This is a genomic window from Methanobrevibacter sp. (assembly GCF_050872065.1).
GTDB lineage: Archaea > Methanobacteriota > Methanobacteria > Methanobacteriales > Methanobacteriaceae > Methanocatella.
In genome coordinates, this window is the sequence record NZ_JBNMGD010000004.1 from 1 (window position 1) to 49,583 (window position 49,583).

The following is a 49,583-nucleotide window of genomic DNA, read 5'->3' on the forward strand; positions in this document are numbered from 1 at the left end:
AATATATATAACTATCAAAAATTAGTATAATTATTAAAATATTATTTAATCTCTTGGCATCGCTATAATTTCATGAATTTTTAAATCAAATAAATCTTTTGAATTAACTGGAGTTAAAATAACCGCACTGTCAACACCATGAGCTCTACCACCAATAGCAATTACTTCTTCCCCAACTGGTACTAAACCTGCATCTGCAGCCATAATAGATATCTCAGCTCCAACTTTAATGCCATGCGAAAACATTCTAAAAGTATTTGCAATAATATCTAATGAAGAATAACCTCCAAATTTATTGGTAACCCCTCTTGCCGCACCACTAAATGCATGACTTCCAAAATATGTTTTAATTCCAACTTTTTCAAGTTTTTCAACCATATCTTTAGAAATATCTGACTCATTAGAACCACTAAATCCCACATGATGAGTTACATTAATAATTTCAACATCATCACCAACTACCTCATACAATTTTAATGCAGATTCACCAGTAGCAGAAGCAATTAGGATTGTTTTAATATCCATTATATCTAATTTATCTTTAACAGCCATTATTAATTCATCAGTGTAATCATTGCCTTCTTTATCAAAATATGTAATAAATTTTCTTGCCATAACAACACCCTTTACTAATAGATAATTATAAAATATCTTATATTAATTATATTATTATATCAATTAATAATAATAAAGATTTTTATGACAGATAACAATGATGAATTAAAAGACATAAAACACGTTACTAATGGAAATTACATTGTGATTCCTATTGAAACAGATTATATTAAACCAAATGATAATTTGGATGTTATTATTGAACCTGCTAAAAAATTAATGAAAGATAATGATTATTTAGTGATAGCTGAAACACCTATCTCAGTATCACAGGGAAGATTGGTTGATGAATCCAAATATTCTCCATCATTAACCGCTAAATTTTTAACAACAGTTTGGAGCAAATATTTATGGGGATATATTTTGGGACCGGCTTTGGGAATTAAAAAAAGAACCATTAAAAATCTAAGAAAATTACCTAAAGAAACATATGCTCATAAAGAAGTAATTTTACAATTGTATGGTCTAAAACATGCATTAAAACCTGCTTCAGAGGCAGGTGTCGATTTAAGTAATGCTCCTGGGACTTATGTTTCCCTACTTCCAGATAATCCTGGAAATGTTGCAAAAGAATTAAAAAAGAAAATCGGAAAGGAAGTTTGTGTAATGATTATCGATACTGATGCAACATATATGAAAAACGGAAAATATTTTACTGGACTTCCAATTGCGATTGAAGGAATCAATGCAGACAATGGATTTTTCGGATATGTTAAAGGACAGCTATCCAAAAACATGGGTTCTACCCCATTAGGCTGCAGCGAAAAAATAGATGTTGAAACTGCATTGAAGATAGCTAATATTGCAGAAGATTATCAGAAATCACTTTCCACAGAAATGAAAACCATACATAGTGTTAAAGATGTTCTTGGTAGTGAATTTGATGAAGTAACCATTGAAGACCTTGATTCAATCACACATACCCCTGCAGTAATAATTAGACGAATACAACCATTCACCACAAAATAAAATTTGCTAAAATTTAAAATTTTTAGGTTAAAAAATACTTTAAAGAAACTTTTATATTTAATTAATAAACATAAATAAAAATGCTTATATTATAAGTTATAAGTGAATTTAATAAGATGATTCTCATGAATGTAGATAGTTTTGGAAAATATAGAAATTTCTTATTGCCATTAATGGATTCTTTATCCGTTGTTTTAGGATATTATTTAATATCTGTTCTAATCACCGACTCTTTTTTAATGGATCCGATAAGCATAATAGCTAAAAAAGAAATTTTAATTAGTATAATACTCGGAATAATTGTTTTACAAATAATTTTCAGATTAACAAAAAGATATTCAAACATTATTCGTTACGAAAATAACCAAGACTATATCATGTACATTCTTCTTTCAATAATATCCTTGCTTGTCATTTCTTTGATTGAGGATATAATTGGTATGAAAAATCCTTCAATAAAATTCAATTTATCTGCAGGTATTTTCATTGGTATAATAACTGTTGTTTATCGTTTAATAATAAGATATTCCTTATTATCAGACATTACAAATAAAGGAATTAACTACACTTCCGAAAATCAGGAAAAATTATTGATTATAGGTGGAGGATATTCTGCAAATAATATCATTAAAACATTGCAAACTACATTAAAAGGAAAGTATGATATTGTTGGAATTATTGATGATAATAAAAAACGTAGAGGTTATTCTGTTGCTGGTGTGAAAATTATTGGAAATAGGAATGATATTCAAAAAATATGCGAAAACGAAGAAATTGATACAATATTTTTCACAATTGTAAATATCGATAATGAAAATAAAAAAGAAATTTTAGAGATTTGTAATAAAACAACTGCTAATGTAAAAGCATTACCTGACTTAAGAGAAGCAATATCCTCTGAAAATTTATACCACAGTCTAAGAGATGTTCAAATTGAAGATTTACTTGGAAGAGAACCTGTAGAACTTGATAATAATAATATTAAAAGCTTAATTAATGATAAAGTTGTTTTAGTAACTGGTGGAGGAGGATCTATCGGTGAAGAACTTTGTAGACAAATAATGCTCCATAATCCAAAGAAATTATTAATGTTAGACATATATGAAAATAGCTTATACAACATTGAGCTAGAACTTAAGGCCAATTATCCAAATGACGAGATTATAGCAATTATAGCTAACATTAGAGATGAAGAAAGAATATTTGAAATATTTGAAGAATATTCACCAGAAATTGTTTTCCATGCAGCAGCACATAAACATGTTCCTCTAATGGAAAATAACCCCACTGAAGCAATTAAAAATAATGTATTTGGAACTTATAATCTAGTTAACGCATGTGACAAATACAACACAAAACGTTTTATTTTAATTTCAACTGATAAAGCAGTCAATCCAACAAACATAATGGGAGCTACTAAAAGATTATGCGAAATGCTTATCCAGGCAAAAGATAAAGAAAGCAAAACTGAATTTGTAGCTGTTCGTTTTGGAAATGTTTTAGGAAGTAATGGATCAGTGGTCCCCTTATTCAAAAAACAAATTGAATCCGGTGGGCCTGTAACAGTAACACATAAAGATATTACAAGATTCTTTATGACAATACCTGAAGCAGTAGCATTAGTATTACAATCAATTACCTATGCAAAAGGTGGAGAAATATTTGTACTGAATATGGGAGAACCAGTTAAAATTTATGATTTAGCTAAAAGTTTAATCGAATTATCAGGATTAACTCTTGGAAAAGATATTGACATAACATTTACAGGTTTAAGACCTGGAGAAAAATTATATGAAGAAATTCTAATGAACGAGGAAAATCTTGAAGAAACCGGACATGAAAAGATATTCATTACAGAACCAATGGATTACACAATGAACGATGTTGAAGAAAAATTAGATGCATTCAGGGAAATTATAAATAACGAAATTACAGATAAACAAATTATTAAAGAAACTATGAAAAAATGTGTCCCTACTTACAAGGAACCTAAAGAAGTTAACGGAGAATAAAACATGAATATTCCATTTTCACCACCTGACATAAGCGAAAAAGAAATTGAAGAAGTTGTAGCAGCATTAAAATCCGGATGGATTACAACAGGACCTAAAACAAAAGAATTTGAGAAAAGAATCAGTGCATACTGTGGAAATGATAAAACTGTTTGTTTAAGTTCAGCAACTACTGCTTTAGAAATGACTTTAAGGTTATTAGGTATTGGTGAAGGTGATGAGGTAATTGTACCTGCATACACTTATACTGCAACTTGTAGTGTAATTTGTCATGTAGGAGCAACACCCATAATAATTGATAGTCAAGAAGATAAGGAAGAAATGGATTACTCAAAAGTAAGCGATGCAATCACTGAAAAAACAAAAGTTATTATGCCTGTTGATATTGCAGGAATATTATGCGATTACGATAAAATATATGAAATAATCGAAAACAAAAAAGAATTATTTACTGCTAATAATGAATTACAAGAAGCTTATGGTAGAATCATTGTGTTAGCAGACTGTGCCCATGGTTTTGGAGCTATTCAAAATAATAAAACTGCTGGAAACCTTGCTGATTTTACTTGTTTTTCATTCCATGCTGTTAAAAATTTAACAACCGCAGAAGGTGGAGCAGTAACTTGGAAAAAACACGATGGAATAGATTGTGAAAAAATATACAAACAATTACAAATCTTTTCACTTCATGGCCAAACTAAAGATGCACTGGAAAAAACTAAAAAAGGATCTTGGGAATATGATATTCTTATTCCTGCATACAAATGCAATATGACTGATATTCAGGCAGGAATTGGACTTGGACAACTTGAAAGATATGACTCCATGCTTAAAAGAAGGCATGAAATTATTAAAAAATATGATGAAGGATTTAAAGATAGTAAAATTATATGTCCCAAACATTTCTCTGAAAATTCAACATCATCTGGCCATTTATACTTAACCAGAATTGAAGGTATTACTTTAGAACAAAGAAATGAAATTATAATTAAAATGGAAGAAAGAGGAATAAGTACAAATGTACATTATAAACCGCTCCCAATGCTTACTGCATATAAAAATTTAGGATTTAATATCAAAGATTATCCTAATTCATACAATTTATTTAAAAATGAAATAAGCCTACCAATCTATTCAACTTTAAGTGATGAAGAAGTTGAGTATATTATTGAAAATTTTTTAGATATATTAAAAAACTATTAATTTTAAATATAAAATAGTTATATTTTTATAATAAAAAAAATATAACTAAACATTACTTTTAATGGAGTTATCTTTTTTATTTTTATTTATTTAGAAGTTCCAAAACACTGAAAAAAATAGGATAATTAATATTAGGGGAAATTAAATGATAGATGATATATTAGTGAAGAAATTATTATCACAGATTGTTGAAAAGGACCATGAAAAAAATCTTAAAAAAAATTTCAGAGAAAGATATCCTGATGAATCAACCCCTGAGGGAATTAATAATCTTATAAGAGCACTAGAACTTCCACCAGAAGATATACAATATATCTCTAATGATATCAATGAAACTGTTGATAAAACAATCATTCCAATTATTAAATCATTAACTGAAGGTATTGAAACAGATGAGGAAATAGCTGAAAAGACAGGTATTAAACTAAATATCGTTAGAAAAATGTTATACAAACTTTATGATTTAAGAATTGCTAATTATAAAAGAAGTAAAGATCCAGAAACTCAATGGTTTACTTATTCTTGGAAATTTGAAGAAAATGAACTAATCAGTAGAATTAAAAAAGATAGTGAAACTGAGTTAAATGAACTTAATGAAGCATTAAATAATGAAGAACAAAACATGTTTTTTGTATGTCCATACGGCCATGTTAGATTTGATTTTGATACAGCAGCAGATCCTTATTACGAATTTTTATGTCCAGCATGCAATGAAGAATTAGAATATCAAGATAACACTGAAATTATTGAAAACCTTAAAAAAGACATTGCAATAGTTGAAGGCAATTACAATTCATTTCTTGAAAAAATTAAAAATTCATAGATAACAATGGAAATTGAATTACTAAAAAAAGAAAATACTCCTGAAAATGTTATAAACCATTGCAAGGCAGTTTATAAAAAAGCTATGAAAATAGCAGCTAATTTTGATAATGTAGATACCAGATTAATTAAAAAAGGTGCTCTTTTACATGATATTGGAAGATCAAAGACACACGGCATCACTCATGCTATTGAAGGAGTTAAGATAGCAAAAGAATATGGTTATTCCAATGATGTTTTAAACATTATTGAAAGACATATCGGTGCAGGGATAACAAAAGAAGAAGCTATAAAATTAGGACTTCCTGAAAAAGATTACCTACCTCAAACACTTGAAGAAAAAATTGTTGCCCATGCAGATAACTTGATAAGTGGTAGTAAGGAAGTAGATATTGATTTTGTTATAAAAAAATGGAAAAAACAAATACCTGATAGTAATGATAATATTAAAAGACTAATTGAATTAGACAATGAATTAATAAAAGCTTTTGAGGAATAATATGAAAGTAATATGTTCAAGTGAAGAGTCTCTCTACCGCCCAGAATCAGTTAGATGGAGACAAAGAATGGAAATGATGGAACCTCTTGGAGACACTGTTGTTTTATTGCCCTGTAGTATGAAAAAACCATATTCCAATTCCAAATCACACCAAAAATTTAGAAAACTTACACGTTCATACCAGGAACTTATCGTGACTTCCCCATTTGGAATTTGCCCAAGGGAACTCGAAAACACCTTTCCCATTCAATCTTATGATGTAAGTACAACTGGTTCATGGTCACAAGATGAAATTAACGAAACAGGAAAGTTAATTGCTAAATATTGTGAAGGAAAAAATATCGTTGCAAACCTTGCTGGAGGATATTTAGAATCTTGCGAAGCACATGTTGATGATTTCGTAAATGTTTGTAAAGATGGAAGACCAACTTCCCCAGATTCACTTTATAATCTAAGAATGGAACTTAAAAATCATCAAAAGATAAACAGAAAAGAAAAAACATTACATGAATTAAGATCAATTGCTAAATTCCAATTTGGTGAAAACGGAGAAAAATTCATCCCAGATAATGTTAAAACTAAAGGAATGTATCATAAAAGAATATTATCTGAAGGGAAACAATTAGCTTTATTAAATAAGGATCATGGATTATATAGATTGAATTTAGCTGGTGGAGAAATTTTAAAAGATTTAGAAACCCATATTGTTAAAATAGATTTTGATCTTACAACAAATACTGTTTTTGCACCAGGAATCATTAAAGCAGACCACAAAATAGTACCAAATGACGAGGTTGTTGTTGTTAAAGATGACATTGCCGTTGGTGTTGGAAAAGCAGTGATGACAGGATACGAAATGGAAGAATGCCGTAATGGCATAGGTGTTAAATTAAAACATAGAGTAAAATGATTTTAGTATACTCAAGTTAAAATAAAAATGTTTATAAATATCATTGAAAAAAGTATATGTATACTAAAAAAATAGGAGGCAAAATATATGTCTGAAGAATTAGTAAATAAAATTAAAGATGCTATTACCGTAATTAATGACCCCCACATGGGAATTAGTATTGTGGAAATGGGCATTGTACAAAACATTACAGTTGATGGAGATCAAGCTGAAATTACTCTCAAACCAACCAATCCTGGTTGTATGAGTATCACCCGTATTGCTGCTGATGCAAAAATTAAAGCTGAATCTGTTGAAGGCATCGAAAAAGCAAAAATTATAGTTGAAGGACATGCTATGGCAGATTCTATTAATGAAATGATTAATAGATAAATTTAAAATTATAATTAATTTCTGTATATAATCGAAAGATTTATATATGGAGATTAATATAACTATAAGTGTTGACAGTTAACTGTCATCAAGATTATTCATAGGCTAGTGGCACAGCTTGGTTAGCGCGCTCGGCTGATAACCGGGAGGTCATGGGTTCGAATCCCATCTAGCCTACTACTAAACTATTTTTTTAAAGAATTTTTAACCACATAACAATTTTATCTTTTTTTAAACGAAATAACATAATAAATATATATTACATTCTACATAATTTAACTTAAATGTACAAAAAGTTGGAATGTTGATTAAAATGTGGGAAAAAATTAATGAAAAATTCAAAAAATACCCTGCAAGAATTAGAGTTGCAGAAAAAATGATAGAACTTGGACTATCTTTAAATGAAAATGGAAAAATATATTGTGGAAATTTAAAAATAAGCGACAAATCATTAGCAACAGCTGCAGATGTAGATAGAAGAGCTATCAAATCCACAATTGAAGTAATTCAAGAAGATGAAGAATTATACAATCTCTTTAATAACATTATACCTGCTGGAACGCTTCTAAAAAACATTGCCAAAAATTTAAAGTTAGGTGTAATAGAAATTGAATGCGGATCCAAAAGCGATGGAATATTAGCAAACACTACCAAATTAATTACAGAAAAAGGAATTGGAATAAGACAAGCTTACGCCGAAGATACTGAACTCCAAGAAAGCCCAATATTAACCATAATAACTGAAGAAGTCGTTAGTGGAGATTTAATAAATGAATTTTTAAAAATAAAAGGAGTAACAAGAGTGTCTATTTATTGATTTAAATCATTCATTCTTGCTTTTTCCATTTCTCTATCTTCTTCTTCAAGGACTTCTAAAAGTTCTTCCCAAGCTTCTAAAGATTCTTTAGCTGCTTCTTCAGTTAATTTTTCTATTGCATAACCAGCGTGGATAAGAACATAATCACCAATTTCCACATCAGGTAAAAGATCTATTTTTGCTTGCTGTCTTGCTCCACCAAAGTCAGCATATAACCAGTTGTCCTCTCTATTAATTTCAACAACATGAGCAGGTGCTGCAATACACATAATTCTCCCTCCAAAATTTAATATATAAAAATATTAAAAGTAGTATTATATAAAATTATCTAAATGGAGTTAAAAAAATGGAAAATATTGTTATTGGTTCTGGACCTGCAGGGAGATTAGCCTCTCTAGAGCTTGGAAAATTAGGAAAAGAAGTTACTTTAATTGAAAAAAAACATATTGCTGGTACTTGTCTAAATGAAGGATGTATGGTTGTTTGTGCATTGACAGACATTACAAAATTTATTGAAACAAACAAAAGATTTAATGCACACGGATTTTTAAAAAGCCAGCTCGAAATATCCTATGAAAAAATTGTTGAAAAAATTACTGAAACACAAGAAAAATTAAGGCATTTGAATCAACAGGAAAACGAATCTGTTGGAAACAACATAATTTACGGTGAAGCAAGTATTGACAACAACATAGTTCAAGTAAATAATGAAAGTTTTGAATATGATAATTTACTCATCGCAACAGGTGCTCGCCCATTTATCCCAGATATCAAAGGAAGTGAATTTGGATTAACAAATAGAGATATATTAAAAATTGATGATATCCCTGAAAAATTGAATATTATTGGTGGAGGAATTATAGCTGGAGAAATAGCTAATATTTACTCAACATTAGATAGTGAAGTTAATATTATTGCAAGAAGCTCATTTTTAAAAGAAATTACTCCAAATACAAAAAAATATATTTTGAAGAATATACTGTCAAATGTAAATCTCTATGAGAATACTAATGTTGTAGAAGTTTTTAAAGATAAGATTTTACTTAATAATGGTGAAGAACTAGATGGAATTCCATTTTTTGCAACAGGACGAACACCAAATAGTGAAATTGCTAAAGATCTTGTTGAATTAAACCATGACAAAACTATTAAAGTTGATGAAATGATGAAAACTTCACTAGAAAATATATATGCTGCAGGTGATGTAACTGGAGGATACCAACTAACACCAGTAGCAAGAAAAGAAGGCATCACAGCTGCAAGAAATATGGCAGGATACTCAAATAAAGTAAGCTACAATTGTATTCCTCAAACATTAAGCTTGAATATGGAAGTTAGTTTTGTTGAAAATGAAAAAACAGAGTGCCTTGAAGAAGATAAAAAAACTATTGCAATACCTGCAATTGCAGGACCTTCTGTATTTTGGAATATTCTAAATGGTGATACCGGATATTCAGAAATTGAATTTGATGAAAAGAATAATAGAATAAACAGAATTAACTCAATTTCACCATCCTCTGTAAGTGATGTTGCATATTTATCTTATATAATGAGAATGGATTATGATTTAGATGATTATGATGAATTTTTAGAGATTCATCCATCAACTGATACAAACTATAAAATTATCAAAAATATGTGGTTATAATACCACTATTCAACTTTTTTTAAGATTTTATCTACAAGAACATCTGCAGCTTCAAAACACTGCTTACCATAAATTTCAGCATTTTTCCTTAGAGAATCATAATTTTTAAACGCTTCGTTAATGCTTTTACAGACCTCGCCAACTTCTGATTCAATAATAGCTCCCTTAAAAACACCCGCCATATTTTGGTATCTGCCCCATTTTACTTTAGTAAGAGCAATAATAGGTTTTTCACAAATCATTGCTTCTTCAAGAGAAACACCATCATCAGTTAAAACAGTCAAATCAGCAAACTTGAATAAATGATTAATCCAATCAATAAATCCTACATAGATTATTTTTTCTTCATTAATTAAATCATAATACTCTTCTTTTAATGGACGTCCAATCAAGACCAAATTATACTCATCAGTAGAGTCAGCCACCAAGTTAATAGCATCAATCATTCCCTTAAATATTGATGAACCTGAAGAAAATATAATTGTTTTTTTATTTTCATCAAAATTAGAGTATTCTTTTAATTTTTGAAGAGCAATTTCTTCATTTCCATCACCCATATCATCAATTAATGGATAAAAAGATCTATCCATATTTTCAGGAAGCGTATCTAATCTAAATTTATCCAATTCAGGTAAAATATAACAATAATTAAGTTTAGGACAAACTTTAGAATCTAGGGGTGTTGATATTAAAGAAAAACAAGATGTTCCTGCAAACTTAGCACCTAAAGAACCTACAATTGCACCTCCCCCCAAAACTGCAACAACAAAATCAGATTTGGATTTTTTAATAGCATTTCTTGCTTTAAAAGTTGCAGTTACTAATTTTAAAGCACCTTTAACTGCAGAAAGTTTAGTTGCAGCATGTCCTCCAGCGTGAGGAATGGAAATTTTACATACTTCAAAACCATTTTTTTCAAATAAATCGCCAGAAGCAGCATCATCTATACCAATTATACATTCAACACCTCTCTTCCTAAATGCTAACATGGTATTAAGTGCAACAACGGCATCTCCACCTAAACCTCTTCCTGTAACTGTAAAAAATGCTTTCAATATACTCACACTCCCTTCCATAATTTTGGTATTTTCTTTGAAGTATATTTTACACGTGATGCATATGGATTGAATAATAACCTTCTAAATCCCAATGAAATCAATAAAGGGTTTTTAATATCATATCGTTTGTCTTTAAGGATTAATTTTCTAAACAAATCTCCTAATCCTCCTCCACTCAATACATCCATGAAATAATCTCCAAATGTTGGATCTAATATTCCTAAATTTTGTCTGAAAAATACTCTTAAATTATTTCTTCTAACAAATGCGATTAAAGCAACAGTTATAAATCCGAGTAAAATAACAGACCATAATCCTCCAACTAAATAAAATGCTAAACCAAGTGCTACAGCAAAAGTATGATTTCCAACTTCGCCTAACATTATTTTTCCTGAAAAGTCAAGAGGAGAGTAAGCAGCACATACAACAAATATTAATAACGGTGTGTAAATTGCAGGCAATTCATTTACCATTGGTGAACCTACAATTAACATAAGAACCATAGTTATAACAGACATAATCATTGTTACAATACATGCACTACCCGGTTGCATATCTGAAATATTAAGTGGTTGAACCATTAATGCAATAAATATTGCAGAAATCCAATATCCTTCAAGAATACCAGCTATCATCACTAATATAATTCCAATTCCTCTTGAAAGTTGTCCCCATTCAAATCCTAAAGGAACACATTTTTTTCTTCCAAGAATATCATCAATTAATGCAAAGATACCTATAATTAAAATCATTGAATTGCAGCTAGGCAACATGAAAAAAGACAATACGATGAACGGAATAACACCAATCGCACGAGGAGTTCCTCCCCTTACATTTGGATATAGATTACCAAGATATCCTCTTTTTCCAAAAAATCTAAAAATAATATCTAAAATAGCAGTACTTACCGCCGTTATGATAAAAACAATAATAAATGCAATAATAATTGACGAATAAAACATGTTATCACTTATGTATAATTATTTTTAATTGTTCATATTATATAAATTTGTACATAAAATTAAACAATTTCATATCTTAAAATAGCTGCCATACCACCCAGGCTTTCTAATTGTTTTCCACCTTCATGTTCACTACTAATAACCATTACTTCACCTTTCATATTTTCAACCATATCCATCAAGTCACCCATATTCTCACTAGCTACTTTAGTATCTAAAATCAAAAGTTCACTAACAGCACCCAGATTAATTGCATTTTTTGTTTGTTTTACACCATATGCAATTTTAGATGAATTTTTACCAATTTCAGTGAGTAATCTATTAATAGCACCCATTTCTTGTGCAACCCTATTTTCTGAAGTTAATTTTTCAACAGTTCCCTTTTTAAGAACTTCACTAATACCATTACGTCCTCCAGAGCCAGTGGATTCTATAACAGAGATTTTAGCTAAATCTTTATATTTATCTTTAATATAATCATAAAAATCATTTTTAACAAATCCAGGACCTGCAATAACAATATTTTGAATGGAGTCAAATTTCTCTATTGATTCAATAATTTTATCATAAAACTGAACAATATTTTTCTGCCTATTTTTATCAATTATTCGCTTACCAGAAACATGTCCCTTAATTGGACCATAATACTCAATTCCAAATTGTCTCATCAAACCTATTGTTGCAGTATCATCTTCTAAAACAATTATTATTGCTGATAATTTTTTAGATGCATCAACAGCTTGACTAAGTCTTTTTATTGCCCATTTTGGCCAAAAATTTTTTTTAATTGTGATTGGAGTATTAAGTTTAACTTCTAAGGTATGATGTGATCCAAGAGGAATTAAATCTTCAGGCCCTCTTGTAATAGTACCAGTTAACCTCAATTTTCCAGTGAATAAATGAAAAGTTATATTCTCAATATCTAAACCTAAATAAAAGGTTTTTTTAACACCTCTATCACTTCTCAGTTTATCTCCAGTATTATCTTGAATACGTCTTGTTGTTTTAGAAGATGCATTATCTCCTTCCTCAATTATATGAGATAAATGCCATAAATCATCCAAGGTTTCTGGAACTATTTCGATTATTCCTTCTTTAGTATCTTGTTTTATAATTCTCATAAGTTTCACAATAATTTTTCTTGTTAATAATTTATATACTTACTAATTTAATATTATTAATTGATTAAAATGAATATTGGAATTATTGGAGGTAGTGATGGTTTAGGTAAAACTATTGCTTATTACTTAAAAGATGAGTTTGATGTATATATAACTGGAAGAGATCATAAGAAAGGTAAAAATGTTGCTGATAGTTTAAACATCCATTATATTAAATCAAATACAGATTTAGCAGGTCTTAGTGATATTTTAATTGTTTCAGTACCAATACACCACACTTCAAATGTCATACGTGAAGTAGCTCCGTATATGAAAGTTGGATCATTAATGATTGATGTAACATCAGTTAAAGAAGAACCTTCTAAGACTATGGAAGAAGTATTACCCTCCACTGTAGAGTATATCCCAACACACCCCATCTTCGGTCCAAGAACCACAGAGTTAGACAACCAGGTAATTGTTCTAACAGCTACAAAAAAAGGAAAATGGTACGAAAAAGTTTATAATTATTTAAATAACCAACATATGAGAATAATTGAAACTACTGCTCAAAAACATGATTATATGATGAGTATCGTACAGGTCCTAACTCATTTTTCATTTATTTCTACTGCATCAGCTATTGAAAAATTAAAAATAGATATTTCTGAAACTGAAGATTATGAAAGTCCAATTTACAATCTTATGATTGATATGATTGCACGTATCGTTGCACAAAATCCTTACTTAACTTATTACATTCAGTCCATGAATAATAATGGTCCAAAAATTAGAAATACATTTGCAAATGCAGTTATTGAGTTAAGAGATGTGATTAATGACGAAGATGATGAAAAATTTGTTGAAATTGCAATTAAAGCAACAAAACATATGGGCGACATTAAAAATGCATTGGGTAGAAGTGACAAAGCCATTAACGGACTTAATCATGAATTTACATTATTAACTAAATCAATAGGTAATGAAGTTGGTTTAAGACACATTTACTCTGGAAAAATTCATGTTGGAATTTTAGAGAAAATAGAAAACAAAACCGCAATTTTAAGAAAAGGAAATAAAGTTAAAGAGTTACGCATAGCCAATATTGAAGTTTTAAGTGACAGAGAACTTTATGATTGGAAGATTAATAATCTAGATAAAAAAACAGAATCAATCAGTTGCGTATTCTCAAAGAGAGTTAATGTTAAAATCATCCAAGATACCGTCAGAAATATACCTAATATAATTGATATCAAACTGACAGATACGTATGGCGGACCTCAAATTAGTAAAAACTCTATAAGTTTGACTTTTGAGGTTGTTGCATTATCAAAAGAAGATATTAAAAAAGTCAAAGAGTTATTCACTGGATTTGGTGGAATTATAAGATAATTGTTTTATACAATACGAACATACATTAAAGTGTCAAAAAGTAATTAAACTTTTAATTTAACAACAACACTTTAAAATTTACTTTTTTTATTAAAATAGATTTATTATAATTTTTTTAATTAAATTACACTATTTAATAGTTATACTAATAATATAAAAATAAATTAGCCAATTTTAAAAAATTTTTAAAACCGAAACATTTATATAGTAAGACATATACAGGTATATTTGTCAATAAAGTTACAAAAAGTAACAAAAAGATTGATACAGAATAACGATTATTGAATTATGTCATAAAAGGAGATGATTATCATGGCAGAAAATGAAATTACTCTTAAAGTTGCAGAAGCAATTTCACAAAAAGATATAGGTCAAGGCGTTGCAAGACTTGATCCAAATGTAATGGATGACTTAAATATCCATGAAAAAGATTTAATCGAAATTATCGGCGAAAAAAGAACTGCCGCAATCGCTCTTCCTTCACAAACCGACATTGGGCTTGGAGTTATCAGAATTGATGGATTAGTCCGTAAAAATTCAGGCGCAACTATCGGTGGAGAAGTTCAAATTAAAAAAACTAAAGCAGTAGAAGCTAAAAAAGTTGTTTTAGCTCCAATTGAAAATAACATCCGTGTACAAGGAGATGTACGTGGTTTATTCGCTGGAAAAGTAATGGTACAAGGAGATATTATTGGATCTCAAATTAGAGCATCAAAACCGAGTATGAGTATGGGATTTGGTAGCTTATTTGATGATTTAATGGATTTCACACCAGCAATGAAAGAAATTAAATTTGCTGTTGTGTCAACTAACCCAAAAGACATCGTCATTGTTGGTCCAAATACTGAAGTACAACTTCACGAAACTCCAGTTGATGTAAGTAAAATCGAAGGTGTTGGAAACCTTGTTGATGTAAGCTACGAAGATATTGGTGGTCTTAAAGAAGAAGTCAAAAAAGTAAGAGAAATGATTGAAATTCCTCTTAAAAGACCAGAACTCTTTGAAAAACTAGGTATTGCACCTCCAAAAGGAGTATTAATGCATGGTCCACCAGGTACTGGTAAAACATTACTAGCTAAAGCAGTAGCTAGTGAAAGCGATGCTCATTTCATTGCAATAAATGGACCAGAGATTATGAGTAAATATGTAGGTGGATCTGAAGAAAACTTAAGAGAATACTTTGAAGAAGCAGAGGAAAATTCTCCTTCAATCATATTTATCGATGAACTTGATGCAATTGCACCAAAAAGAGAAGAAACCAATGGTGAAACTGAAAGAAGAACTGTTGCACAACTTCTTACATTAATGGACGGTCTTAAATCCCGTGGCCAAGTAGTAGTAATTGGTGCAACCAACAGACCAGATTCTCTTGACCCTGCACTAAGAAGACCTGGAAGATTTGATCGTGAAATAGAAATTGGAGTACCTGACTCTGAAGAAAGAAAAGAAGTACTTGAAATTCACACAAGAAATATGCCTCTCTCAGAGGATGTTGACCTCGATAAAATAGCAAATACAACCCATGGATTTGTTGGAGCAGATCTTGAATCATTATGTAAAGAAGCAGCAATGAGGGTTGTTAGAAGAATCCTACCAGAAATCCAAAATGATGAAGAAATTCCAAAAGAAGTAATGGAAAAAATCGTTGTTACAGGTGACGACTTTAAAAACGCACAAAAAGAAATCCAACCTTCTGCTCTAAGAGAAGTACTTGTCCAAATCCCAGACATTAAATGGGACGATGTAGGTGGTCTTGAAGACATCAAACAAGAACTCAAAGAAGCAGTAGAATGGCCATTAAAACATCCTGAAACATTCCAACGTTTAGGAATAAGACCTCCGAAAGGAACATTACTTTACGGAATTCCAGGAACTGGTAAAACATTACTTGCAAAAGCAGTAGCAAGTGAAAGTGAAGCAAACTTCATTTCAGTAAAAGGTCCCGAGTTATTATCAAAATGGGTTGGGGAATCTGAAAAAGGTGTTAGAGAAATATTTAGAAAAGCAAAACAAGCAGCTCCTACAGTTATCTTTTTCGATGAAATCGATGCAATAGCTAGCTCACGTAGCGAAAACGATACTGACAGTGGCGTAACTAAAAGAGTTGTAAACCAACTATTAACAGAAATGGATGGTTTAGAAGAACTTGAAGACGTTGCAATTATTGCAGCAACCAACAGACCAGACATCCTAGATGCTGGACTTATAAGACCTGGAAGATTCGACAGACACATAGAAGTCGGCGAACCGGATGAAGAAGCAAGACTTGCAATCTTTAAAGTACACACTAAAGATATGCCTCTTGCGAAAGATGTTGATCTTAAAAAACTCGCTAAAAATACTGAAAAATATGTTGGAGCAGACATTGAATCATTATGTAGAGAAGCAGCTATGCTTGCTTTAAGAAATGATATTAATGCCAAAGAAATCCCATATAAATACTTCAAAGAAGCAATCGATAAAATAAAACCTGGACATGGTTCCAATGATGAACCATTACTCCAATACATGTAGGAAGAATAATCAATTCTTCCTTTCATTATAATCCCGTAAACTGATCATATTCTAGGAGAGATACAGAAATCTCTCCTACAACCTCCATAATAACACTCACACTATTTTCTACCATTAGGGAAGATATGGAATCTTCCCTTAACCTCCACAATTATACTATTTTTAACAATACTTAAATAATAAATTTAACAATACTTCAAATTATGAGCGAACATATTATTGAAGCAATGGGATTAAGTAAAGTAACAATTAAAAACGGCAAGGTTGTTGATGTAACTGAACCAGAAGTTGAATATTGTCCTTTATTTGACCACCACAGAAACATAAAAGAAATAACACCTGAAATAATAGCTGAGAATATGCAATTTAGGATAGATGATTTTGGAATGTGTATGCCCAATCGCCAATTAAAAATGAAGGACTATTTAGGCTTTGGAATTTCTGAAATTATGTGTACATTACTTAATGAAAAAGTAATTGATTCTGCCATAATGGTTTTAGAAGGTTGTGGAACATTAGTTATCAGCGAATCAGAACTTGTTCAGGGAATTGGTGGAAGAGTATCTGGTCTTGTAAAAACAAGTCCCATTCCAGAATTAATAAATAAAATAGGTGAAGAAAATATTGTTTATCCCGAAACTGCTGAAATAGATCAAATTAAGGGTATAGAACTTGCAATTGAGAAGGGTTTTAAGAATATTGCAGTCACAATTGCTCTAGCTAGTGACATTGATGAAATTGAAAGAATAAAATCTGAAAATCCTAATGTGAATATTTATGTTTTTGTGGTTCACACGACTAAAAGAACTTCAAAAGAAGCAAGAAAACTGTTTGATGGTTGTGATGTTATAACCTCTTGTGCTTCCAAATATGTCCGTGAAATTGGTGAAAAAGAAAGCATAAAAACAGTGGGGCAATCCATACCAATTTATGCTCGCAGTGAAGATGGGAAAAAATTCTTAGAAATACGTTTAGAAAAAATGGGTGGAGAAAAACCTAAAAAAGATAATCCAGATTTACCTTACCCTTTAATATAGTGATTTTCTATTTGGTAAAGTAAACTCTGGAGCAACAATTCTTTGATGGAATGACTGGGATTTGTATTCAATAAATTCAAATCTTTTTCCATTAACACCATATCTTGGATTGAAACCAAAAATATTAATATACTCTCTTAAATCATCTCGTTCACTTTTCATTGCCATAGTTACATTATATAATGCTTTTGTATCATCAATAGCTCTGTGAAAATTGACTTCAGGAATATCATAATGTTTGACAGCATCGATTAATTTATGAGGAAATTCTTTCCTATCTTTTAGAACAGACACAGTATCAAGCCAGTTCAAGTTTGAAACAATATCATCAGCTTCATTCGGGAAATGACGCTTCAATAAATGGTAAACAAATTGTAAGTCAAATTGACAATTATGAGCAATCATCAATGTATCTGCTGTAAGTCGTTCTTTCAAGTCTTGCGCTACCATTTCTTCACTTAAACCTTCACTACTTACCATTTCATTTGTAATTCCAGTTAATTGAGTTATTTCTGGTGAAATTTGCTCGCCCACATTAATAAATTCATCATACTCATCAATTACAACACCATTTTCAACAGTTAACATTGCAAGTTCAATGATTTTACATCTAGAACAGTCAAGCCATGTAGTTTCAGTATCAAAAAATATAACTTTTATAGTAAACACAACCTGAATAAATAAAATTTAATTAATTCTATATATTTGAACTTATATAATTTATAATTATAATTAGTCAATAAGAGGGATAACTTGACTCAAAAAAGTGAAGCACAAAAAGGCAACATTACCCCTGAAATGGAAATTGTTGCAAAACAAGAAAATATAAATGTAAACAAACTAGCTAAATTAATCGACTTAGGAAAAGTAGTAATTCCAAAAAACATTAATGGACACTCAAAACCCTGTGGTATTGGAGATGGTCTTAAGACTAAAATTAATGCAAATATCGGTTCATCATCTAAAATTGATGATATTGAATTAGAAATTAATAAAGCAAAATTAGCACAGGAATACGGTGCAGATGCATTAATGGATTTATCCACTGGTTCTGATTTAAAATTATTTAGAAAGAAAATTATGGATGCAGTTGATATTTGTATTGGGACTGTTCCAATTTATGAAGCAGGCGTTGTTACACTTGGCAAAAATAAAGAAATAGTTGACATGGATCCGGATGACATCTTTAAAGCTATAGAAAATCAAGCAAAAGAAGGAGTGGATTTTATGACACTCCACTGTGGTATTACTAAAGATTTAGTTCAAAAATTAAAAGCATCAAATAGAATGATGGGTATTGTAAGCCGTGGAGGAACATTCATGGCATCTTGGATTAATCATAATGATATGGAAAATCCATTATACGAAAACTATGACTATCTCTTAGAATTATCTTACGAATATGATATTACATTATCATTAGGTGATGGATTAAGACCAGGTTGTTTAGCAGATGCAAGTGATATCCCTCAAATTCAAGAACTTGTAAATTTAGGTGGACTTGTTAAAAGAGCTCAAGATGCAAATGTTCAGGTAATGGTTGAAGGACCAGGACACATGCCTCTAAATCAAATTAAGGCAAACATGGAAATTCAAAAAACTGTTTGTCATGGAGCCCCATTTTATGTATTAGGCCCTCTTGTAACTGATCTTGCACCAGGATACGACCATATTACAGGAGCGATCGGAGGAGCAATAGCTGCATCATCTGGTGCTAATTTTTTATGTTATGTGACTCCCGCAGAACACTTATCCCTCCCAAGTCTTGAAGATGTAAAAGAAGGAGTCATTGCATCCAAAATAGCTGCAGAAGCAGCAGATGTTGCAAAAGGCCTTGAATCTGCATGGACCCAAGAACGATCCATGGCACAAGCAAGAAAAGAATTTGATTGGGAAAAACAATTTAGTCTTGCATTAGATAAATCAAAACCTAGAACATACCGTGAAAAATGTGAACTCGACAATGATGAAATGTGCGCAATGTGTGGAGAATATTGTGCAGTTAAAATAGCTAAAGGCGATTTTTAATGAAATATCAAGAATTAGTAGATGTTTACTCCGCCCTTGAGGCAACTACAAAGAGACTCGAAAAAACTGAAATAATTTCTGAATTTTTGAAAAGATTAGATGCAGACACAATTGAAAAAGTAGGACTATTAATTTTAGGAGTCGTATTTCCCGCTTGGAGTTCAGAAGAAATAGGGATTGGTGGTAAATTAGTCGAAAGAGCAGTAGCAGAAGCAGTAGGAACAACACAAGCTGCAGTTGAAGATGCCGTTCGTGATGAAGGAGACATTGGTCTTGCATGCATTAAATTATACTCCAAAAAATCCCAAATGACATTTTTCTCACAGCCATTGACAATTGATTTTGTATTCAATAACTTACGTAAACTATCCAAAATTACAGGAGCTAAATCTACTAATCGTAAAATTGCCATTATTTTAGAATTATTAAGTCAAGCTAGTGCAACAGAAGCTAAATATTTAACCCGTACAATCACAGAAGAACTGAGAATTGGTGTAGGGGACGGAGTAGTTAGAGATGCAATAGCTCAAGCCTTTGATATTGATAAAAAAGTAGTTGAAAGAGCTCAAATGCTTACTAATGACTTTTCCATAGTTGCAAGAACTGCGAAAGAACAAGGCAGTTCTGGTTTAGAAAAACTTAATTTGACACCCGGAACACCAGTCAAACCAATGCTTGCACAACTTGCACCACCGCTAAATGAGATTATTCCTGAAATGAACATGGCAATTTGTGATACAAAATATGATGGTATTAGACTACAGGTACATAGGAATGGCGATGAAATTAATATATTCACCCGTAGGCTTGAAAATATTACTCATGCACTTCCAGAAATAGTTGAATTGTTTGATGAACACTTACCTCATGAAGATTATATCGTGGAAGGTGAAGTGATTGCTACTAAAAATGGAAAGCCATTGCCTTTCCAAAATATATTGCATCGTGTTAGAAGGAAACATAATGTTGAGGAAGCAGTAGAAAATATTCCTCTAAAAGTATACTTATTTGATGTGATGTATTATCAAATTCCAATGATTGATGAACCTTTAAAAAACAGAAGAAACATATTGGAATCCATTGTAGATACTTCCGTTGACGAAATGAATTTAAGTACCATGATAATCGGAACTCCAGACAATATTGATGAAATCCAAGAGTTATTTGAAACATCAATCAAAGAAGGACATGAAGGAATTATGATTAAAGATGCATCTGCACCATATATTCCAGGGCTTAGAGGTAAAAAAATGCTTAAATACAAAGCAGAACCTGAAACCCTTGATATGATTATTATTGGTGGAACCTATGGAATCGGCAAAAGAGGAGATTTTATTGGATCTTATTTGGTGGCACTCAGAGATGAAAATAATGAATTTAAAAGTGTAGCTTATGCTGCAACAGGTCTTGATGATGCAACACTTGAATACTTGACCGGTAAAATGAAAGAACTTGAAATTTCAACAAAAGGACGTGAAATTAAAGTTGAACCAAAAATTGTTTTAGAAATCGCATTTTCCGAGATTGTTGAATCACCCGAATATGAAACAGGTTACTCTTTAAGATTCCCTGTTGTTAAAAACATCAGAAAAGATAAAGGTCCAATGGACATAGACACCGTTGAAAGATTAATTTCCATGTACCATACTGGAAATTAAATCTTATCTATTTTTTATTATTAAATCAATTTTACAAATTAAAATTCTATATCTTATTTTTACTTTGAAATCCTATTAAAGAACCATGGAAATTACAGATGAAAAATTATTAAGAATAGCTCTAATAACTGCATTAATTGGAATAATTGGATTGATTATATTTACACCATCAGTTGAAGTTAAAAAAATCAGCATTAATGACATTACAAGATCAATGATTGATGAAAAAGTATCTATTCAGGGAGTAATTACCAACATTGCACAATCAAGTTCAAAAACAAGCTACTTTTTGACTATAAGCGATGGAGAAACTCAAATTACATTAATTATTTTTGAGAAACAGGCTGCAGAGATCAGCTCTAGAAATTTAGATATTGAAGACTTTAAAAATAGGAAGGTTGAAGTCATTGGAACAATAACAGAATACAAATCTGATTTAGAATTAATTTTATCAAGTGGAGACAGTTTGCGGATTATAAATTAACAATATTTATTTATTTAAAAAAAATCAAAAATAATATAAAATAAATTATAGGAATTTTAATCATGTCTAATAAAAAGAGATTATTTGGGACTTTTGGAGTTAGAAGAATCGCAAATGATGTGTTAACTCCAGAATTTGCAACAAGACTAGCGGCATGTTATGGAAGTGTTGTTAAAGGTAAAATTGCGGTTGGTGCAGACACTAGAACAACTAGCCCCATGTTAAAAGATGCAGTTATAGCGGGTTTACTTTCAGCTGGTTGTGATGCAGTAGATTTAGGAATCCTACCAACACCTGCAGTTCAATATGCAGTAAGACAATATTATGATGGTGGAATAATGATTACAGCTAGCCACAACCCACCGAAATTTAATGGACTCAAATTTTTAGACGAATATGGTATTGGTCTTCCAGATGATATTGAATTAGAAATTGAAAATCTTTATTTTGATAGTGAACCAATTAGAGCAAGTTGGAATGAAATTGGTGAAAAATATACAAATGATAATATCATCGAAGAATACATTCAAACAGCAATTTCAAATGTTGATGTAGATGCAATTAAAGAAGCAAATTTAAAAGTAGTCCTAGATTGCGGATCAGGTGCAGGTTCTTTTACAGCCCCATATTTGGTTAGAAAACTTGGATGTGAAGTAACTACCTTAAATTGTCAAGCTGATGGATTTTTCCCCGGCCGTGACCCTGAACCTATAGAAGAAAATTTACAGGAGCTTATTTCTGTTGTAAAAGAATTGGATGCAGATATAGGGCTTGCCCATGATGGAGATGCAGATAGGACCATTTGTATCGATGAAAATGGTGCGTTTGTTCTAGGGGATAAAACATTTACATTAGTTGAAAAACAAATGCTTAAAGAAAATGGTGGAGGAACAATTGTAACAACCGTTGCAACATCACAAGCTATTTATGATATCGCAGAAGAATACAATGGTGAGGTAATAGCTACTGCTGTTGGAGATTTACTTGTAGCACGTAAACTAAAAGATACTAATGGTCTTTTCGGAGGAGAAGAAAATGGTGGTTTAATTTTCCCTAATTTCGTTTATGGAAGAGATGCTGCTCTAACAGTTGCTAAAATATTAGAAATAATAGCTAAAGAAAAGAAAACATTATCACAATTAGTTTCAGAATTACCCACTTATTACTCTGCAAAAATGAAAACTGAATGTGCTGATGATTTAAAAGAAAAAATCATGTCAAAAATAGCTGCAGAAGTTAAAGAAACTACTGACTATAAACTTGACACAACCGATGGTGTTAAAATCTTTAAAGATGGTGGTTGGGTAATTATTAGACCATCCGGAACAGAACCAATATTCAGAAGTTATTCTGAAGGTAATACCCAAGAGCAAGCAGATGAGATGGCCCAATGGGGAATTAGTCTGATTAAAAAATATTTAAATTAAATTTTGTTTGAAAGTTCTTGGAAATCAATTGTAGATGGAATATCCTCTCTCATCCAATGTTTGGCACAAGAAACTCTGTTTAAAAGTACACATTGTGGTGGAATTCCCATTTTACTTGATTGATAAACTCCAGAAATGAGGTTTAAAACACAAGTAACACCAATTATTCCAAGTTCATCCAAATCTTTTTTTGTTGCATTTTTAAGTGAATCAGAATTATGTTCGATTAAATATAGTTCATGTGGAAATTCTTTTGCTATTTTATAAACATTACACTTTTTATTACATAATCTACAAATAGGTCCCAATCTTGAATTTTCAGCATTACAATTTTCTCTAGATATTTTCATACATGATGGAAGAAGCAATGCTTTTCTTTTTCTCAATTGAAAATCTTCTTTGAATATTCTATTCATTAAATTAGCACCAAGCATGTTTAAATGATATAATTCTTCAGGACTATTAAAAAATATTATATCTTCATTCATTTTATGAAAATGATTATTACTTTTCAAATATTCTTTTAATTGAAGTGTATATAATCCCAAGTATTTTGGTGAATTTCTCAAAAACCAATCCGATAACTGAATAAATATATTCAATTTCTCTTGCGTAATTTCATGCTCATACTTTTTTAAATAAGGCAACTGATATACAAAATCACCAGTAGCTTCTAAAAAATTCAATAATACTTTTAAGTTATCTTTGTTTAAATTTAAATCTTTTTTAACTTTTTCATTTTCAAATTGTTTAGTAAGAATCAATCCCCGAACATCATCAATTAAGTCTTTACTCTGCAGAGATTTATTTCTATACCTAGACAATGTGGACAGCATTTTATAAGAATTGATTGATAAATTAATAGCATCAATTTTATAAACTTTCCAATAAACACCAATCAATAATCCTTCTAACATAACAGATAGATCATTCAAATTTAAACTATTTGCAAACTCAATAAATTCAACTGCAAAATCATCAACATCCCCATAATAATCATCCTTAATTTCATAAGGAAATATTAAATTTTCCATTTTAAATCCTCACAGACTCAAATAGAAATTTTGCATGACTTTCAGCTTCTTCAAACAACCTATCAATTTCTTCCTCAGGAAATGAATTGTTTTCAATGAATATTTCCAATAATAAAAATATTGCATAAGCATAATATTCTCTGGCAAGCATTTCTGGATTTAAATCCTCAATATGCTTCTTTTCAATTAATTTAGTAAAAACAGATGTCCAAAATTTAAGTGGTTCTTCCAAAATATGTTTATGAAAAAACTCTGCGATTTGATCATCTTGATACATTTGAATAAATATTAATCTGAATATTTTCATTATTTTTTCATTTTTAATCAATTGTCTAAAACCTTCCGAACCCATATGGTAAAATAATAAAGGATCTTTTTCAAGTAAATCCTCCATTTGAGTATCCTCAGCTAAATCATCAACAAAATAATTAGTAAATGTTGATAAAATATCATCTAAAATAGCTTGTTTTGAAGAATAATGATTATAAATTGAGCTTTCTTTGATTCCAACTTCACGAGCAATCTGCCTTATTGAAGTATTTGTAAATCCTTTTTGTGAAAATAATTCTAAGGATACATCAAAAATTTTTTCTTTAGTTGTTAACTCTCCCATAACTAACACTTGTTCGTTAAAATATATAATACTAACGACTGTTAGTTTAAAAAAAATAAAAAAAAATAACATCAAAGATATTCCAAACATTCCTCTTTTAAGAAAAATGCATCCTCATTATCAGGACTTCTAAGCAATACCTTATTAAAACTATCAATAGCTTCTTCAAATTTACCAAGCTCCATTAAAACCACTCCTTTATTAAGCAAAAAATCAATATTATTTTTTTCTAAAGAAATAGCCTTATTAAAACAATCTAAAGCATCATCAAGTTTCCCCAAGTCAATATAAGCATTACCCATCCTATTAATAGCTGCAGCATCCATTTCAGAATCATCCAAACAAACCTCCACAGCTTTATCAAAGGATTCAATAGCTTCTTCCAACATTCCCATATCTGTTAATAAATTTCCACGGGAATTCCATACCTCAGGATTGTCTCCATCAATAACTATAAGTTTATCATAAACTTTAAGGGCAGTATCATATCTTCCAAGCATTTCTAAGATAAATCCTCTCCAATAAAGTACAATTGGACTACTTGGACGATAGTTATAAGCAATATTACTTACTTTTAATGCTTCATTAATATTCCCGGAGTTTAAAAGAGCAATAGCTTTGTTGTTTAAAATATAAACATTATCAGGTTCAATCATCAATGCTTTATCATAACACTCAATAGCATCCATGAATCTGCCTAATCTTGATAAATTGTCCCCTTGCTTATTTAATAAATAGACATCATGAGGATCTAATTTTAAAGCAGCATCATAACACATAGTAGACTTATCAAATTTACCACTATCAAACAAAATATCTGCTCTTTTAGAAATCATTGCCTTTTCATCAATTTTATCGCCTCTCCAATCATCAATTGGAATTTTTTCAAAATAAATTATTTGAAATTTTTCAGAAGGATCAATTCTTCCACCATACATCTTTTTAAATTCTTTTAACATGTCTTTAGAATCTTTAAATCCTTCTTGGCGAGCCAATTCATCATTACCCTTAATATCATCAAAAGAAATGTCTTCAATCTTTGTAACAAATGCTTCGAAAATCTTCATTTTTTCTTTTGATACTAAATTCCAATAACAATAAAGCCTATCTCCAACTTTAAGTGGATTCTTCCATGCTTTACGAATTGTTCTGGTCTTCTTACCAGTAATAACATCAATATCATTACTTGAAAATGACAAAATTGGCATGATATACCTCAATTAAATTACTTGTTCTCCGAATTCTCCTGATTTAACCTTAACAATCCCATTAAAATAAGGTTTGATTTCTTGGGCTAATTTTACCAAATCATGTGGATTTGGAATATCCACTTTCTCTAAAGCAGGATCAAGTACATTTTTATTTCTAAATTGTTGGATAGTGTAGACATCAGCTTCGATTTCATCTACTAAATTATGAATATCTTTTTTTGTATGTAACGTTGGAACATAAGTTGTTCTTGCTTCTAAATGAACTCCAGCATCATTTATTAAATTCATTGATTTTTTAACTTTAAAACCAACATTAGCTCCTGTAATTTTTCTATACTTAGAAAATGTTGTTTTAACATCAAGTGAAACATAATCAAGTAAATTTAAATCTAATATTTTTTTAAGATTGTCTGGATAAATCCCACTAGTGTCCAGTTTTGTTTTTAATCCAATTTGACGAACATAAGTCAATATATCTATTACTGCATCCACTTGTCCTAATGGTTCTCCACCAGAAATAACAACTGCATCTAAAAAATCAGCAGCATAATCAATTTCTTGTTTTACTTTATCCAAAGACCACTCAGTATTATCTTCTAAAAGCTCTACATTATGACAATACCTACAAGCAAGTGGGCATTTAGACATGAAAATAACCAATGACATATTTCCATGGAATTCAACAGAAGAAATAACAGTTCCACCAATATACATTATTCTAGAACCTCTTTTAGGATTTTAATGAACTTTTTATCTTCTTCAAGAGTACATATACTAATCCTAATCCAATATTCATCCAATCCTTTAAATGAAGTACAATCTCTTACAATTATACCTTTTTTCATAAGCTCTAATGCTAATTCTGCAGCAGTAAATCCTGTTTCTTTAATATTAATTAACATGAAATTAGATTTAGATGGAAATACAAAAAGTCCATCTATTTTTGAAATTTCATCATATAAATACTGTCTTGATTCAATCCCTTTTTTAATTGAATTTTCAATATACTCAGTATCTTTAAGAGTATTTAAAGCTGCAACAAAAGATAATTTTGTTATAGAGAAAACTGGTTTGATTCTTTGCATATATTCAATAATTTCAGAACATGCAAGACCATAACCAATCCTCATTCCTGCAAGACCCAAAACTTTTGAAAATGTACGAATAATAAAAATATTATCAAATTCATTGATTAAATCTTTATTTGTGACCTCTGAATATTCAAAATAAGCTTCATCAATAACAATCAATATATCTGGATTTTTAGAAGCAATATCTATAAACACTTCCCTGTCAATCAATGTACCATTAGGATTATTAGGACTGCATAAGAAAATCATTTTAGTTTTATCAGTTATAGCTCTATAGATAGAATCAACATCCAATTCATTCTTTTCAAGATTCCATCTTGCATAAACTGGATTAGCACCATATTGTTTTAATAAGTACTCATAATACATGTAGGAAGGTAAAGGGACAATGAATTCATCCCCTTCATCTATAAATGTTTTTGCTAAAACATCAATGATTTCATCAGCACCATCTCCTCCAATTATCACCTGAGAATCCTCTACACCAGAATACTTAGCTATTTCTGATACAAGTTCACCTAATTGTGATTCAGGATATCTATTTATAACATCAATTTCTTTCCTAACAGCTTTCATAGCTTTAGGAGATGGTCCCCATGGATTTTCATTAGATCCTAATTTAATAATATCTTCTTTATTTAAATTAAAGTCCTGAGCAATTTCATCTTGAGATTTACCCGGAACATATGAATCCATTTCATCAACGATTTTTCTTACTTTCATCCTAATCTTCCATATATTGCTTAGAGAGTTTTACGTAATTATCAGCATTCTCTTTAATCATTTCCACTTGCTCTGGAGATACTTGTTTAACAGCCTTAGCTGGAACTCCAAGAATTAAACTATTTTCTGGGAATTCTTTACCTTCACTTACAACAGCACCTGCACCAACAATAGAGTTTTTAGATATGTGTGCACCATTTAAAACAGTAGCATTCATTCCAATTAGTACATTATCATCTAATTTGCAACCATGAACAACTGCACCGTGTCCAACAGACACATTATCCCCTATTTCAACAGGGAATCCTTTAGTACAATGAACAACACAATTATCTTGGACATTAGAATTGTTTCCAATGGTGATTGCATCAGTATCTCCCCTTAGTATAGCACCATGCCATATAGATACATTTTCACCTAATTCAACATCACCAAATACTTGTGCGCCAGGGCATATTACAATAGAGTCTTCAATATTTTCCATAATATCGCCTAATTATTTTTTTAAATTTTTATCTTGAATAATATATTCTTGTTTTATTAATACTCTTGTATCAGAAGGTACATCATTATATAATAAAACTCCAGAACCAATAGTAGAATTATAACCTACTTTTACACCTGGAGAGAAACTAGAGTTAATACCTGTCTTTACAGAGTCACCAATGATAGAACCAAATTTACGTCTTCCACTATCAATCATCTGATCTTTAATTTTTGTTTTAACTGATTTATTGTCAAAACGTAAGTTTGCAATATTAGTTCCAGCTGCAAGGTTACAATTGGAACCAATTACAGAATCTCCAACATAACTTAAATGACTAACATTAGTGTTTTCCATAATAATTGAATTTTTAATTTCAACAGCATTTCCCACATGAACATTATCACCAAAGTAAGAATTACCACGAATATAAGAATTAGGACCAATGTCACAATTTTTACCTATGTATACATTACCTACAATGTAAACTCCTGCCCTAATTACACTTCCTTCATCTAAAAAGATTTCACCATGAATATGGGCTCCTTCTTCAACTGTACCCTTGATTTCAGTTTTAAGATTAGAAATGAGTTCTTCATTAACTTCAATTAATTCCCATGGACGACCTACATCAATCCAATCTTTATCAGTTTTATGTCCCATTACTTTTAATCCTTCTTCGATTTGCATAGTCAATGAATCTGTGATTTCATATTCTCCTCTTTCAGACATTTCAGTCTTATCAATCTTATCAAAAATATCCTTGTTGAAAATATAAATTCCACCATTAACTAAGTTACTTGGCGCATCTTCTTTTTTAGGTTTTTCTACAATACTTTTAATATATCCATCTTCAATTTCAACAACACCAAAAGCAGAAGGATCTTCCACTTCTGTTAAAAGCATTAAAGTATCTGGTTTTAATTCATCATATTTACTGATAAAATCGCTGATAATTTCATCATTTAAAATGACATCTCCATTTAAAACTATTAAACTATCCTCAATAAATGTTCTTCCATAAGAAATTGCATCAGCAGTTCCTAAGAAATCCTCTTGTCTTTGATATGTGATATTAACTCCAAATTCACTACCATCGCCAAAGTAATTTCTAACCATTTCCTCTTTATAGCGAACAATAAGTAAAATATCTTTAATACCATTTTCTTTTAATGATTCTATGTTATACTGCATTATTGGTTTTCCTGCAACAGGTAACATAGTTTTAGGCTTAGTAAGTGTTAATGGTCTCATTCTAGACCCTTCACCAGCACATAAAATTATTGCTTTCACTTTTTATTACCCCTTAAAATTTATATTAATGATATATAGTTAACTTACTCCTTATTAATTAATTTTGCTAATTAAATGAATAAGTTTAAATAAAAATAGAAATTTAAAATGAGACCATATATCTGTTTATATTGTGAATATAACTTTGATTCAAAAAAATATACATACAACCTCCTCTGATAGCCTACAGATATACTGAGTGAGGGTTGTCTGAAACTGCTACATAAAAGTTAATATATTTATTAACAAGGAAAAATTAAACTTTTTATTTTAAAAAAAAACAAATATTAAAGAAAATTTGAAGATAAAATTATCCTCATAAATTTTCATTAATTATTTTTACACAAACATCTTTAATTTCCTCAGCCCTTTTAGCATCTTTTGATTCTAAAGTTATTCTAATGTAATCTTCAGTTCCAGAAGGTCTTACAAGTACCCAACTGTCATCTTCAAAGGTTAATCTAACCCCATCAAGTGTGTTTACCTCAGAAATATCATTAAAAGCATTGGTTAGTAATTCTTCCATGTTTTCCATTACTTTGATTTTAGATTCTTTAGAACAGATTATTTTTTCACGAATATTTGGATAAGATGGAATAGATTCTAAAAGATCAGATAACTTACCTTCTCTTGAAACAATTGCAGCTATTCTTAAACCTGAAAGAATCCCATCCGGACACATGCAAAAGTCTGGGTGAAGCCAAGTTCCGGAAGGCTCACCACCAAAGCATGCATCTTTTCCAAGTATTGCTTCGGCAACATTTACATCACCAACAGCAGTCCGTATAACATTGCCTTTTACGGATTCATCCATACATAAACCTGCATCAACGGTTGTTACAATATCTCCATCAAATTCTTTTGCTATCAATGCTAAAAGGGAATCAAATGGAGAGACATTACCTTTTTCATCAACAGTAATCATCCTATCTGCATCCCCATCATGAGCAATTCCTAAATCTGCTCCAATAGCTACAACAGTCTTCATTAATGTTTGTAAGTTTTCTTCATTAGGTTCTGGATTTCTTCCTGGGAAAAATCCATCTACTTGAGAATTAAGAGTAGTAACTTCACATCCTGCTCTTCTAAATACTAAAGGTGATATTTCGCTTCCAGCACCAGATGCACAGTCAATCACTACTTTTAAGCCTTTTTTAATATCAACCATGTTAACCAAATCATCAATATATTGGCCTTTGACTTCTTCATTAACTCTTAATTTACCTACATTATCCCAAGATACTGAAATATATTCTTTGTTTGCATATATTCTTTCAATTTCTGCTTCTTGCGCGGAAGTATATGCCATTCCATTTTTATTCCATAGTTTAATTCCATTATATTGGGAGGGATTATGAGATGCTGTTAACATGATTCCTGCATCAGCATCGAGCTTATCGGCAGCATAACCAACTAAAGGAGTTGGAACCATACCTATCTTTATAACATCGACACCACTTTCAAGTAAACCTGCACAAATAGCCTGGTCCAACATTCGATTGGTTGTCCTTGTATCATAACCTAAAACTACAGTCCCAGAATTGTCTAAATAGTAAGCTAAAGATTTACCTACATTTAATGCAAGTTCACATGTTACTTCAGAACCTATTTTTCCCCTAATTCCTGATGTTCCAAATAGTTTTTTAGCTACCATAATATCACCTATGCTCCAAATTTATGAGCATAATTCATTAAATCCATCATAATGTTCATTACATCAGATCCTCTAATTCTGTTAAGTCCTCCTTTAGCACAAGTTCTTTCACAGAATTCTTTAACATCATCCACTCTTACTTCAGGACCACTAATAAGTACAGGAACTGGGTCTCCTGAGTGATTCATTACTGAAATTGGAGTCGAATGGTCTGCTGTTAAATAAATATAAATATCCTCAAGTTTCATTAACTCACTCATGACAACACGGTCAACTTTTTCTATGAATTCTTTTTTCTCTTTAGTTTGACCATCATGACCTGCTTCATCAGCTCCATCAATATTTACTAAGAAAAAGTCATGTTCTGAGTTTTTAACTTGATCAATGATAGTATCACGAATATTTTCTAAATTAGTGTCAATCCCACCAGTCACATCTTCCATTTCAATGATGTCCATTCCTGCAAACCTTCCGATTCCCATTATAAGACCAGTTTCTGCAATACATGCTGAATTCACTCCATACTTTTCATTTAATGATTCAACAACAGGAACTTCACCTGCACCACGAGGGATGACAATGTTTGCTGGAGGTTCTCCTTCTTCAATTCTTTTTAAATTAACTGGATGATCTTTAACCATCTCATAAGTTTTAATTACTAATTTGTTTAAGATATCTGCAGTTTTTTTAGCTTCTGGTGTATCATCTAGAGCTTTGACTTCTTTAGGTTTATTACCTTCTACCTTAGGATCAGCATCACTTACTTTACCAGACAATCCTTCTCCTCTTAAAACTAGAACTGCCCTATGACCAGTAGATTCTTTAAAAATTATTTTAATATCTGGATAATCTTCTAAAACCATTTTGTTTAATTCTTCAACTATCTCTTTAGTACCTTCTTTTATTCTTCCAGCACGCCTATCAGTTACGATTAAATCTTCATTTGCAGTTGAAAAATTGCATCTAAATGCGATATCTCCTGGAAGAACATCTACTCCTACACCATTTGCCTCAAATGGACCTCTTCCAGTATATACCTCATATGGATTATAACCTAAGATAGAAAGGTGTGCAGTATCACTTCCAGGAATAATACCTGGAGCAATTGAATCCATAATACCAGTAATCCCATCTTCAGCCATTTTATCCATATTCGGAGTATTAGCTGCCTCTAGAGGAGTTTTATTACCTAATTCTTTAATGGGACGGTCAGCCATACCATCCATAACTAAAATAAGTCCTTTCATAAATATCACCAAATAAATTATATTAACATAATTTTTATTTTTAATTAGTTAAATAATTTATTTAAAAAAGAGTCAAAATTATAAAAAAGTTAAATTAATAAAATTCCAACAATTGCCCCGAAGATTGTTGCAAGTAAATTAACATGTTCATTAGTGAGAAATCCACGATTTTCAAAAAGAGCACCTAAAATACTATCACCAAAACAACCAATAGTACCTGAGATAATTGAAACTAAAATCGCTGAAAGTGGATTCGGCATTATTCCAAGGAAAAATGCTGAAATACCTATAATAAATGCTCCGATAATTCCAGAAACAGTTCCTAAAACTGAAACTGCACCATTAGTTCCAGGATCTACTTCCTGAAAATTAGTTATTAAACGAGGATGAGTATCTAAAACCCCAATTTCAGAAGCTAAAGTGTCTGATGTTGCAGTTGCAATTGCTCCAATAAATCCTCCAACAAATGGAGAGTAGTATCCTCCAAAAGCAGCCATAAAACATGCTACCACACCATTAGAAATAACATTTTTAGATGTTCTTCTTCCTTCAAATTCCCCTAAAGACAATTTATACTTTTTAGAAAATTTAGTAGCAACTAAAGATAAAATAAGGAATAAAACAATTAACAATAACCAGTTAGTCCCAGCTGAGAAAATAATTACAATACCCATAATAATCATTACTACAGAACCGAATAAATCCAGTGACTGTCTTTTATAGGTAATAAATCCCAAAATAAATAAAAGTATTACATATAACCAGTTAATCATTATCCCTTCCATTTCAATCACAATATTATATTTGCTTAAATTCTATAAATATATTACTTATATATTTAAACCTATAATAAACTGGAAAAATGAGTTATTGAATTAAAAATTTAATTTAACAGGATTCTATCAAAAATCAGATAATTAAGTGACTAATGGAAAATAAAAAATAGAAAAAAAGAGGTAAGAAGTAATCTTATTTGATTACTTTACTTTTGATAATTTCTACCCTTTTAAGAGGATAGATTTTTTTAGCATTGTGATAAATTTCAGATGCTAATTTACCATTTACAACAACTTTGATTAATTCATCAAAAGATTTTTCAGCTGCGGTTTCAACAAGTAAATCTTCAATTACTTTTCTCATGTATTTTTGTTGGGAAGATTTTGCTCTTCTTACAGTTACAGCGAGAACATGAAGTTTAATTTTACGATCATCTTTGGTGGTTGCAACAGTACTAGCATCGATTCTAGAAGTTCCTCTTCTAATCATGCTTCTTACATAATCAGTGGTAGTTTTGTGTCCGGTGAATTTAGTGTTTGCAACTTCACCTGCAACATTATCAATTTCAAATCTGAGTTTGATGTATTGTTTTGAGAAATCACCAGTTAATTCTCTCATAGTAACTTCTACCCCTCTTCCAATGAGAAGTTCAGAATCTTTTGCTGGAGTTTCTCCGATTTCTTTATCTTCAAAGTTTACTGGGGTTTTAATAGTATACCAGGATTTTTCTTTCCATGTATCACGTACTCTACGTCTTGCTTTTGCTTTTGCCATTATATCTACCGTTTTAAATTATATATTATATAGTAATTTAGCGTTACGCCATTAAAATTTTATGAAATAGTCTCTAAATTAAGTATAGCACTTAAATTAAATTGTAAAAATGAATTCCAATAATTATACGTTTACAATCGTTAATTTGACTATTATGAAGTATCCTCTACTCATTCAAAGAGAATACAATTAATTAAGTTTTAATTTATAAAATCCGCCCATAAAGGTTGTTATTAGTTATTTTTTTCATGATATATAAAGATTTTTGAATTTTTAAAAATAGTCAAAATTTTTTATAGAATCCAAAAAAAATATTTTAAAATAAAAAAAGAATTAATTATGCATGAAGTTATAATGATCTATGTATCTCTGCAATACTTCATCAATTGTACCTTCATCCATTACAAGTTTTACACCAACTTCATCAGCTAAAACTTTAGTTTTAAATCCATATTTAACAGAAATTAAAACATTACAGTCACTGCAAGCTTTAATAACTATATTACCCTGATGTTTTGAATCATCATCTATATTAATATCTCTTTTTTCAATGAATTTAACTTCATCATCTTCGTAATCATATATGTAAACAGATTTTGCTTTACCAAGATGCAAATCAACATTTACACCATCAGAAGATACAATTGCCAATCTCATAATTTAACCTCTATACTTCAGCACCATCCAATGCATGGCGGCATGAACAATCCGGAGAATCTTCAGCATTTTTTATAAAGTTATAAATCAATTCAAGTAGCTCTGATTCTTTTTGACTAACCATTTCAAATACTTCATCAATAGTCAATACATCATCAGAAATACCTGCAGCATAATTAGACACTATACATATTGAATTATAGCAAATTCCCCTCTCACGGGCAAGGCTAACTTCAGGAACACCAGTCATTCCCACTAAATCTCCTCCAAGCATTTTAAACATTTTAATTTCAGCAGGAGTTTCAAAACGTGGCCCCTCTGTACACACATAAGTTCCTCCCAAAATTACATCACCGGATTTTGCTAAAATATCCCTTAATGTTGGACAATATGGTTCAGTCACATCAATATGAACTACTTTATCCTCATAGAATGTTTTAGCTCTGTTTTGTGAGAAATCTAAAAAATCATCCGGAATAACAAATGAACCAGGACCCATATCCTCATTCATTGATCCAACAGAATTAGTAGCTATTATTTGAGTAACCCCCACATTTTTTAAAGCATCAATATTAGCCCTATAATTAATCTTGTGTGGCGGGATAGAATGACCCACAGCATGGCGAGGAATAAAAGCAACAGTTTTAGAAAATATATCCAAAATAGATACTGTCACTTGCCCATATTCAGTTTCAACTAATTTTTCAACACATGAATCTGCTTTTTGGGTAATTTCATATACTCCACTACCACCAATAATCCCAATCATAAAATCATCCTTTACAAACTGAAAGTGGCTTAACTTTAGCTACAAGTTTAGCAATGCCTGTTTCATCAAATACTCTAACTACACTATCAACATCTTTATAAGCACCAGGAGCTTCCTCTGCAATTACATTTTTACTAGTAGCTTTGATTTTAATACCTTTTGATGCTAATTCTTCGGTAATTTCATCAGGATTATAATCTTCTTTAGCTTTAGATCTTGAAAGAACTCTTCCCGCACCATGAGCAGTTGAACCAAATGTTTCTTCCATTGCAACATCAGTTCCACATAAAACGTATGATGCAGTTCCCATTGTTCCAGGAATCAATACTGGTTGACCAACAGCCCTGTATTTTTCTGGAACTTCTTCTCTTCCAGGTCCAAATGCGCGAGTTGCACCTTTTCTGTGAACCAATACTTCTTCTTCACGATTGTAGATTTTATGAGTTTCCATTTTTGCAATATTATGAGCAACATCATAAACAATATCCATTTCCATATCTTTTGCAGATTTGCCAAGGACTTCTTCAAATGTTTCACGAACCCAATGAGTCATCATTTGTCTGTTTGCCCATGCATAATTAGCAGCTGCAGCCATAGCTTGAATATAATCTTGTGCTTCTTTTGAGTCGAGTGGTGCACATGCTAATTGTCTATCATCAATATTAATTTTGTATTTTTTATAAGCTTTATCCATTACTCTTAAGTAATCGGAACATACCTGATGGCCACATCCTCTGGAACCTGAATGAATCATAATTACAATCATTCCTTTTTCAAGTCCAAAGACTTTTGCGACATCTTCATCATAAATTTCATCAACGACTTGAACTTCTAAAAAGTGATTACCTGAACCAAGAGAACCTAATTGTGGAATTCCTCTTTTTTTAGCTTTTTCAGACACTATACTTGAATCTGCATCAACCATTCTTCCGTTTTCCTCTAAAACATCCAAATCTTCAGGCCATCCATATCCATTATCCACAGCCCATTGTGCACCATAATCAAGCACATAATTGATTTCATTTTCATCCAGTCTTATTTTACCTTTACTTCCAACACCTGATGGAATATTTTGGAATAACTTTTCAGTAAGCTCATCTAAGTTATCCCCAATATCTTCAACTTTTAGATTTGATTTGATTAGTCTAACTCCACAGTTAATATCAAATCCAACTCCCCCAGGAGATACGATACCATTTCTTAATGAAAATGCAGCAACACCACCAATTGGAAATCCGTATCCAAAGTGAATATCAGGAAGTCCAATTGAATATCTTTGAACTCCCGGAGGGCAAGCTACATTAACAATCTGTTCAATAGCTCCTTCTTCAAGTTCATCGAAATATTCATCAGCAATATAAAATCTTCCAGAAGCTCTCATTTTTTTATTAAAAGATCCTGGAATCTCATAAACATTATCTCTAACTTTTTTAATTTCATCTTTAATACTCATAAAAATCACAAAATTATTATATTTTAATTTTTATTCACAATATTATAAATAAAGTTTGCTAAATTATAAAAAAAGCTCTTTCAAAAACTTGTTAGATTTTTTCATTTTTTATCCTATAATTTAATTTTGACATAAATTAATTTAAAATCAGTCTATTTTTATTATTATGTTTTGAAAATACTTTTAAAAGATATTTTCAATTTTTAAATTAAAAATAAAGAAAAAATAAAACGAAAAAATTCATGACTCAAAAAAAAACTATTAAAATTCAAGCCACATAGAATGACTAAAAAAAGTAATGATTAATTTCTAAATAATGAAGATATTCCTGCAACAAGCAAAAATATTGCACTTATCTCATTAATATATGCAGATCCAACAATCACAAACATTGTTGCAATTATAAAACCGACACCAGCAACTTCATTATTATTTTTAACATAGAAACTTGATGCAATTCCTAAAAAAGATGCAATAATAGCTACAAATCCTAAAAACGGAGTCGGAACACTTTCAATAGCTCCTAAAAATAATAACATAGAACCAGATAATAGTCCTATAATTGATCCTATAATACCAAGTACCATTTCAAAATTTCTTGATATGACTCTAGTCCTTCTCATAATAGATAATATATTTTCATATTATTTATATTATAAGTCAACAATAGCTTGAATTTTGACTGGATTTGATTGTGAAACTTCCATTTTATGGAACGTTATTGCTTTTATTTCAGATTTTCTTGTGTGTTTTTCCCAATTGATTTCTTCCCCTTTTATTGTTGCTTTTAAAGAAAAATTATTAAGTATTTCAACATTAAATTCTGAAAATAACATGAATTCCACTTCATGATAGAACAGAAGTTCCTCAAGATAATCATATAACATAGAAACATTATCTTCCGAGGTTATTTCAAATGATATTTCTTTTGTTGGTTCAATATCAGAAGTATCAGAAATTATATTAAAAATAGCTAATCCTGCATTTTCAAAAGCTTCATTTAAATCTTTACCATATGCTTTAAAGCCTATATCTGCAGTTACTCCAAAATATTCAAATTTTTTCATGATTTTACCTCAAAAATATTACTTTTCAAATGCTCTCTTACTCTTTTTTTATATTAGTTATTTAACAATCTTAAATATAGTGATTAACATGTTCGAGAATAATGACACCACAATTCAGGTAGATTTAAGAAAAAAAAGTAGTTTGAAAGAAGAAATCAACTATAAAAACATTGACATTCAATCTTGCATGGTAGTGCTTGTAGTAATAGCAGCATTACTTTTATCTGTTATTTCTGTTGTAGCAGCTCAAAATCCATACATCATATAATGGATTTTACTATTTTTAATACCAAACCCTTAGTTGCACATTAGATTACAAGCTTACCATGCAATAATCTAATGTTAACAGAAATTAATTACATACAGGAAAAAGTTAAATCATATATTCATTGGGGTTAAAACGCAATATAATTTCTCTAGAATTTCCTCTAACCCCTTTTCCTGTAAATTTAGTATCAACTAACCTAACAAATTCTAATTTATCTAAAATACGATTAAAAGATGCATAACTGGAATTTGTTTTTTCTTTATACATTTCAGATAACTCACCAGCTCTGCAAACACCATCCCAATCAGCAATGATTTTTAATAATTCTTGTTCTGAATCATTTAATGACCTTATTGTTTCAGCTACATTAATTGAAACTAATGATTCAATAGCCTGATCGAAATGCTCCTGAGTTATTTCACGACTGGCATTTGCTTCTGCAAAATTACCACATGATTTTAAAAGATTAATCCCAACTCTTAAATCTCCATTTTCATGAGTATACATTGCAATTTGTTCTAAAAGATCATCAGGTAATACTCCGGGGAAAAATCCTGCTTTTGCCCTGTCCCTTAATATATCCTCAATTTCAGAATAGGAATAAAGCGGGAAATGGATTTCCTGTGGAATGAATACTGAGTTTACATTTTTGTCAAATGCATATTTAAATTCCAAATCAGACAATATTGCAAATATAGCTGTTTTAACTCCAGGATATTCTTCATATGCTCTAAGCATATCATAGAATACTTTATTTGCTGTTTTTGATTGGAATAAATAATTAACATCATCCAATGCTATAACAAGAGATTTATTATTTTTTTGAAGATTTTGCATGATTTGATCATAAATTCTGGAAAATGGAACTCCTGTTTCAGGTGGAACATGTCCAAATAACTTCTTATAGATTTGTGAAAATATTCCAAAACGAGTTGTGTGAAGTTGGCAGTTAATGTAAACACAAACCACTTTTTCTGTATTTTTTTCAACTAGCTCAAATACCTTTCTTATTGCTGTTGTTTTTCCTGTTGCAGGTGAACCTAAAACAATAGCACTTGATGGCTGACCACCAATCATAGCCGGCCTTATTGATATTGCCATCGCTTCCATTTGTGTATCTCTAAAATTATAGTTTTGAGGCATATAATCCTGATTAAAAGCATTTATATTCTGAAATAAAGTTTCATCATGCATTAAAATATCTTCGATTCCCATGCTATCTAATTTTATTTTAAGTATTATTTATTATTATTCTAACAAGTTAACTACATTAACTGATTCATTTTCATTTATCCAGTTTGTGAATTTCTCAGCATAAAACAATTTTTTCCTTTTAAACTCATCAGCAGTACCTACATCTACTTCAAGATTAGGTCTTGAATATTTAGTTACCTTATCTCCAAAATCCATACCTGCAAGTATAATTTCAGATGCTCCAAGAGCGGTACATAAGAATAATGCTCTGTCACCATCAGTAAATCCTCCAAAATTGTAAAGATTTCCAATAGGCTGTGCTTGTGTTGTTCCAATAACATTATTGAAAAATGAAGGAAGCTTAGCTATTTTGTCAATGTTATCTCCATGAGCATGTATTGCAATATTTGCTCCTTTAATATTTGCTAATAGAATATCATCCAAGTTTCCATCCAAATCAGTACACACTATATCTGGAGATATCCTCTCTTCAATCATAGCTGTTGTTGCTCCATCTGCTGCAACTAAAACATAATCTTTCAAATCATAATTTTCTTTTAGCATGAGAACATGCTCTTTTAGAGATGGTCCTGCACCAAATACTATAAATTTATCTGAAAAACCTACTATCTGTGATAACTCATCTAATGTAAGACATCCTTGTGTTGATAAAATTTCATCAAGAAGTTTTGCTGATTTTTCATCTCCACTCCTTGAAAATCCGAAATCATCAAGTATTTCTTTATAATATTTTTCCCAAAGCCCAAATTCCATATTTAAACCTCACTAACATAATTTAGCTTTTAATTTATTAATATAATTTATTCTTTATTCACAACATTAATCTTGCTACCCGTTAGATACTCATATAAATTATTGATTTGCCTTAGAGTAAATCCAACCATAAATGCTGATATGAATGTTCCGATATTGACTGCTCCAAAAACATTTGTATAGAATAATCCACACAGTATTAATGACACTATCACCATTGATGCATCAAAACATATTTTAATTGTTGAAAATCTCCATCCAGTAACAATTGCGATTGATTCAACACATCCTTCCCCCGGAAGAGGTGCAATATTAGCTGGCATATACACAAAAATCCCAAATGCAGTTAAAAAGATACTTATAATAAGAAATAATGTACACATCCATGGTGATGAGTCAAATGGTATGAAGGATACCAAATGAAGTGCAACATCAGTGAAATATCCAAACAGTATACAGTTAATGAACTGAAGCAATCTTTTTTTATGAAATCTTGAGCGCAGAATAATAAACTGGATTACAATCAACGAAGCATTGAAAATAAATGTTGTAATTCCAATGTCAATATTTGTAATCAATGCAAGAGAATATGAAATAGAACTTATCGGCGTTGTTCCAAGAAGGGAAATTATTGAAAATGCAACACCAGTTGCCATTAAAAATAATCCAATAACAAAAGCAGATATCCTTTTTATCATATTAACACTACATTTTCTTTAAATTTGCCTCTCTTCCACTAATTCTAGCATAAACCATATTCATTATTTTTACGATTGTTCCAACAGACATTGCAGCAATTATTGTTCCAATACCTACACTCATATCAGTTAAACTGAATATAACTGACAGACTTAATGAAATAATTATCATTGATACATCAATCATCACTTTTGTTTTTGCAAATGACTGATTAGCATAAATTGATATCACCTGTGTTAAACCATCCACAGCAACTGGAACAATATTTGTTGGAACATAAAGGAATAATCCAAATGAAAATGATAATTCCTAAAATCAGAAAGATAATTTGTATCACTAAATTATCAACTGGAGGTATAACATTTAATAATATCATTGAGACAGATGTAAATGCTCCAAATAGTATTCCAACAAATACTTGTAGGAAATGTTTTGGAGGAAATGCTCTTCTTAAAATTAACAGTTCAATTAAAACCAAAAAGCATTGAAATGCCATATTACAAATCCCAAGATCAATTCCAGATATGAGACTCACAGCATAAGGCACAGCAACAACCGGTGTTGAACCTAAATTAGATTTAATTGAAAAAGCTATACCAATGTTCATAATAAATAGTCCAACTACATATTTAATTATTCGTTTGTATTCAATTTTATTTTGGTTAAAAAAATTCATCATAATATTATATGTACTACAAAATATTTAAAAACAATAAAAATTAAAAATTTAATTAGCTTTAAATAAGCTATATGAAAATTATATTTTATGATGGAGGAAAATTTAATGAATGAAACTTTATTAATGCTTCCAGGTCCAACAACAGTACACCCTAGAGTGCTTGCTGCAATGTCTAAAGCTGTTGTTAACCATAGAGGAGCCAAATATGGAGAAATTTTAACAGAAACCAACAAATTAATGGCTGATCTTTTCCAAACCTCTAATGATGCTTACTTATTAACAGGATCTGGAACTGCAGCTATGGAAGCAGGTATTAGTAATACTGTTGCTCCTGGAGAAAAAATGCTCAATGTAGTGGGTGGAAAATTCGGTGAACGTTTCATGAAAATCGCAAATACTCATGGAATTGAAACCCAAGAATTAGCAGTGGAATGGGGAACTGCTGTAACTCCTGAAGCAATTAAAGAAGCCTTAGATGCAGATGAAAATATTAAAGCAGTATCTGTAATTCACAACGAAACTTCCACTGGAGTAGCTGCACCTATTGAGGAAATTGGTAAAGTAATGAAAAATTACGATGCATTATACATCGTAGATACTGTATCCTCCCTTGGAGGAGATTATGTAGATGTGGAAAAATTCGGAATTGATGTCTGTGTGACTGGATCCCAAAAATGTATCGCTGCACCACCTGGAATGGCAGCTATTACATTAAGTGACGATGCATGGGCAGCAGCAGATAAAATTGACTCACCTACATTCTATTTAGATATGAAAGCTGCAAGAAAAAGTGGAGACAAAGTTCCACCTCAAACTCCATACACTCCTGCTGTATCATTAACTTATGCAATGAACGAAGCATTAAATATGATTATGGAAGAAGGACTTGAAGAAAGAGTTGCACGTCACCACAAAGCTGCAAAAGCTAGTGTAACTGCTGTTAAAGCATTAGGTTTAGAATTATTTGCTGATGAAGCAGTGTCCTCTGCAACTGTAACTGCAGTAAAAATGCCTGAAGGAATTACTGACGACCAATTCAGAGGAACTGTGCGTGACAAATACGGTGTAGAATTAGCTGGCGGACAAGACCACTTAAAAGGAAATGTTTTCAGAATTGGACACATGGGAAATATTACCTACAAAGAATTAGTCCAAACATTTGCTGCTATTGGCATGACCTTAAAAGGTTTAGGCGTAATTGAAGACGCTGGTGCTGGTGTATCATCTATCACAGAATCATACTTATGATTCTGTTTTCTATTTTTTTATAACTACATTTTAACAATTGTTATATCAATTAATAATCTAATATCTTTAATCAAGAGTTAAAAGTTACACTTGAAATACATGTCTATAAGTTATAAGTTAAAAGTTACACTTGAAATATATCCCTTTAATAAGATATATTAAATAAAAAAAATAAAGATGATAATAATAATTTAGGATGTGAAGATATGACTGAAAATATTAAAACAACTGTCGAAGAATTACGTAAACTTATCAATATAGAAAATGTTGTCGGCCAACCTATTGAAACCGAAGATAAACTTTTAATTCCAGTGATGAGAATGGGAGTTGGATTTGGTGTAGGAGAAAATATTTTAGGCACTGAAAAAGGCGATGCATCAGGTGCAGGTGCTGGAGTAGAACCTGTTTCCATGGTAATAATCCCTAAAAAAGGAAATGATGCTGAAGGTATTCGCGTGCTTAACTTAAGCAAAGGTAACCAAACTAACAAAGCATTATCTGATTTAGGACTATTAATAAGTGATTTGTTAAAAACTCATATTAAAAAAGATGACGATGAAATTGACGAATCAGAATACATTGAACCAGAATTTACCACAACTGACACTAAATAAACATACTAAACATCCTATTGATCTCCTGAATTATCATTAATTTATGGATAATGCAATATGATTTACAAAGAATAGTTATCAAATGTGCTCTATCCCTATGAGCATACAATTTAATGTAAGATATATTTATTTAATAGATTAAATGAACTCTTTTAAAAAATTATGTAATTTTTTAAACTTAAAAATTCCATATTTTACATTAAAAATATGTTTGAATAATTTAAAGACGCTACTAAACAGCTTTTCATCATCCAACTCATAAAAAGGAATATTTTTAATCCACTTATTTATCAAGTGAGCAATTATGCTCCTTTGATAAACTGGATGCTTCTTCTAATGTAATGTTACGCCATTAACTTACTTAATCAGTTCCATAATTCCATTAGTTTCTTTTATAACTTTGTCAGATTTCATATCAGAAATTATCATTTCATATGTGTCTTTGATATTTTTACGGACAGCTTTAAATCCCAAATATGATGAAGCAGCCTTTATTAAGTCATCTTTAGATAAGGAATATTGTAATTCGAGTGTGTAAATAATCGATTTTTCTATTTCTTTAGGACATATACGCTCAATTTTAGGTAAAACTCTTCTTCTAACTTTCATTTCTTCAAAATTATAATTTTTCTCAAAATAAAAGTCCCCATCATTTTTAATAGAATCTTTAAATGACATAAGTAACTCACGAATTTCACTTTTGAACTTTTTAGTTGCTATTCTACCAGTTAATACTTTCATACAATCATAAATTTCATCAATATGAACAGGACCATTAGTTTCTATTAATTTAACTATATTTGCTGAAGGAGAAGAACCACGAGGACGATATTCACCATATTCTTCAAAGTATTTGCCTAATTCTTCCTGTTTTTTATCTTCTTGAGTTTTAACCACAACATTAGGCGTAAAATTACTTTCTAATTTCTCAGCAATTACTTTATTATCCTTATTTTTCATTGCATCTTTTATTGCCTTTAATAATCTTCTTTTTGCAGTTTTATTGACATGGTACCAATCAGTAGACCATATTCTATGGAATTTCCACCCAAGACCTTCAAGAACTTCTTGTCTAAGACGATCCCTGTCCCTTGCTAATGGTGAGGAATGATATGTTGCACCATCACACTCAATTCCTAAAACATATCTGTTTGCATCATCTTTATCAACAATAGCTAAATCTATTTTGTATCCTGCACAACCAACTTGTTTTTCAACAGTATAACCTTCATCTATTAAGAAATTATACACTGCTTCTTCAAATGGTGAATCGAAATCTTCACCAGTATGATAATTTTCCGGGAATTCACCACTTTCAGCATAGTAAAGGAATGTTTTTAATGCTTCTACACCTTTTGGTGTTCTTTCAGTAGTATGCATCATAGATGATTTAAAGTTACTAAATACCACACATTGCTTTTTAGCTCTGGTAATCAGTACATTTAATCTTCTTTCACCACCCTCCTTATTTAACGGCCCAAAATTTAATGATAATTTATTATTCTGATCTACACCATATCCAATACTGATTAATATGATGTCTCTTTCATCCCCTTGTATATTTTCAAGATTTTTAACAAAGAATCCATCTTCACCATCTTCATTGAAGAATTGTTCTAAATCAGGTTGTTCTTGTAATTTCTTTTCTAATATATCCATTATTGTATTTCTTTGCTTTAAATTGAATGTTGCAATTCCCAAACTTCTTGAATTTCCCCATTTTCTAAAGCAATCACAAGCATATTCCACAATATTTTCTGCTTCTTCAATATTGTTTGATCCACTACCTCTATTATAGACTGTTGTTGGATCATATACAAATTTAAGACCTAAATCTTCTGATTCTTTTGTAGGTGAAGGAAATACATATAATTCATTGTTGTAGAATTCTTGATTTGAAACAGATATTAATGATTCATGGTAACTTCTGTAATGCCATTTAAGCATTTTTGTTTCAAAGGTATTTTTACACAAATGCAAAATACTTTCAATGTTATCTGCAACACCCTCTTCCTCATCTTCATCAATATCTAATTCTTTTTCAAAGAAAGTTGTTGGAGGTAATTGCTTTGTATCCCCTATAACAATATATCTCTTACCTCTTAACATAGCTCCTAGTGAGTCTTCAATTTTTACTTGACTTGCTTCGTCAAAAATTACATAATCAAAGTAAGACTCATAAATTTTAGGATCCAAATATTGGGCAATAGATAAAGGAGACATCATGAAACATGGTTTAATAGAAGAAATAACATCACTAGTTTCAGTTAAAATTTTTCTAATTGGTTTTATTTTTCTTTTTTTGTTCATTTCTTTTAATAATATTCCTAAACCTGAACTAGGTGCAGCAACTATTGACATATTAGGTCTATTTGCCCCTAAAATTTCACGAACTCTATATCTATTTGTTTCTATAATATTTTTGTCTAACTTTTTAAATTGAGATAATTTTTCTTCATGTAATTTAAAATTAAATTCATCTAATACAGCCTCCTTAGAAAAAATGTCCTTTAATGCTATATTTGCAAAATTATAATAAAACAAATTTGCAACCAAATCAGGCCGAATTTTATCTGCTTTTATATATTCAATTAATTGTTTAGTGTATTTATCTCCATACTCTTTACAATACTTGACAAACAATCTATAGTCATTTAAATTTTCAATACGTTCCAGTAACAATTCAATAGTATTTTGCATGTATGGAACATTTGCTGAATCGATTTCATCAAATGCAAGTTCCTTCTCAAAATATAATTTTTGATTAATATTGTCATATTGTTTAATTATTTTTGCTTTAAGATTTGACAATTCATCCAAATAATCATTTAATTCATTAAATTTATTGGATTCAATGAATTCAATAGTAATATCATTAAAATAGCCATAGCCATAATATTTTTTGAACTGTTCAATATTACTTAATTTTTCATTAAGTGTTTTTATATCTGAATTATGTAATTTCCAATCATCAGTGAAATAATATTTTCCAACAATATCCTTAGATTCAATACTTAGCAATAATTCTTTAAGGTCAATTAATTCATGATAACATTTTTTATATTGTCTGATTTTACTTAATTTTTCATGCAGTATTTTTGTATCTGAATTATGTAATTTCCAATCATCAGAAAAGAAATATTTTCCAGTATCATTTACTGATTCTATTTCCTGTGACATTACTTCTAATTCAATAAGCACGTCAATTTTAGTTTCTAATTCCTTTTTTTGAACTGAAACCTGATAGGACACTAACTTTGATTTTATAGAATCAAGTTCTGAGGTCCATTCTAATAACTTTTCTGACTCAATAATTATCTTATCATCATTATTAATACTGGATTTAGAATATGAATTAATTTTATTCCTTAATTTTGTTAAATTATTATTCACAGATATTATTTTCTCAAAATCACTCTCAATTTGATCGTCACCAACCTCAAAATCATAATAACTTTTAAATTGTTTTTTTATTCTTTTGAAATTACCATCAAAAACTTTTTTAAAGAATGAATTTCTCTTAGATTTAAATTCATTAAATTCTATTTCAAGGTTAGGATTATCAAGTGCTTTTTGTATTTTAGACTCCTCAATAAAATTTTTGTTAGATTTAAAATTAGAACTTATAGTATCAAAGTCTTCCCTATCAACAATATCCCCGTCAATATTTAATGCATCAATATTATTTTGTAAAGTATTAATTTCTCTTTTTAAGGCATTTAAATCTAAATTTAACACATCTATATCCATCGATCCGAGTTTATTTTGGAAGTTAGATATTTTCTGTATAATGTTTTCAAGATTTTCAAAATCATCTTCATTAACATTATCCATATCTATATTTAATTTATTAATATTCCTTATTAACAAATCAATTTCATTTTTTAAACTATCTAAATCCAAGTTAAAGTCTAATGATTTGATACTTGTATTTAAAGCATTATTTTGGAATGTGGATACTTCTTGAATAATACTTTCCAAATCATCATTTTCATTTAGTAATTTTAAATTAGGTCTTAAAATTTTAGAATTATCTATTAAAGGTTCAATTTCCAATGTGTTTAATTTATTGACCCCAATTAACTCATGAACATGAATAGTTAACTCATCAAATTCATTTAAATTATTAAATAAATCTATTAATTGATTTTTTATTTCTTTAACATCTGGAGAAGTCAGATTTTCAGGAGAAGTGTTTCTCCAAATATTTTCTGAAACCGGAGATACTAACTCATAATACTCCACAATTTCATTTAATTTTCTAATTAGTTCTCCTCGTTTTTCTTTATCTAATTTTGAAACATCCTCACTATCTAATTTCAAGATTTCCTGCTGCTCATTAGTTAATTTTTGCCCATGATATTCATATATTCCAATTAATTGAAAAGGAGTTAATTCTGTTTTCTTATAAATTGTATGTAATGTATTAACATAATCATCAAGATCGCCTTTTATGTCATCTAAATGTTTAAAATCACTTACATCAGACAGCTCAACTGAATCAATTTTCAAAGTACGTTCTAATTCATTTAAAAAGTCTTTTTTATTTGAATTTTTACCATGTAACTCTAAACACCCTTCACCTAAACCAACACTATCCAATCTTGTTTTAACAACATCCAAAGCTGCTTTCTTTTCACTGACAAATAATACTTTTTGTCCCCTTGCCATTAATTCAGCAATTAAATTAACAATTGTTTGAGATTTACCTGTCCCCGGAGGGCCTTGAACAACAAGGTTTTTACCTTTTTTAGCCTCCTCTAAGACTGCAAGCTGTGATGAGTCAGCATCTACCACATTGTAAGTTTCAGTTGTATTAAGAGAATTTAAGTCCACATATTCATCTGAGTCAAAATCATGTTCATCAACATAAAATAAATTTTTAATGGAATTATTTTCTATTTCAGACCAATTGCCTAAATTCAAATCTTTAAACATTACAAACTTTTTAAAATTAAAATTAGATAAAAAAATATCCTTAGAAATTTTCCAACCGGGTTTATTAGCTATGATTGATTCTATTTCTTTAAAATATTCTATTAAATCTTGCTCAGATTCAAATTCCCCAAAATCAGGTATTTCAACACCTTGTTCTTGAAGTTTATAAATTAAGGATAAATTTGATCTAACTTCATCACCATTCCAATTAACTGTAAACGGCTGAGAAACAGAACTTCTCTCAATAGAAAGAGGTACTAAGACTAATGGAGCTTTATGTATTTCATTTTCATGACCTATTTCTTTCCATTCTAAGAAACCTAATGCTAAAAAGAAATCATTGTATCCTTGTTCTTCCAAAACTGTCCTATTATCACGATAAATGTGTGTTAATCTCTTTTGCAATTCATCAGGATCATATTTAGTCTGAAGAAACTTATCAGTATGTGTGTCTTTCAATGTTGCATTGAAATCCCAGGTATTATCCAGCAATGCATCTTCATCAAGTGTTTCATTGGAAAGAAACTTCATTTTTTGCTCATTGATAACAAGAATATTATATAATGATGCGATATCCTCATCAACAATTTCAACATTCTTTTTTCTAGGTCTAAAATTCAATAAATTATTCCTCAAACTCATATCTAAAAGATTATCCCGTAACTTTTCAATGTTGTTTTGAAGATCTAAATCTGATTGACTCATCATTTTTTCCACCAAGCACATTAACAATTATTGGAGTTATTTTGGCTTAGATATATTTTAATCCAATATTAATATAATATTATATATAAA

47 protein-coding genes and 1 tRNA gene are annotated in these 49,583 nt (G+C 30.3%); 20 read left to right on the forward strand and 28 right to left on the reverse strand.

What is annotated here, in order from left to right; translation table 11 throughout:
* Positions 1-45: 45 nt before the first annotated feature.
* Complete coding sequence (locus tag ACR0P1_RS01000; protein ID WP_432644551.1) at positions 46-615, reverse strand: pyruvate kinase alpha/beta domain-containing protein; 570 nt, start codon at positions 613-615, stop codon at positions 46-48.
* Positions 616-699: 84 nt separating this feature from the next.
* On the opposite strand from ACR0P1_RS01000, the gene ACR0P1_RS01005 reads away from it, so the two are divergent.
* The 9 genes from ACR0P1_RS01005 to ACR0P1_RS01045 all read left to right on the forward strand — a co-directional run bounded on the left by ACR0P1_RS01005 (position 700) and on the right by ACR0P1_RS01045 (position 8,219).
* Positions 700-1,584, forward strand: coding sequence for a coenzyme F420-0:L-glutamate ligase (locus tag ACR0P1_RS01005; RefSeq protein WP_432644552.1), 885 nt, complete (start codon positions 700-702; stop codon positions 1,582-1,584).
* 125 nt (positions 1,585-1,709) lie between these two features.
* Positions 1,710-3,596 carry a polysaccharide biosynthesis protein gene (locus ACR0P1_RS01010; protein WP_432644553.1) on the forward strand — a complete coding sequence of 629 codons (1,887 nt, stop codon included), beginning with the start codon at positions 1,710-1,712 and terminating at the stop codon, positions 3,594-3,596.
* Between the two features lie 3 nt (positions 3,597-3,599).
* Complete coding sequence (locus ACR0P1_RS01015) at positions 3,600-4,799, forward strand: DegT/DnrJ/EryC1/StrS family aminotransferase (RefSeq protein ID WP_432644554.1); 1,200 nt, start codon at positions 3,600-3,602, stop codon at positions 4,797-4,799.
* A gap of 304 nt (positions 4,800-5,103) precedes the next feature.
* A complete protein-coding gene (gene tfe, locus ACR0P1_RS01020; protein ID WP_432644597.1) occupies positions 5,104-5,622 on the forward strand; it encodes a transcription factor E in 519 nt (172 codons plus the stop codon).
* Between the two features lie 6 nt (positions 5,623-5,628).
* Complete coding sequence (locus ACR0P1_RS01025) at positions 5,629-6,120, forward strand: TIGR00295 family protein (RefSeq protein WP_432644555.1); 492 nt, start codon at positions 5,629-5,631, stop codon at positions 6,118-6,120.
* A 1-nt stretch (position 6,121) separates the two neighbouring features.
* The gene (locus tag ACR0P1_RS01030) at positions 6,122-7,030 is read left to right on the forward strand and encodes a DUF5591 domain-containing protein (protein ID WP_432644556.1); all 909 of its coding nucleotides are present in this window, start codon (positions 6,122-6,124) and stop codon (positions 7,028-7,030) included.
* 87 nt (positions 7,031-7,117) lie between these two features.
* Positions 7,118-7,402 (forward strand): metal-sulfur cluster assembly factor, encoded by a 285-nt coding sequence (locus ACR0P1_RS01035; protein ID WP_432644557.1) that lies wholly within the window; start codon positions 7,118-7,120, stop codon positions 7,400-7,402.
* 102 nt (positions 7,403-7,504) lie between these two features.
* Positions 7,505-7,579: transfer RNA gene (locus ACR0P1_RS01040), tRNA-Ile, on the forward strand.
* A gap of 124 nt (positions 7,580-7,703) precedes the next feature.
* Complete coding sequence (locus ACR0P1_RS01045) at positions 7,704-8,219, forward strand: amino acid-binding protein (RefSeq protein ID WP_432644558.1); 516 nt, start codon at positions 7,704-7,706, stop codon at positions 8,217-8,219.
* Here the strand turns inward: ACR0P1_RS01045 and ACR0P1_RS01050 are convergent.
* Complete coding sequence (locus ACR0P1_RS01050) at positions 8,213-8,488, reverse strand: HypC/HybG/HupF family hydrogenase formation chaperone (RefSeq protein ID WP_432644559.1); 276 nt, start codon at positions 8,486-8,488, stop codon at positions 8,213-8,215. The two genes, ACR0P1_RS01045 and ACR0P1_RS01050, sit on opposite strands and share 7 nt — an antisense overlap.
* Positions 8,489-8,565: 77 nt before the next feature.
* Here ACR0P1_RS01050 and ACR0P1_RS01055 point away from each other — a divergent pair, with 77 nt between their 5' ends.
* Positions 8,566-9,867, forward strand: a complete 1,302-nt coding sequence (locus tag ACR0P1_RS01055) for an FAD-dependent oxidoreductase (protein ID WP_432644560.1) — start codon at positions 8,566-8,568, stop codon at positions 9,865-9,867.
* Positions 9,868-9,872: 5 nt separating this feature from the next.
* Here ACR0P1_RS01055 and ACR0P1_RS01060 read toward each other — a convergent pair whose 3' ends face one another.
* Genes ACR0P1_RS01060 through ACR0P1_RS01070 form a run of 3 tightly spaced genes read right to left on the reverse strand, consistent with a single transcriptional unit; the run spans position 9,873 to position 13,008 of the window.
* Positions 9,873-10,922, reverse strand: a complete 1,050-nt coding sequence (locus ACR0P1_RS01060) for a glycosyltransferase (protein WP_432644561.1) — start codon at positions 10,920-10,922, stop codon at positions 9,873-9,875.
* Between the two features lie 5 nt (positions 10,923-10,927).
* The gene (locus tag ACR0P1_RS01065) at positions 10,928-11,887 is read right to left on the reverse strand and encodes a cell wall biosynthesis protein (RefSeq protein ID WP_432644562.1); all 960 of its coding nucleotides are present in this window, start codon (positions 11,885-11,887) and stop codon (positions 10,928-10,930) included.
* 59 nt (positions 11,888-11,946) lie between these two features.
* Complete coding sequence (locus tag ACR0P1_RS01070) at positions 11,947-13,008, reverse strand: mRNA surveillance protein pelota (RefSeq protein ID WP_432644563.1); 1,062 nt, start codon at positions 13,006-13,008, stop codon at positions 11,947-11,949.
* Positions 13,009-13,068: 60 nt separating this feature from the next.
* Between ACR0P1_RS01070 and ACR0P1_RS01075 the strand changes: the two genes are divergently transcribed.
* The 3 genes from ACR0P1_RS01075 to ACR0P1_RS01085 all read left to right on the forward strand — a co-directional run bounded on the left by ACR0P1_RS01075 (position 13,069) and on the right by ACR0P1_RS01085 (position 17,930).
* On the forward strand, positions 13,069-14,379 hold the full coding sequence (locus tag ACR0P1_RS01075) for a prephenate dehydrogenase (RefSeq protein ID WP_432644564.1): 1,311 nt from the start codon (positions 13,069-13,071) through the stop codon (positions 14,377-14,379).
* A gap of 312 nt (positions 14,380-14,691) precedes the next feature.
* A complete protein-coding gene (locus ACR0P1_RS01080; protein WP_432644565.1) occupies positions 14,692-16,893 on the forward strand; it encodes a CDC48 family AAA ATPase in 2,202 nt (733 codons plus the stop codon).
* A 203-nt stretch (positions 16,894-17,096) separates the two neighbouring features.
* Entirely contained in the window at positions 17,097-17,930 is an 834-nt protein-coding gene (locus ACR0P1_RS01085) for a methanogenesis marker 8 protein (RefSeq protein ID WP_432644566.1), read from the forward strand.
* Here ACR0P1_RS01085 and ACR0P1_RS01090 read toward each other — a convergent pair.
* Complete coding sequence (locus ACR0P1_RS01090; RefSeq protein WP_432644567.1) at positions 17,922-18,599, reverse strand: 3'-5' exonuclease; 678 nt, start codon at positions 18,597-18,599, stop codon at positions 17,922-17,924. The two genes, ACR0P1_RS01085 and ACR0P1_RS01090, sit on opposite strands and share 9 nt — an antisense overlap.
* Positions 18,600-18,683: 84 nt before the next feature.
* Between ACR0P1_RS01090 and thiC the strand changes: the two genes are divergently transcribed.
* From thiC to glmM (ACR0P1_RS01110), 4 genes are all read left to right on the forward strand, one after another.
* Positions 18,684-19,958 carry a phosphomethylpyrimidine synthase gene (gene thiC, locus ACR0P1_RS01095; protein WP_432644568.1) on the forward strand — a complete coding sequence of 425 codons (1,275 nt, stop codon included), beginning with the start codon at positions 18,684-18,686 and terminating at the stop codon, positions 19,956-19,958.
* Complete coding sequence (locus ACR0P1_RS01100; protein ID WP_432644569.1) at positions 19,958-21,616, forward strand: ATP-dependent DNA ligase; 1,659 nt, start codon at positions 19,958-19,960, stop codon at positions 21,614-21,616. Before thiC ends, ACR0P1_RS01100 begins: the two co-directional genes overlap by 1 nt.
* A gap of 85 nt (positions 21,617-21,701) precedes the next feature.
* Positions 21,702-22,100 carry an exodeoxyribonuclease VII large subunit gene (locus ACR0P1_RS01105; RefSeq protein WP_432644570.1) on the forward strand — a complete coding sequence of 133 codons (399 nt, stop codon included), beginning with the start codon at positions 21,702-21,704 and terminating at the stop codon, positions 22,098-22,100.
* Positions 22,101-22,162: 62 nt separating this feature from the next.
* The gene (gene glmM, locus ACR0P1_RS01110) at positions 22,163-23,527 is read left to right on the forward strand and encodes a phosphoglucosamine mutase (protein WP_432644571.1); all 1,365 of its coding nucleotides are present in this window, start codon (positions 22,163-22,165) and stop codon (positions 23,525-23,527) included.
* Here the strand turns inward: glmM (ACR0P1_RS01110) and ACR0P1_RS01115 are convergent.
* From ACR0P1_RS01115 to ACR0P1_RS01190, 16 genes are all read right to left on the reverse strand, one after another.
* The gene (locus ACR0P1_RS01115; protein ID WP_432644572.1) at positions 23,524-24,561 is read right to left on the reverse strand and encodes a DUF116 domain-containing protein; all 1,038 of its coding nucleotides are present in this window, start codon (positions 24,559-24,561) and stop codon (positions 23,524-23,526) included. The two genes, glmM (ACR0P1_RS01110) and ACR0P1_RS01115, sit on opposite strands and share 4 nt — an antisense overlap.
* Before the next feature lies 1 nt (position 24,562).
* On the reverse strand, positions 24,563-25,174 hold the full coding sequence (locus ACR0P1_RS01120; RefSeq protein ID WP_432644573.1) for a TetR/AcrR family transcriptional regulator: 612 nt from the start codon (positions 25,172-25,174) through the stop codon (positions 24,563-24,565).
* A gap of 71 nt (positions 25,175-25,245) precedes the next feature.
* Positions 25,246-26,382 carry a tetratricopeptide repeat protein gene (locus ACR0P1_RS01125; RefSeq protein WP_432644574.1) on the reverse strand — a complete coding sequence of 379 codons (1,137 nt, stop codon included), beginning with the start codon at positions 26,380-26,382 and terminating at the stop codon, positions 25,246-25,248.
* Between the two features lie 12 nt (positions 26,383-26,394).
* Positions 26,395-27,099 (reverse strand): anaerobic ribonucleoside-triphosphate reductase activating protein, encoded by a 705-nt coding sequence (locus tag ACR0P1_RS01130; RefSeq protein WP_432644575.1) that lies wholly within the window; start codon positions 27,097-27,099, stop codon positions 26,395-26,397.
* Positions 27,099-28,199 (reverse strand): histidinol-phosphate transaminase, encoded by a 1,101-nt coding sequence (gene hisC / locus ACR0P1_RS01135; protein ID WP_432644576.1) that lies wholly within the window; start codon positions 28,197-28,199, stop codon positions 27,099-27,101. Before hisC ends, ACR0P1_RS01130 begins: the two co-directional genes overlap by 1 nt.
* A 1-nt stretch (position 28,200) precedes the next feature.
* Positions 28,201-28,683, reverse strand: coding sequence for a gamma carbonic anhydrase family protein (locus ACR0P1_RS01140; RefSeq protein WP_432644577.1), 483 nt, complete (start codon positions 28,681-28,683; stop codon positions 28,201-28,203).
* 12 nt (positions 28,684-28,695) lie between these two features.
* Positions 28,696-29,976 (reverse strand): bifunctional sugar-1-phosphate nucleotidylyltransferase/acetyltransferase, encoded by a 1,281-nt coding sequence (gene glmU, locus ACR0P1_RS01145; protein WP_432644578.1) that lies wholly within the window; start codon positions 29,974-29,976, stop codon positions 28,696-28,698.
* Positions 29,977-30,292: 316 nt separating this feature from the next.
* On the reverse strand, positions 30,293-31,630 hold the full coding sequence (gene glmM / locus ACR0P1_RS01150) for a phosphoglucosamine mutase (RefSeq protein ID WP_432644579.1): 1,338 nt from the start codon (positions 31,628-31,630) through the stop codon (positions 30,293-30,295).
* An 8-nt stretch (positions 31,631-31,638) separates the two neighbouring features.
* Positions 31,639-32,877, reverse strand: a complete 1,239-nt coding sequence (locus tag ACR0P1_RS01155; protein ID WP_432644580.1) for a 2,3-bisphosphoglycerate-independent phosphoglycerate mutase — start codon at positions 32,875-32,877, stop codon at positions 31,639-31,641.
* An 89-nt stretch (positions 32,878-32,966) separates the two neighbouring features.
* Positions 32,967-33,662 carry a TIGR00297 family protein gene (locus ACR0P1_RS01160; protein WP_432644581.1) on the reverse strand — a complete coding sequence of 232 codons (696 nt, stop codon included), beginning with the start codon at positions 33,660-33,662 and terminating at the stop codon, positions 32,967-32,969.
* Between the two features lie 184 nt (positions 33,663-33,846).
* Positions 33,847-34,428, reverse strand: coding sequence for a 30S ribosomal protein S3ae (locus tag ACR0P1_RS01165; protein ID WP_432644582.1), 582 nt, complete (start codon positions 34,426-34,428; stop codon positions 33,847-33,849).
* A 333-nt stretch (positions 34,429-34,761) separates the two neighbouring features.
* A complete protein-coding gene (locus tag ACR0P1_RS01170) occupies positions 34,762-35,085 on the reverse strand; it encodes a NifB/NifX family molybdenum-iron cluster-binding protein (RefSeq protein ID WP_432644583.1) in 324 nt (107 codons plus the stop codon).
* A gap of 10 nt (positions 35,086-35,095) precedes the next feature.
* On the reverse strand, positions 35,096-35,854 hold the full coding sequence (gene mtnP, locus ACR0P1_RS01175; RefSeq protein ID WP_432644584.1) for an S-methyl-5'-thioadenosine phosphorylase: 759 nt from the start codon (positions 35,852-35,854) through the stop codon (positions 35,096-35,098).
* A 4-nt stretch (positions 35,855-35,858) separates the two neighbouring features.
* Positions 35,859-37,307: an RtcB family protein gene (locus ACR0P1_RS01180; RefSeq protein ID WP_432644585.1), complete on the reverse strand. Its 1,449-nt coding sequence runs from the start codon at positions 37,305-37,307 to the stop codon at positions 35,859-35,861.
* A 302-nt stretch (positions 37,308-37,609) separates the two neighbouring features.
* Positions 37,610-37,930, reverse strand: coding sequence for a hypothetical protein (locus tag ACR0P1_RS01185; RefSeq protein ID WP_432644586.1), 321 nt, complete (start codon positions 37,928-37,930; stop codon positions 37,610-37,612).
* Between the two features lie 30 nt (positions 37,931-37,960).
* Positions 37,961-38,374, reverse strand: coding sequence for an archease (locus tag ACR0P1_RS01190; protein ID WP_432644587.1), 414 nt, complete (start codon positions 38,372-38,374; stop codon positions 37,961-37,963).
* 88 nt (positions 38,375-38,462) lie between these two features.
* Here ACR0P1_RS01190 and ACR0P1_RS01195 point away from each other — a divergent pair, with 88 nt between their 5' ends.
* Positions 38,463-38,642 (forward strand): hypothetical protein, encoded by a 180-nt coding sequence (locus tag ACR0P1_RS01195; RefSeq protein WP_432644588.1) that lies wholly within the window; start codon positions 38,463-38,465, stop codon positions 38,640-38,642.
* A 105-nt stretch (positions 38,643-38,747) separates the two neighbouring features.
* Here the strand turns inward: ACR0P1_RS01195 and ACR0P1_RS01200 are convergent, their stop codons facing one another.
* The 5 genes from ACR0P1_RS01200 to ACR0P1_RS01220 are packed head-to-tail and all read right to left on the reverse strand — an operon-like array spanning position 38,748 to position 41,988.
* Complete coding sequence (locus ACR0P1_RS01200) at positions 38,748-39,857, reverse strand: ORC1-type DNA replication protein (RefSeq protein WP_432644589.1); 1,110 nt, start codon at positions 39,855-39,857, stop codon at positions 38,748-38,750.
* Positions 39,858-39,890: 33 nt separating this feature from the next.
* Complete coding sequence (locus tag ACR0P1_RS01205) at positions 39,891-40,610, reverse strand: 6-hydroxymethylpterin diphosphokinase MptE-like protein (RefSeq protein ID WP_432644590.1); 720 nt, start codon at positions 40,608-40,610, stop codon at positions 39,891-39,893.
* 47 nt (positions 40,611-40,657) lie between these two features.
* Positions 40,658-41,308: a YczE/YyaS/YitT family protein gene (locus ACR0P1_RS01210; RefSeq protein WP_432644591.1), complete on the reverse strand. Its 651-nt coding sequence runs from the start codon at positions 41,306-41,308 to the stop codon at positions 40,658-40,660.
* 7 nt (positions 41,309-41,315) lie between these two features.
* The gene (locus tag ACR0P1_RS01215; RefSeq protein ID WP_432644592.1) at positions 41,316-41,540 is read right to left on the reverse strand and encodes a hypothetical protein; all 225 of its coding nucleotides are present in this window, start codon (positions 41,538-41,540) and stop codon (positions 41,316-41,318) included.
* Complete coding sequence (locus ACR0P1_RS01220; RefSeq protein ID WP_432644593.1) at positions 41,521-41,988, reverse strand: DUF6198 family protein; 468 nt, start codon at positions 41,986-41,988, stop codon at positions 41,521-41,523. The genes ACR0P1_RS01215 and ACR0P1_RS01220 overlap by 20 nt, the downstream gene beginning before the upstream one ends.
* 105 nt (positions 41,989-42,093) lie before the next feature.
* On the opposite strand from ACR0P1_RS01220, the gene ACR0P1_RS01225 reads away from it, so the two are divergent.
* Positions 42,094-43,236: a pyridoxal-phosphate-dependent aminotransferase family protein gene (locus tag ACR0P1_RS01225; protein WP_432644594.1), complete on the forward strand. Its 1,143-nt coding sequence runs from the start codon at positions 42,094-42,096 to the stop codon at positions 43,234-43,236.
* Positions 43,237-43,442: 206 nt separating this feature from the next.
* Positions 43,443-43,850 carry a GerW family sporulation protein gene (locus ACR0P1_RS01230; RefSeq protein ID WP_432644595.1) on the forward strand — a complete coding sequence of 136 codons (408 nt, stop codon included), beginning with the start codon at positions 43,443-43,445 and terminating at the stop codon, positions 43,848-43,850.
* Between the two features lie 357 nt (positions 43,851-44,207).
* On the opposite strand, the gene ACR0P1_RS01235 is transcribed toward ACR0P1_RS01230, so the two are convergent.
* Positions 44,208-49,496, reverse strand: coding sequence for a DUF4011 domain-containing protein (locus ACR0P1_RS01235; protein WP_432644596.1), 5,289 nt, complete (start codon positions 49,494-49,496; stop codon positions 44,208-44,210).
* Between the last annotated feature and the right edge of the window lie 87 nt (positions 49,497-49,583).

Excerpts from the sequence above, each read along its gene's own strand:
- ACR0P1_RS01055 (WP_432644560.1), top strand. The coding sequence starts at position 8,566 with ATGGAAAATATTGTTATTGGTTCTGGACCTGCAGGGAGATTAGCCTCT.
- ACR0P1_RS01130 (WP_432644575.1), bottom strand. The coding sequence starts at position 27,099 with ATGTATATTGGTGGAACTGTTATTTCTTCTGTTGAATTCCATGGAAAT.
- ACR0P1_RS01160 (WP_432644581.1), bottom strand. The coding sequence starts at position 33,662 with ATGGAAGGGATAATGATTAACTGGTTATATGTAATACTTTTATTTATT.
- ACR0P1_RS01235 (WP_432644596.1), bottom strand. The coding sequence starts at position 49,496 with ATGATGAGTCAATCAGATTTAGATCTTCAAAACAACATTGAAAAGTTA.
- ACR0P1_RS01115 (WP_432644572.1), bottom strand. The coding sequence starts at position 24,561 with ATGGAAAATTTAATATTTCCTTATGAAATTAAGGATGATTATTATGGG.
- ACR0P1_RS01230 (WP_432644595.1), top strand. The coding sequence starts at position 43,443 with ATGACTGAAAATATTAAAACAACTGTCGAAGAATTACGTAAACTTATC.
- ACR0P1_RS01185 (WP_432644586.1), bottom strand. The coding sequence starts at position 37,930 with ATGAGAAGGACTAGAGTCATATCAAGAAATTTTGAAATGGTACTTGGT.
- ACR0P1_RS01015 (WP_432644554.1), top strand. The coding sequence starts at position 3,600 with ATGAATATTCCATTTTCACCACCTGACATAAGCGAAAAAGAAATTGAA.
- ACR0P1_RS01105 (WP_432644570.1), top strand. The coding sequence starts at position 21,702 with ATGGAAATTACAGATGAAAAATTATTAAGAATAGCTCTAATAACTGCA.
- ACR0P1_RS01125 (WP_432644574.1), bottom strand. The coding sequence starts at position 26,382 with ATGCCAATTTTGTCATTTTCAAGTAATGATATTGATGTTATTACTGGT.
- ACR0P1_RS01170 (WP_432644583.1), bottom strand. The coding sequence starts at position 35,085 with ATGAGATTGGCAATTGTATCTTCTGATGGTGTAAATGTTGATTTGCAT.
- ACR0P1_RS01180 (WP_432644585.1), bottom strand. The coding sequence starts at position 37,307 with ATGAGTATTAAAGATGAAATTAAAAAAGTTAGAGATAATGTTTATGAG.
- glmM (WP_432644579.1), bottom strand. The coding sequence starts at position 31,630 with ATGGTAGCTAAAAAACTATTTGGAACATCAGGAATTAGGGGAAAAATA.
- ACR0P1_RS01035 (WP_432644557.1), top strand. The coding sequence starts at position 7,118 with ATGTCTGAAGAATTAGTAAATAAAATTAAAGATGCTATTACCGTAATT.
- ACR0P1_RS01085 (WP_432644566.1), top strand. The coding sequence starts at position 17,097 with ATGAGCGAACATATTATTGAAGCAATGGGATTAAGTAAAGTAACAATT.
- ACR0P1_RS01225 (WP_432644594.1), top strand. The coding sequence starts at position 42,094 with ATGAATGAAACTTTATTAATGCTTCCAGGTCCAACAACAGTACACCCT.
- mtnP (WP_432644584.1), bottom strand. The coding sequence starts at position 35,854 with ATGATTGGGATTATTGGTGGTAGTGGAGTATATGAAATTACCCAAAAA.
- ACR0P1_RS01205 (WP_432644590.1), bottom strand. The coding sequence starts at position 40,610 with ATGGAATTTGGGCTTTGGGAAAAATATTATAAAGAAATACTTGATGAT.
- ACR0P1_RS01200 (WP_432644589.1), bottom strand. The coding sequence starts at position 39,857 with ATGGGAATCGAAGATATTTTAATGCATGATGAAACTTTATTTCAGAAT.
- ACR0P1_RS01065 (WP_432644562.1), bottom strand. The coding sequence starts at position 11,887 with ATGTTTTATTCGTCAATTATTATTGCATTTATTATTGTTTTTATCATA.
- ACR0P1_RS01100 (WP_432644569.1), top strand. The coding sequence starts at position 19,958 with ATGAAATATCAAGAATTAGTAGATGTTTACTCCGCCCTTGAGGCAACT.
- ACR0P1_RS01025 (WP_432644555.1), top strand. The coding sequence starts at position 5,629 with ATGGAAATTGAATTACTAAAAAAAGAAAATACTCCTGAAAATGTTATA.
- ACR0P1_RS01190 (WP_432644587.1), bottom strand. The coding sequence starts at position 38,374 with ATGAAAAAATTTGAATATTTTGGAGTAACTGCAGATATAGGCTTTAAA.
- ACR0P1_RS01165 (WP_432644582.1), bottom strand. The coding sequence starts at position 34,428 with ATGGCAAAAGCAAAAGCAAGACGTAGAGTACGTGATACATGGAAAGAA.
- ACR0P1_RS01220 (WP_432644593.1), bottom strand. The coding sequence starts at position 41,988 with ATGATGAATTTTTTTAACCAAAATAAAATTGAATACAAACGAATAATT.
- ACR0P1_RS01195 (WP_432644588.1), top strand. The coding sequence starts at position 38,463 with ATGTTCGAGAATAATGACACCACAATTCAGGTAGATTTAAGAAAAAAA.
- glmM (WP_432644571.1), top strand. The coding sequence starts at position 22,163 with ATGTCTAATAAAAAGAGATTATTTGGGACTTTTGGAGTTAGAAGAATC.
- ACR0P1_RS01030 (WP_432644556.1), top strand. The coding sequence starts at position 6,122 with ATGAAAGTAATATGTTCAAGTGAAGAGTCTCTCTACCGCCCAGAATCA.
- hisC (WP_432644576.1), bottom strand. The coding sequence starts at position 28,199 with ATGAAAGTAAGAAAAATCGTTGATGAAATGGATTCATATGTTCCGGGT.
- ACR0P1_RS01140 (WP_432644577.1), bottom strand. The coding sequence starts at position 28,683 with ATGGAAAATATTGAAGACTCTATTGTAATATGCCCTGGCGCACAAGTA.
- ACR0P1_RS01050 (WP_432644559.1), bottom strand. The coding sequence starts at position 8,488 with ATGTGTATTGCAGCACCTGCTCATGTTGTTGAAATTAATAGAGAGGAC.
- ACR0P1_RS01210 (WP_432644591.1), bottom strand. The coding sequence starts at position 41,308 with ATGATAAAAAGGATATCTGCTTTTGTTATTGGATTATTTTTAATGGCA.
- ACR0P1_RS01120 (WP_432644573.1), bottom strand. The coding sequence starts at position 25,174 with ATGGGAGAGTTAACAACTAAAGAAAAAATTTTTGATGTATCCTTAGAA.
- ACR0P1_RS01005 (WP_432644552.1), top strand. The coding sequence starts at position 700 with ATGACAGATAACAATGATGAATTAAAAGACATAAAACACGTTACTAAT.
- ACR0P1_RS01070 (WP_432644563.1), bottom strand. The coding sequence starts at position 13,008 with ATGAGAATTATAAAACAAGATACTAAAGAAGGAATAATCGAAATAGTT.
- ACR0P1_RS01080 (WP_432644565.1), top strand. The coding sequence starts at position 14,692 with ATGGCAGAAAATGAAATTACTCTTAAAGTTGCAGAAGCAATTTCACAA.
- ACR0P1_RS01000 (WP_432644551.1), bottom strand. The coding sequence starts at position 615 with ATGGCAAGAAAATTTATTACATATTTTGATAAAGAAGGCAATGATTAC.
- ACR0P1_RS01045 (WP_432644558.1), top strand. The coding sequence starts at position 7,704 with ATGTTGATTAAAATGTGGGAAAAAATTAATGAAAAATTCAAAAAATAC.
- ACR0P1_RS01155 (WP_432644580.1), bottom strand. The coding sequence starts at position 32,877 with ATGAAAGGACTTATTTTAGTTATGGATGGTATGGCTGACCGTCCCATT.
- ACR0P1_RS01010 (WP_432644553.1), top strand. The coding sequence starts at position 1,710 with ATGAATGTAGATAGTTTTGGAAAATATAGAAATTTCTTATTGCCATTA.